Below are 56,408 nucleotides of genomic sequence, written 5' to 3'. Positions count from 1 at the left end.
CCGTCGAGAAGATGGGCCGGATCGACGTGCTGGTCAACAACGCCGGCCTGGGCGGGCAGACGCCGGTGATCGACATGACCGACGACGAGTGGGATCGGGTCCTGAACGTCACGCTGAACTCGGTGATGCGCGCGACCCGCGCTGCGCTGCGGTACTTCCGGGACGCCCCGCACGGCGGGGTGATCGTCAACAACGCCTCCGTCCTCGGTTGGCGCGCCCAGCACTCGCAGTCGCACTACGCCGCCGCCAAGGCCGGCGTGATGGCGCTGACCCGGTGCAGCGCAATCGAAGCCGCCGAATACGGGGTGCGGATCAACGCCGTCTCGCCGAGCATCGCTCGGCACAAGTTCCTGGAGAAGACGTCCTCCACCGAGCTGCTGGACCGGCTCGCCGAGGGTGAGGCGTTCGGCCGGGCCGCCGAGCCGTGGGAGATCGCCACCACGATCGCGTTCCTGGCCAGCGACTACTCCAGCTACCTGACCGGCGAGATCATCTCGGTGTCCAGCCAGCGCGCCTGATCCGCCGATGACCCGACGAGACGAACTGCTGCAGTTGGCGGCGGAGATGATGGCCGAGCGGGGCCTCAAGGCCACCACCGTCCGCGACATCGCCGACGCCGCCGGCATCCTGTCCGGCAGTCTCTACCACCACTTCTCCTCCAAGGAGGAGATGGTCGACGAGGTGCTGCGGGACTTCTTGAACTGGCTGTTCGACCGCTACCAGCAGATCCTGGACACCGAGGCGAATCCGCTGGAGCGGCTCAAGGGACTGTTCCTGGCGTCGTTCGACGCTATCGAGCACCGGCACGCCCAGGTCGTCATCTACCAGGACGAGGCCAAGCGACTGTCCGGCCAGGAGCGGTTCTCCTACGTCGACGAACGCAACCGGCAGCAACGTAAGATGTGGATTGACGTGCTGCAGCAGGGAATCGAAGAGGGTTACTTCCGAGCCGATCTCGACGTCGACCTGATCTACCGATTCATCCGGGACACGACCTGGGTCTCGGTGCGCTGGTATCAACCGGGCGGGCCGCTCACCGGCGCACAGGTCGGTCAGCAATATCTCGCCATCGTCCTCGGCGGCATCACGAAAGAAGGAACACCATAATGGCTGAAATCGCTAAAATTTCCGAGGCATACGTCATCGACGCGGTTCGCACCGCCGGCGGCAAGCGGGGCGGCTCGCTGGCCGGGGTGCACCCGATCGACCTGGGCGCCACCGCCTTTCAGGGCCTGATCGACCGGGTCGGCATCGATCCGGCCGTCGTCGACGACGTGATCGCCGGCTGCGTGGACGCCATCGGCGGGCAGGCCGGCAACATCGGCCGGCTGGCCTGGCTGGCCGCCGGCTACCCCGAGGGCGTCCCGGGCGTCACCGTCGACCGGCAGTGCGGGTCGTCGCAGCAGGCGATCTCGTTCGGCGCGCAGGCCATCATGAGTCGCACCGCGGACGTGATCCTGGCCGGCGGCGTGCAGAACATGAGCCAGATCCCGATCTCCTCGGCGATGATCGTCGGTGAGCAGTTCGGTTTCACCTCGCCGACCAACGAGTCGAAGAAGTGGCTGGAGCGCTACGGCGACCAGGAGATCTCCCAGTTCCGCGGCGCCGAGATGATCGCCGAGAAGTGGGACATCTCCCGCGAGGAGATGGAGCGCTTCGCCCAGCAGAGCCACACCCGGGCGTTCGCCGCGATCGCCGAGGGCCGCTTCGACAACGAGATCATCCCGGTTGGGGAGTTCCGTGTCGACGAGGGCCCGCGCGAGTCCACCCTGGAGAAACTGGCCAGCCTGAAGACCCTGGTCGAGGGTGGCCGGCTGACCGCGGCGCTGGCCAGCCAGATCACCGACGGCGCCTCGGCGGTGCTGCTCGCCTCCGAGGATGCGGTCAAGGCCCACGGCCTCAAGCCGCGCGCCCGCATCCACCACATCAGCGCCCGCGGGGACGACCCGGTGTTCATGCTGACCGGCCCGATCCCGGCCACCCGCTACGCCCTGGACAAGGCCGGCCTGACCATCGACGACATCGACGTCGTCGAGATCAACGAGGCGTTCGCCCCGGTCGTGCTGGCCTGGCTGAAGGAATTCCCGATCGACCCGGCGAAGGTCAACCCCAACGGCGGCGCGATCGCCCTGGGTCACCCGCTGGGCGCCACCGGCGCCAAGCTGTTCGCCACGATGCTCAACGAACTGGAGCGCACCGGCGGTCGCTACGGCCTGCAGACCATGTGCGAGGGCGGCGGCACCGCCAACGTCACGATCATCGAGCGGCTCTGAAATCGCGGACCGGCTCAGGTATCGCTAGAATCCCCGGCCATGGGGTCACCGAACATGCCCGGACAGAGTGAGTCGGGCGGCGCGGTTTCGGCGGGCGGGCGCCGAATCCGCGGTCTGGACGCTGACGAGCGTCGCGCACAGCGGCGCGATCAGATTCTGGTCGCCGCCTTCGAGCTGTTCGCGCGCGACGGGTACGCCAACACTGCGATCGAACAGATCTGTCAGACCGCCTATGTCGGCAACAAGGCGTTCTACGAGCTCTTCGAGAGCAAGGAGGACTGCTACCTGACGCTGCTGGCGCAGATCGCCGAGCGCGTCGAGGTGGCGGTCGCCGAGGCCATGGGCCAGGCGGCGCCGGACGAGGACGAGCGGCAGATCCTGCGCCGGGTCCTCTCGGCGTTCGCGCACACCCTCGCCGACGACCCTCGGGTCGCGGTGGTGGCGTTCGGCGAGTCCGCGGGTGTCTCGCCGCGCGTCGAGGGGCGCCGACGGGAGAACCGGCGCCGGACGGCCGAATTCCTGGAGGCGCTCTGGCGGGCGCATCATCCGGCCAACGACCGCACCGACTACCAGGCGCTGTCGGTGGCCACGGTCGGCGGGCTGTTCGAGTTGGTCGCGGAGTCCGTGCACCGGCCCGAGCCCCGGCCGATCGATGACCTCATCACCGACCTGACCACGTTCGTGCTGGTGGTCGAGGCGGGCATCGGCCAACTCGGGGCCTGACCCCGCACCGCGAGCGGGAAATCCGCGACGCTGAATCGGCGTGTGGCGTAGTGAGATTCCGGCTCGACGGGGTGACTGGCGGTCAGCGGCGCGCTGGGGAACCCTTGGCCAATGACGGAGCCGGCCTGGCCGTTCCTCGGCGCAGAGGTGTTGGCCGCCAAGGTGATGCCGGAGCGGGCGATGCGTTCGCTGTACGAGGCGGTCTACCCCGGGGTGTACGTGCCCCACGGGATCGACCTAACGGCATGCCAGCGCGCGGCGGCGGCGTGGCTGTGGTCGCGGCGGCGGGGTGTGGTGGCCGGTAATTCCGCGGCGGCACTGCTGGGTGCGAAGTGGGTGGATGCGGCGCTGGATGCTGAACTGGTGCACGACAACCACAAGTCGCCGCCGAGACTCGTGGTGTACACCGATACGTTGCTACCGGGGGAGGTGGTGACCGTCGCCGGGATGCCGGTCACCAGCCCGGCTCGTACTGCGTTCGATATCGGCCGGCGGACCCGGTCCCGGCTGGCCGGTGTGCAGCGACTGGACGCCCTGGTCAACGCGACCGGTGTGGGTATTGCGGAGGTCGAGGCCGTCATCGCCGCGCACCCTGGCGCGCGCTACCTGACCCGATTGCGCGGCATCCTGCCGCTCGTGGACGGTGGGGCGGAATCGCCGCAGGAGACCCGAACCCGGTTGGCGTTGATCGACGCAGGACTCCCGGCGCCCGAGACTCAGATCGTCGTCCGCGACGCCTCCGGTGGTTTCGTGGCCCGGGTCGACTGGGGGTACCTCCCGCTTGCGGGGGAGGGATATCGGAGTCTCAAGGTCGGCGTCGAATACGACGGCCCGCAGCACTGGACCGATCCGAAGCAGCGCCAGCGTGATATCGATCGGCACGCGGCGCTGACCGCCGAGGGCTGGGTGATCATCCGGGTCACCGCCGAACTGCTCAACTACCGGTTGGCGACGTTCATCGGGCGGGTTGAGGACGCGATGTACGCCGCCGGCTGGATGGGCCGCACCGCGAGCGGGAAGCCAGCGACGCTGGAACGGCGTGTCGCGTCGTGAGATTCCCGCTCGGGGTTAAACGACGAAGGAGTTCGCGGCCTTGAGGTGCTCGACGGCCTCGTCGACGATCGAGGTGATCAACTCCTGGCACGACGGCAGGCTGTCGAGGATGCCGGCCACCTGACCGGAGGCCAGCACACCGGCCTCGGTGTTGCCCTCCACCAGACCGGCTTTCAGCAGCATCGGGGTGTTGGCGGCCATCAGCACCTGCGACCAGGTGAGCTCCTTGCCGTGCCGCATCGCCAACCCGTCCTTGACCATCGTCGGCCAGGACATCTGCGACATCTTCTTGAACTTGGCGGCGTTGCGGATCGCGGCAGTGAAACCGCGTGCCCGCGACCCGCTTTCGAGCTTGTTCACCAGTTCGGTGCGCAGCACTCGGTGCGGCATGCCGTCGACGCGGGTGGAGACGACGGTGCCGCTGAGGTCGGCGGCCAGATAGCGCTGCTTGACCGAGTCGGGCACCGTCGAGTCAGACGTCAAGAGGAACCGGGTGCCCATCGCCACGCCGGTCGCGCCATACGACAACGCGGCGGCCAGACCGCGGCCGTCGAAGAAACCGCCTGCGGCGATCACCTGCACATCGGTGCCGGCCACTGCGTCGAGCACCGACGGCAGCAGCAGGGTGGTGGCCACCGGTCCGGTGTGCCCGCCGCCCTCGCCGCCCTGCACGATCACCGCGTCGGCACCCCAGGACGCTACCTTTTTGGCGTGCTTGGCCGCACCCACCGACGGGATCACCACGGAGCCGGCCTCTTTGAGCTTGGCGATCAGCTCGGCCTTGGGGGCCAGGGCGAACGACGCGACCTTGACGCCCTCGCGGATCATCAGGTCCACCCGGTCGCCGGCGTCGGCGCCGTCAGCGCGGATGTTGACCCCGAACGGCTTGTCGGTGGCCGACTTCACCTTCTTGATGGCGGTCGCCAGCTCGTCGATGGTCATCGTCGCCGAGGCCAGGATGCCCAGCCCGCCGGCGTTGGCGGTGGCCGAGACCAGCCGGGCGCCGGCCACCCAGCCCATCCCGGTCTGCACGACCGGGTGTTCGATGCCGACCAGCTCGGTCAGTGGGGTCTTCAAGCCGGTCATGCCTTGACCTCTTTGTCCCGGAACGACTTCGGGTCGATGACCTCGCGGATCAGCCGCAGCTCCTCGGCCGTCGGCAAGCGGGTCTCGCCGGCGTCGGCCAACCCGTGCACCTCGAACGAGGTGTTCTCGGTGACCTCGGCAGCGGTGACGCCGGGGTGCAGCGAGACCGCCCGCATCTGATGCGACGGGCCGCCGAAGTCGAAGACGCCCAGGTTGGTCACCACGCCGCCCAGGTTGAAGAACCGGAAGGCCGGGTTGGTCGGGTCGACCTTGTCGTAGCCGATCCCGGAGACGATGTCGACGGTCTCGGTGAACACCCGCGACGAGTGCGCGCCCACCCAGTAGCTGGTGGTGTGGTTGATGGTGTTGCCCGGCGCGCCGCGCACCCCGAACATCTGCCGGGTCGGGTGCTGCAGCGGCCCGAACGCGGACAGGTTCTGGTTGCCGTAGCGGTCGATCTGGTTGGCGCCCATGATCACATGGCGCTTGCCCCAGGCCAGCGTCTCGAAGACCCGGTTGAACGGCATCCAGCCCTCCAGCGGGCCGACCTTGCCGATCGCCGGGGTGTCGGCCAGGATCCGGGCCTCGCCGTCGGTGAGCAGCAGGTCGGGGGAGAAGGTCAACCGCGCCAGCCGGGCGCCGATCGACGGCACGGTGGCCATCGGTGAGGCCATGATCTCGCCGGCGTCGCGGAACAGCTCGGCGCAGGCGACGGCGCAGACCTCGGCGCGAGTGGGTGAGTCGTTCATGCTTGTGCCTCCGCTCCGAATGCCTTAACCGCCGCCTGGTAGTCATCTTCGCTGCCGGACAGGTAGGTGGCCTTGAATTCCGCCCAGGTCTCGTCGGACTTGGCGGCCTCGGCGTAGTGCCGCTGGAACTTCTCGTCGCGCCCGTAATCGGCTGCGCCGATGGTGAAGTGGGCGCCACCCGGTGCCTCCACAACGCGATCCACCATCATCCGGTTGATCACCTGGGTCTGCGGGATCGAGTTCGCGATCAACTCCTCGGTGGTGACGATCTTCTCCACCGACAGGAAGCGGCGCTGCGCCGACATCAGGAACAGGTCGTCGAAGTACGGGTCGATGCCGGTGTAGGCGGCGTTGCCGCGGGCGTCACCGATGTTCATGTGTACGAACGCGGCGTCGAGGTTCAGCGCCGGCATCGCGACCAGGGTCTCGTGCCCGCCCTCAACCGGGTACGGCGAGGTGACGGTCTTGAGCTCGTCGCCCCAGAACTCGCGCACCGAGCTGCCCAGCCCGGCGCGGATCGGCAGGAACGGCAGCCGCTGGGCGGCGGCCTGCAGCCCGCAGCGCAGCATGCCCTCGTCCATCTCACGGGCCTCGATGGCACCGGTGGTGCGGGCCTTCGCGAACCACGGGTCGTAGAACGGCGGCGAGTCCAGGGAGACGAAACCGTAGTAGGCCCGGCGCACCTTGCCCGCCGAGCACAGCAGGCCCAGGTCCGGCCCGCCGTAGGTCACCACGGTCAGGTCCTTGACGTCGGTGCGCAGGATCGCGCGCACGAACGCCATCGGCTTGCGCCGGGATCCCCAGCCGCCGATGCCGATCGTCATACCGTCGCGCAGTTCGGCGACGGCCTCATCGAGCGTGGTTACCTTGCTCATTTCTTGGCACCTTTCTCGGTTCCGGCGAACTCGTCGCGGTGCTCGTCGGCCACCCCGGACAGGTTCAGCTCGAACGTGAAGCCCTGCTCCATCCGGTAGCTGGAGTTGACCTTCTGCACATCAATCAAGTTCAGGGCTTCTTTCGCGGCCCGGATCACCCGGGTGTCCTTCGACGCGATGTCGCGGGCGACCCGCAGCGCGGCCTCGTCGAGTTCGGCGCGCGGCACCACCTCGTGCACCGACCCGTAGTCGGCCAGGACCGAGGCGGGCACGGTGGCGGCGGTGTAGAACAGCCGGCGCATCATGTGCTGCGGCACCAGCCGGGACAGGTGGGTGGCCGCGCCCAGGGCACCGCGCTCCACCTCGGGCAGGCCGAACTTGGCGTCGTCGGAGGCGACGATCACGTCGGCGTTGCCGACCAGGCCGATACCGCCGCCGACGCAGAAACCGTTGACCGCGGCGATCACCGGCACCGCGCACTCGTAGACGGCCTTGAACGCGGCGAAACACCCGCGGTTGGCGTCGATCAGGGCGGTGAAGCCCTCGGTGGCCTGCATCTCCTTGATGTCCACGCCGGCGTTGAAGCCGCGGCCCTCGGCGCGCAGGATCACCACGTGGGTGGCCATGTCGTTGCCGGCGGCGGTGATCACCTCGCCGAGTTCGAACCAGGCCCGCGACGGCAGGGCGTTGACGGGCGGGAAGTCGACGGTGACCGTGACGATCCCCGGTTCGACGGTGGTGGACGTGATCGGCATCTGGCGTTCCTCGATTCCGGGGCTCAATTACCTGAGCAAGCACTTGCTTGGTACGCTAGCACAGTGTCTGACTCTGCGGCGTCGCCGATCTCCCTCGGATTGACCGGCAAGGTGGTTCTGGTGACCGGTGGCGTTCGAGGGGTCGGCGCCGGCATCAGCAAGGTCTTCGCCGATCAGGGCGCGACGGTCGTGACGTGTGCGCGTCGCCCGGTGGAGGGACTGCCGTACGACTTCCACTCCTGCGACGTCCGCGACGACGACGCGGTCACGGCGATGATCGACGCGATCGTCGCCAAGCACGGTCGCCTGGACGTGGTGGTCAACAACGCCGGCGGTTCGCCGTTCGCGCTGGCCGCCGACGCGTCGGCGAACTTCACCCGCAAGATCATCGAACTGAACCTGCTCGGTCCCCTGCTGGTCGCCACCCACGCCAACGCCGTCATGCAGACCCAGGCGACCGGTGGGGCGATCGTCAACATCTCCAGCGTCAGCGCGCACCGGTCCAGCCCCGGCACCGCCGCCTACGGCGCCGCCAAAGCCGGGATGGACAGCGCCACCACCAGCCTGGCGGTGGAGTGGGCGCCGAAGGTGCGGGTGAACTCGATCGTGGTCGGGATGGTCGAGACCGAGCAATCCGAACTGTTCTACGGCGACGCAGAATCGGTCGCCGCGGTCGGGGCCACCGTGCCACTGGGCCGGCTGGCCAAGCCATCCGAAATCGGTTGGACAGCAGCATTTTTGAGTTCCGATCTGGCGTCCTACATCAGCGGTGCCAGCGTTACCGTGCACGGCGGGGGCGAGAACCCCGCCTACCTGAACGCATCCAGCGCAAACAAATAAGGAGACACTGTCATGGGACTTCTCGACGGCCGCGTAGTCATCGTCACCGGCGCCGGCGGCGGAATCGGGCGGGCGCACGCCCTGGCCTTCGCCGCTGAAGGCGCCCGGGTGGTGGTCAACGACATCGGCGTCGGCCTGGACGGTTCGCCGGCCGGCGGCGGCAGCGCCGCGCAGGGCGTGGTCGATGAGATCAAAGCCGCCGGCGGGGAGGCCGTCGCCAACGGCTCCAACGTCGCCGACTGGGCGCAGGCCGAGCAACTGGTCCAGACCGCCGTCGACACCTTCGGTGGGCTGGACGTGCTGGTGAACAACGCCGGCATCGTGCGCGACCGGATGTTCGCCAACACCAGCGAAGAGGAGTTCGACGCCGTCGTGGCCGTGCACCTCAAGGGGCACTTCGCCACCATGAAGCACGCCGCCGCCTACTGGCGGGCCAAGTCCAAGGCCGGCGAGACGGTGGACGCGCGCATCATCAACACCTCCTCGGGCGCCGGCCTGCAGGGCAGCGTCGGGCAGGCCAACTACTCCGCGGCCAAGGCCGGCATCGCCGCGCTGACCCTGGTGGCGTCCGCCGAGATGGGCCGCTTCGGGGTGAGCGTCAACGCGATCGCGCCGGCCGCTCGCACCCGGATGACCGAGACCGTCTTCGCCGACATGATGGCCACCCAGGGCGACGCCTTCGACGCGATGGCCCCGGAGAACGTCTCCCCGCTGGTGGTCTGGCTGGGCAGCGCCGAGTCAAAGGCTGTCACCGGCAAGGTGTTTGAGGTCGAGGGCGGCAAGATCCGGGTCGCTGAGGGCTGGGCGCACGGTCCGGAGGTCGACAAGGGCACCAAGTGGGATCCGGCGGAACTGGGTCCGGTCGTCACCGACCTGCTGGCCAAGGCGCGTCCGGCGGTGCCGGTCTACGGGGCGTGAGTTTGCGCACTCGGCGACGGCCTCGCTGAACGCCTCCCGATCCGATATTCAGCCGGGCCGGTCTGCACACGCCGACGGGCCCGGCTGTTTTCACGGCCCTGATGATCGCTGACCACGATCGGATTCCGTTGGGCAGCAACCGGTTCGGCTGATCAGACTGTCGTCGCACGGGGCGCAAGGTCACGCTCGACACCGGCTCGGGTCGCCGAATCGTGACCATCAATTGACCCGGACAAGCCGAAACGAGACTGGAGTCGAGGCACGTTTTCGGCCTAGGCTGTGCAGCGCAGCATGACCAGAAGCGGGGGCGCTTTCGGATTGGAGGGCCCGTGGTTTCGGTTCCTGTGGCACCGTCATCGACTGTTGGGCGCACTGCGCGGGATCGTCATCCGCACCCCGGCGGGGGCATACCGAAATTCGCGTGGCCGACGGTGCTCCTGGGACTCGCCGCGCTGACACTGTTCGGATATGTGGCGCTCGCAACGCTCGCCGGGCACCTGCCACTGTGGCTGACAATCGCGCTGAGCACCCTGGTCACCTACGTGATGTTCTCGGTGACCCACGAGACGACGCACAACTCGCTGTGTGGTCCGCGCTGGATCAACGCAGCGGTCGGACGGTTCACCTGGCTGTTCGTGGTGCCGACGTTCTCGCTGCCGGCCTGGGGCTACGTCCACCTTCAGCACCACCGCTATGCCAACGATGCCGAGCGCGACCCGGACGTCTTCGCCACCCAGGGCCCGAAGTGGCAGCTACCGCTGCGCTGGGCGCTGATGGACCTCTTCTACGCGATCTGGTACGTGCGACACCTGCCGGATCGCTTCCGGCGGGACTGGCGCCGCCCGGCCGCCGAACTCGCTGAGACGACGGTGCTGTTCTGCGTCGGTTTCGTGGTCCTCGCAGTGGTGGCCTACACCGGGCACCTGCGGGACCTCGCGGTGATCGTGCTGATCCCGCAGCGCATCGGTATTGCGATCCTGGGCTGGTCGTTCGACTGGCTGCCGCACCACGACCTGGACGCGACCCAGCGCACCGACCGCTACGGTGCGAGCCGGATCCGGCTCGGCCTGGAGTGGCTGCTGGGGCCGCTGATGCTGTCGCAGAACTACCACCTGGTGCACCACCTGCACCCGTGGCTGCCGTTCTACCGCTACATGCAGGCCTGGCGCCGCAACGAAGAGGCGTATCTCGACCACAACCCGGCGATGACGACAATCTTCGGTCGGCCGGTCACTGCCGACGAGGTGCGCCGGTGGCAGCATCGCGGAGTGTCGGCGCCGGTACCGCCGCTCTAGCCCCGGCGGGGCTGCCGGTCGTCGCCGGTCGGCAGCGCAATGGCACGGTAGGCCGAATTCGTCCGATCCGAACAGCATTACCGCGTTGCAGGCCGCGCGACCGGGACTGTGTGCCATTGACCTGATTGAAAAAAGAAATCCTTCTCGTGATGATCTGTTCTTGTTCCTGATGTTGGGGTAAATTATTTTGCAGTTTCGTCTAGGTTTTGAGCGCTGGAAAGCGGCGCTCTCTTAATCCGAGGGAGATCATGTCCAAGAAGAATCGTGCGGTTGGAGCCAGCAGTGCGGTCGCGGCTTTTTTGGCGTTCGGGCTGTCGCCTATGATGTCAGCCCCGGCGGCCCATGCGGACTTCGACGATGCGCTCAGTGACCTGTTCTCCCAAGTGGATTCGTGGTTCGACCCGTCGGCGGGTGCGTCGGGCTGGGATCTGGGTGACCTGTTCGGGTCGGCGGCTGCGGTGTCGGGTTCCGCAGCCGGCGATCCGCTGGCGCAACTCGACACGTTCTTCGCCAACACAATTAATACGATCGTCTATCAGCCACTTCACAGTATTGGAGAGTCGATCGCCAACAGCGGTGGTATCGCGGGTGTGATCAGCAACGGCCACGACGCGTACGTCACGGTGGATTCCGACGGCACTATCGACTACACCGCGGCCACCGCGGGTGGTTTCCTGTTCGGTGACGGCGGCGATGGCGCGCTGACGTACAACTCCGACGGGGATCTGCTCGACCAGGGTGGTCACGTCGTCCAGGTTGACGGCGCGGATGTCACTCAGGCCGACATCGAGGACGGTTCGGTCACGATTCACGGGCTGACGTCGGCGGACCAGTCCGGCGGTAACGCCGGCCTGATCGGCGATGGCGGCGCCGGCGGCGGCGATGTCTTCGGCCTGGCCGGTGGTGCCGGTGGTGCCGGTGGATCGCTGATGGGCAACGGTGGCGACGGCGGCGCCGGCGGCATCGGCGCGGCGGGCATCGCCGGCACCAACGACGGTGTCGGTGGTGTCGGTGCTGCCGGCGGTCTTGGTGGCGGTGCCGGCTTCCTGTTCGGCAACGCGGGTAACGGCGGTAACGGTGGCGTCGGCGGCGCGGGCCTGGCCGGGGCGCCCGGGGCTAACGGTGCCGCGGGGCTGTCGCTGCCTTCGGGCAGCACCAGTGGCGTGGCGGGTCACAGCGGCGGCAACGGTGGTGACGGCACCGTCGGGGCAAACGGCGGTGTCGGTGGTGCCGGTGGTGCCGGCGGCCAGGCCGGGCTGTTCGGTAACTCCGGTAACGGCGGCAACGGCGGCCTGGGTGGTGCCGCCGGTAACGGCGGCAACGGCGGCAACGGCGGTGCCGGCGGTAACGGTGCGGACTACGACGGGCAGAGCGGATCGGATTCGTTCGCGGTGGCGGCGGGACCGGCCTCGCCGGCTTCCCCGGCCGCTGGCGCCGGTGGTGGTGGCGGCAATGGCGGCAACGCCGGTGACGGCGGTATCGGTGGTGCGGGTGGCGCCGCCGGTGCCGGTGGTGCGGGTGGCTTCTTCGGCCTGCACACCGCCGGCAACGGCGGCCTCGGCGGCGGTGGTGGTCTCGGTGGCGCTTCGGGCCTGGCCGGCAACGGTGGCGACGGCGGCCTCGGTGGTAGCGGGCTGCCGGCACGTGGACCGGAGGAACTCGTTGGCCAGAGCGACACCGGCCCGGCCACCGGCCCGGGTGTGGCCGGTGGCGCCGGTGGTGCCGGCGGGCACGGCGGCAACCTGGGTACCGCCGGTGCGGGCGGCGTCGGCGGCCAGGGCGGCGCGTCCACCGGAATCTTCGCGGGCGCTGTGGGTGCGGACGGTGCGACCGGTGATGCCGGGACGCTGCCGACCGCGGTGTCCGGCAACGGCGGCAACGGTGGTGCCGGCGGCAACGGTTTCGGCTACTACACCAGCGGTGACAACGAGGGCGTCGGTGTGGCCGGCGGCAACGGTGGTGTTGGCGGGGCCGGCGGTGACCACGGCAACGGTGGCAACGGCGGTGCCGGCGGTGCCGGCGGCCAGGGCAACGGCGGCGGCATCTATGGCAACGGTGCTGCCGGCCTCGCCGGTGGTGTCGGCGGCAACGGTGGTGCCGGCGGCGCGGGCGGGAGTGTCTCCGGTAACGGCGGCAACGGCGGTGCGGCCGGCGCCGGTGGTGTCGGCGGAACCGGCGGTTACGGCGCCTACGGGACCGCCCTGGATGTCCCGGGTGGCACCGGCGGCGCCGGTGGTCTCGGTGGCGCCGGTGGCATCGGTGGCGCCGGTGGTGCGGCGACCAACGGCAACGGTGGCACCGGCGGCGCGGCCGGTGTCGGCGGCAACGGCGGTGTCGGCGGCGATGGCGGTAGCGGTTTCGACGACCCGAGCACCACGACTGCCACGGCGAACTCCGATGCGAACCCGGTCATGGTCGGCGGCGCCGGTGGCATGGGCGGCAACGGCGGAGCCGCGGGCACGGCCGGTGCCGGTGGGATCACCCAGGGCGGCGGCGACAACGGCGCCGACGGGGCCACCGCCCACCAGGGCAACGGCGGTGACGGTGGCCAGGGCGGTGTCGGCGGGAAGCCCGCCTTCGGCGCGGACGGCGTTTTCGCCGGCAACGGTCTGAGCCCGGCGCACACCGACGCGACCGGCGGCGGTGGTAACGGCGGTGTCGGCGGTCAGGGCGGCACCGGCTGGCACGCCGGTAACGGTGGCGAGGGCGGCTCGGGTGGTTGGGGCATCTACGGCGGCACCGGCGGTGCCGGTGGCGCTGCCGGAGCGATGGGCGCCGACGGCGTCGCCGCCGACGGTGGTGCCGGCGGTGTCGGCGGCCTCGGAAACGCCCACGGCGGCTACGGCGGCGAGGGCGGCGCCGGTGGCGATGCCACCGGCACTCAGACCGCCGGCGACGGTGGTGACGGCGGTGCCGGCGGGGATGTGCTCTTCGGTGTCGGCCCCGGCACGTTCGCCGGAGGTCACGGCGGCAACGGCGGTGTCGGCGGCACCTCCGAGGACGGCCAGGCCGGGGTCGGCGGTAACGGCGGCGGCGGTGGTGCCGCGGCCCAGGACGGTACGGGCGGCTCCGGCGGTGACGGCGGCAATGGTGGTGCCAGCACCGGCGCGGGTAACGGTGGCGCCGGCGGAAACGGTGGCAGCGCCGGAACGGCCGGGGCCGATGGCGGTGCCGGCGGTCACGGCGGCGACGGTGGCGTCGGTGGCGCGGCCAACAGCGGCAACGCCGGCAACGGCGGCAACGGCGGAAACGGCACCGACGGTGCCAATGGCGTCGACGGCACCGCCGACGGCACTACCGACGCCACGCTCACGGCGCCGACTGTCGGTGGTAGCGGTGGTGCCGGTGGCAACGCCGGGGCCGGCGGCGTCAGCACCTCGGGTACCGACGGCACTGCAGGCACCGGCGGTGACGGCGGTAACGGCGGTAACGGCGGCACGGGTGCCGGCATCGACACCAACGGTGTGGCGGCCAATGGTGCTGCCGGTGGCGCCGGCGGTAACGGTGGCACGGGCAGCGTGAACGGCAACGGCGGTGCCGGTGGCGCCGGTGGCGCCGGTGGCGCCCATGGTCAGGGCGCGACCGCGGGCAGCGGTGGTGTCGGTGGTTCCGGCAGCACCGGCAGCGCCACCGAGGTCGGCCACGGCGGTGGCGGTGGCGGTGGTGGCGGCGGCGCCAGCATCACCGGTGGCGGCACTGTGACCGGCGGTGTCCAGGGTGGCGACGGCGGAGCAGGTGGTGCCGGTACCGCATCCGGTGCGGGTGCGACCGGTGGCACCGGCACCAACGTGCACGACATCGTCGACGCCAACAGCACGCTGGCTAACAACACCATCAACGGTCTGAACAACGGCAGCGGCGCCACGGTCACACTCAGTGCGACCAATGGCGGCTCCGCTACCGGGAACGTGCTTGACCTGGGCACCGGCAGCGCCGGTAACGCCGGCGGCTCGGTGTCGATCACCGCCGACGGCGCCGACAGTACGGTGACCGGCAGCACCATCACCGGCGGCAACGCCGGCGCCGGCGGCGACGGTGGGGCCGCCACGATCATCGCCACCGGCGGTGGGGCGGTGACCGGAGTCACCGCAACCGGCGGGAACGGTTCCGACACCGCGGCGGGCGGCTACAGCTTCGTCGGCGCCTACGGTGCCCACAGCGTGGTGACCGACAGCAGCGTTATCGCTGGTAACGCGGGCTCCGGCGACGGTTCCACGGGCAGCGCCGGCGGTGCCGGCGGTGGCGCGGGAGCGTACTCCGTCGGCGGCGGATCGATCAGTGGTGCCACGGTGACCGGCGGGGTCGGCGGTGCCGGGACGACCGGTGGTGCCGGTGGTGCCGGTGGCTACGCCGGCATCCAGGCTGGTGGAACCGGCACGACCGCTACCGGCATAGCCACCGGCGGCGTCGGCGGCGCCGGCAACGGCGGCGGCACCGGTGGCGCAGGCGGTGGCGGTGACATCACCGGCGGCTTCAGCAGCTCGGACCAGCTACTTCACGGTGGCGGCTCCGTTGACGGCAACGCGACCGGGGGGGCCGGTGGTGCAGCGACGGGTGCCGGCAGCACCGGTGGCACCGGCGGCGCCGGCACCATGCAGGTGACCGGGCCCGGCTCATCGAACGGTGAGAGCCTCGGTGGCGACGGCGGTGCTGCGACCGACGGGGGAACCGCCGGCAACGGCGGCGCCGGCCAGATCCTCGCCCTCGGTAACGCGGCCGACAGCAGGACAGCACCGGATGTCGATGCGGCCAGCAAGGCGTTCGGCGGTGACGGCGGAGCGGCGAGTGCTGCCGGTGCAACCGGCGGTAACGGCGGAACCGGCCAGGTGGTTGCGTGGAGCAACGGGTCGAGTGCATCCGGCACCGGAACCGGTGGTGACGGTGGCGCGGGCGACGGCGGCAACGGCGGCAACGGCGGCGTCGGCTCGGTGCAGGCCGGGCCCAGCGGCGCGGAGGTCCAGGGTGACCATTCGGCGACCGGCACCGCCACCGGTGGCAACGGCGGTGACGGCGGCACCAACGGCACCGACGGCGCCAAGGGCGGCGACGGTGGCCAGGGTGGCCGCGGCAACGTGCAGTCCTACCAGGGGCAGAGCACGGATTCGACCGGGACTTCTGTCGGCGGCAACGGCGGTAACGGCGGTAACGGCGGCACCTTCGTCAACAGCACCGACAACGGCAACGGCGGTGTCGGCGGCAAGGGCGGCATGGGTGGTGCGTTCAACGGCAACGGCGCCGTCGGCACCGCTGAGGACGGCGGTAACGGCGGCAACGGCGGTGCGGACGGCACGGTCGGTGTGGCCGGCGCACCTGGCGCGGCTAGCCCTGGGGTCACCAACCCCTAGGTCTCGCAGTCAGCCGGTTGGCACCGGACACTGTGGGCCGCGTCGAACCGACGCGGCCCACAGCGTCCCGCCGACGGATGCCGGACCGAAAAATACACTGAAGGCTTCACCCAAGAGACTTGGATTCACCGATGCCCACAACCGCGCAGCCACGACTCTTTGCGACGCTCGCCGCGGCCACCGCCATCACGCTCGGCGCCCAGGCCGTCGTCGCCAACCCGGTGGCGCACAGCGCGCCGGTCGCCGCGGCCCCGGTCTCACACTCCGTCGAACTGACCGCCCTGGCGCAGGACGCCAGCCTGATGGATCAGTTCGGGGAACTCACCGGGCTGTCGGGGTTTCTGAACATCGTCGACAACCCGGACCTGCCGTTCTTCCCGTTCGCGATCATGACCGAGTTGGCGCTGGAACTGCTGTTCGTGCTGCCGCTCACCGCGATCGTCGGTGTGCCGCTGACGCTGCTGACCGGGGGCTCGGATGCGCTGAGCGAGGCGATCAGCCAGTTCAACGCGGTCGGTGCGGGGATCAGCGCCACGTTCACCGGCCTGCAGGACTGGTACGCCACCCACAACGCGTTCACCGGCGCATTGCTCGACCCCGCGCCGAGCGACACCGGTGACAGTGCGGGATCGGGTGCCGCCGCGCTGCTGTCCGGCCTCGACCCGGAGTCCTCCGGTATCAACCTGGACTTGGCGGGTGTCGACCCGGGCGTCCCGCCAGAGGTCCCGGGGTTCGACGTCGACTCCGGCGACCTGGCTGCCGCGCTCTGACGAGCCGCCTCAGCGGTCGATCGTCAGGTGGTCCCCGCAGGCCCGCGAGATGCAGATCAGCATGTCGCCGCGGGCCCGCTCGTCAGCGGTCAGCAGATTGTCGCGGTGGTCGTCGAACTCGACGTTGCGGGCCTGGATCTCCACCCCCGCCGGTTCATGGATGTGTCCGCCGACCGCCGCCGGCTGCGCCCGGTCCGTCACCGGGGTTCGCAGATCACCACCGGGATCACCCGGTCGGTGTAGGACTGGTAGTCGTCGAAGTCGGGGTACATCGCGGTCAGCTTCGGCCAGTATTCGGCGCGTTCGTCGGCGGTGGCGTCCCGGGCGGTCAGGCTGAGCACCTCACCGCCGATCTGGAACTTCACCGCCGGGTTCGCCTTGAGGTTGAGGTACCACATCGGGTTGCTGGCCCGCCCGCCCTGCGAGGCCACCAGCAGCACCCGGTCGCCGTTGCGTAGGAACAGCAGTGGGGAGTTTCGGGGCTGACCGGTCTTGCGGCCGGTGGTGGTCAGGATGCCGACCGGCGGCAGTTCGTCGACCTTGTTGCGGCCCAGGCGCCACTTGCCGCCCAGCTTGCCGTCGCTGGCCCGGTACAGCCAGGTGTTGACCCGCGACCCCCACTTGATCACGACGCGGGTCAGGTCCGAGTTCAATCCGCGGGGCGCAGACGATTCCGAGGTCATCGGGCCAGCTTAACCGGCAGGTGCTGGCCCGAACCGTCGTCAGGCGCGCTGCAGGAACGGCTTGATGCCGGCCCGGATGTGGTGGATCCGCGCCGCGCCGTCCGGACTGGAGGCCGGGATCACGAACGTCTCGTCGACGCGACTGCACACCCGCCAGCCGAACAGCGACGGCTTGGTGATGATGTCGTAGACCGCGCGCACCGCGTCGCCGTCGATCGAGTACTCCGGGGCGGTCGCGGCCTTGATCAGCTTGAACTGCGGCCCCCGGTCCAGGCTGCGCCGCAGGTGCGCGCCGGAGAACCCGGTCTTGAGGCCGACCTCGATGCGGACGCAGTCGTCGGCGAATGGCACCTCCGCCGAGTCGTGGCTGACCAGCGCGTCGATGTAGGACTGCGCGACGGCGATCCGCTGCGCGTCCGAAAGCGCCACTAGATCCGCTCGATGATGGTGCCGGTGGACAGCGCGCCACCGGCGCACATGCTGATCAGCGCGGTGGACTTGTCGGTGCGCTCCAACTCGTGCAGGGCGGTGGTGATCAGCCGGCTGCCGGTGCAGCCCACCGGGTGCCCGAGCGCGATCGCGCCGCCGTTGACGTTGACCCGGTCCATGTCCGGGTTGTGCACCGCTGCCCAGGACAGCACCACCGACGCGAACGCCTCGTTGACCTCGAACAGGTCGATGTCGCCGATCTTCATGCCCGCCTTCTCCAGCACCTTCGCCGTGGACTGCACCGGGCCGTCCAGGTGGTAGTGGGTCTCGGCGCCGACCAGCGTCTGGCTGACGATCCGGGCGCGGGGCTTGAAGCCGAGAGCCTTGGCCCGGTCTTCGTCCATCCACAGCACCGCGGCGGCGCCGTCGGAGATCTGCGAGCTGGTGCCGGCGGTGTGGATACCGCCCTCGATCACCGGCTTCAGCCCGGCCAGGCCCTCGGCGGTGGTGTCGCGCGGGCCCTGATCCCGGCCGACCATGTGCAGCTCACTGGTGGGCTGCTTGTTCTCGTCGATCACCGGGGCCTCGATCGCGCTGATCTCCCGGTCGAAGCGGCCCTCGGCCCACGCCTGCTTGGCCAGCTGCTGGGAGCGCAGCCCGAACGCGTCGACGTCGGCACGGGTGATGCCGCGGCGCCGGGCGATCCGCTCGGCGGCCTCGAACTGGTTCGGCAGGTCGACGTCCCAGGACGCCGCCCGCGCCCCGCCGCCGTTCTCGCCCAGGCCGACCCGGCTCATCGCCTCGATGCCGCAGGCGATGCCGATGTCGATGGCGCCGGTGGCGATCAGCCCGGCGATGAAGTGGTTGGCCTGCTGACCGGAGCCGCACTGGCAGTCGATGGTGGTGGCGCCGACGTGCTCGGGCAGCCCGGCCACCAGCCAGGACTGCCGGGTGACGTTGTTGGCCTGCTCCCCGTACTGGGTGACGCAGCCGCCGATGACCTGCTCGACGTCGCCCGCGCTGATCCCGGCCGTCAGACCGGCCTTGGCGATCAGAGCCTTCTGCACCGCCCCCAGCAGTTCGGTGGCGTGCAGGCCGGACAACCAGCCGTTACGTTTGCCGATGGGACTGCGGGTGGCTTCGACGATGACGGGATTGCCCATGCAGGCCAGATTAGAACACGTTTCATTACGCTGACAAGCGCGGACGTGTTAGAGCCTTTGGTCTACGGTGAGCGCATGTTTTACTGCTACTAGAACACGTTGCAGTTAGGAGGGCCCTGATGTCGCAGACGCCTGAGCCGTCGACGGTCGACCTCACCGACCCGGCGATCTACGCCGAGCGGCTCCCGGATGCCGAGTTCGCCGCACTGCGCGAGTCCGCCCCGATCTCCTGGATCGCGCAGCCCGACGAGCGCAGTGGCGGATTCCGGGACGGCGGCTACTGGGCCATCACCCGGCACGAGGACGTCAAAGAGGTGTCCCGGCTCGACGACGTGTTCTCCAGCGAGATGAACACCGCCATCCCGCGTTTCAACGACGACATCGACCGGGAGAACATCGACGTCTCCCGCTTCCTGATGCTCAACCAGGACGCGCCCCGGCACACCCGGTTGCGCCGGATCGTCTCCCGCGGCTTCACCCCGCGGCACATCCTGCCGCTGCATGACGAACTGGAGGCGCGGGCACAGGCCATCGCCAAGGAGGCGCTGGCCCGCGGCACCGGCGACTTCGTGGTGGAGGTGGCCTCGGAGCTGCCGCTGCAGGCCATCGCCGGACTGATGGGGGTGCCGCAGGAGGACCGCGGCAAACTGTTCGACTGGACCAACCAGATGACGTCCTACGACGACCCGGAGTACTCCCACTACGACCCGAAGCAGGCGTCGCTGGAGATCATCTCCTACGGGCTGCAGTTGGCCGAGATGAAGCGGGTCAACCCGGGCCGCGACATCGTCACCACGCTGATCGAGGCCGACGTCGACGGCGAGAAACTCGGCGACGACGAGCTCGGGTTCTTCATCATCCTGCTGGCGGTGGCCGGGTCGGAGACCACCCGAAACTCGATCACCCAGGGCATGATGGCCTTCACCGAGCACCCCGACCAGTGGGAGCTGTTCAAGGCGCAGCGCCCGGAGACCACCGCCGACGAGGTGGTCCGCTGGGCCACCCCGGTGACCTCGTTCCAGCGCACCGCCACCCGCGACCACGACCTCAACGGCACGCTCATCAAAGAGGGCCAGCGGGTGGTGATGTTCTACCGCTCGGCGAACTTCGACCCCGAGGTGTTTGACGAGCCGCAGCGGTTCGACATCCTGCGCGACCCGAACCCGCACGTCGGCTTCGGCGGCACCGGTGCGCACTACTGCATCGGCACCCACCTGGCGCGGATGACTGTCAACCTGATGTTCAACGCGATCGCCGATCACATCCCGGACCTGCGGCCGACCGCCGCCCCGGAACGGCTGATGTCGGGCTGGCTCAATGCGATCAAGCACTGGCAGGTCGACTACACCGGCCGCAACGCCTGACCTTTACCACTGATTCAACTGATTTAACCGAGGAGGATTCGGGTGGACTTCAGTCCTGATCCGGAACAGCAGGCTGTCGCCGACGTCGTTACGTCGGTGCTGGAACGTGACAACAGCTGGGACGCACTGGTTTCCGGCGGTGTGACCGCACTGGCGGTGCCGGAGCGGCTCGGCGGCGACGGTGTCGGCCTGGCCGAGGTGGCCACCGCGCTCACCGAGATCGGCCGGCGCGGCACGATCAGCCCGGCGCTGGCGACGCTGGGCTTGGGCCTGGTGCCGCTGCTGGACCTGGCCTCCGACGCGCAGCAGGACCGTTACCTGACCGGGGTGCCCAAGGGCGCGGTGCTCTCAGCCGCGCTCGACGAGCCGGCGAACGCGCTGCCCGAGCAGCCTTCGGTGACACTGGCCGGTAACCGGTTGTCCGGCACCAAGATCGGTGTCGCCTACGCCGAGCAGGCGCAGTGGCTGCTGGTCACCGCCGACAGCGGCGTCGCGGTGATCTCGCCGACGGCCGCCGGTGTCACGCTGACCAAGACCCCGACCGCCAACCACTCAGACGAGTACGTCGTGGTGTTCGACGGCGCCGAGGTCGACGGCCTGCTCGACGGGGCGACCGCGCACCGGGTGAACCAGTTGGCGCTGGCCATGATCGGCGCGTACGCCTCCGGGCTGGTGGCCGGGGCGCTGCGGCTCACCGCCGACTACGTCGGCACCCGCGAGCAGTTCGGCCGGGCGCTGTCCACCTTCCAGACGGTGGCCGCGCAACTATCCGAGGTCTACATCGTCTCGCGCACCATCACGTTGGCGGCGACGTCGGTGGTGTGGCGGCTGGCCAACGGCCTGGGGGCCGACCCGCTGACCGAGAAGGACCTCGGTGTGCTGGGCTACTGGATCACCTCGCAGGCGCCGCCGATGATGCAGATCTGCCACCACCTGCACGGCGGCATGGGCATGGACATCGATTACCCGATGGACCGCTACTACTCGACCATCAAGGACCTGTCCCGCCTGCTCGGCGGGCGCTCCCAGCGCCTGGACCTGGTGACCACGGCCGGCGCCGTCGAGTCCGCCGTCTCCTCCAGTGAGCTCAACAACGTTGCGGGCAGCCAGTTCATCGACCTCACCTCCGAGCAGCGCGCGCTGCAGGTCGAGCTGCGGTCGTACTTCGCCACGCTGATCACCCCGGATGAGGAAGCGGCCATGGCCGTCGACCGGCACTGCGGCGCCTACCGCGACGTGATCCGCCGGATGGGCACCGACGGCAAGCTCGGGGTGGGCTGGCCGAAGGAGTTCGGCGGCTTGGGCTTCGGCCCGATCGAGCAGCAGATATTCGTCAACGAGGCGCAGCGCGCCGACATCCCGCTGCCGGCGGTCACGCTGCAGACCGTCGGGCCGACCCTGCAGGTGTACGGCAACGAGGCGCAGAAGAAGAAGTTCCTGCCCGCGATCCTCGCCGGCGAGGTGCACTTCGCGATCGGCTACTCCGAGCCCGAAGCCGGCACCGACCTGGCGTCGTTGCGCACCACCGCGGTTCGCGACGGCGACGAGTACGTGATCAACGGCCAGAAGGTGTTCACCACCGGTGCGCACGACGCCGACTACATCTGGCTGGCCGCGCGCACCGACCCGAATGCGGTGAAGCACAAGGGCATCTCGATCTTCATCGTCGACACCAAGGACCCCGGCTACTCGTTCACGCCGATGATCTTGAGCGACGGCGCGCACCACACCAACGCCACCTACTTCACCGATGTGCGGGTGCCCGCCGACATGCTGGTCGGTGAGCTCAACGGCGGCTGGAAGCTGATCACCACCCAGCTCAACAACGAGCGGGTCATGCTCGGGCCGGCCGGCCGGTTCGGCGCGATCTACGACAAGGTGCACGCCTGGGCGGTGCAACCGGGCAGCGACGGTGTGGCACCGATCAGCCACGACGCGGTCCGCCGCGGCCTCGGCGAGATCCACGCCATGTTCCGGATCAACGAACTGCTGAACTGGCAGGTCGCCGCGGCCGGCGAGATCATCGACGTCGCGGATGCCGCGTCCACCAAGGTCTTCGGCACCGAGCGGATCCAGTACGCCGGACGGCTGGCCGAGGAGATCGTCGGCGGGTACGGCAACCCGGCCGATGCGGCCACCAGCGAACTGCTGGGCTGGCTGGACGTGCAGACCAAGCGCAACCTGGTCATCACGTTCGGCGGCGGGGTCAACGAGGTGATGCGCGAGATGATCGCCGCCTCGGGATTGCGAGTCCCGAGGGTGCCACGATGAGCGCTCGCGCGAAGAGTCGAGGACACAGATGAGTGATCTGGCAGCAGGTATCGAGAAGCTGAAGGCGTCGGCGCGCAGCAAGCCGCGGCTCGGCCGGGATCCGGTGAACCAGCCGATGATTCGGCACTGGGTGGACGCGATCGGGGATAAGAACCCGATCTACGTCGACGAGGCCGCGGCGCGCGCCGCCGGCCACCCGGGCGTCGTCGCACCGCCGGCGATGATCCAGGTCTGGACGATGATGGGCCTGGGCGGAGTGCGCCCCGACGACGACCCGCTCGGCAAGATCATCGAATTGTTCGATGCCGCAGGCTATGTCGGCGTGGTTGCCACCAACTGCGAGCAGACCTACCACCGCTACCTGCAGCCCGGTGAAGAGGTCAGCATCACCGCCGAGATCAGCGACGTGACCGGGCCGAAGATGACTGGGCTGGGTGAGGGTTACTTCATCACCCAGAAGATCCGCTGGTGGGTCGGCGAAGAGAATGTGGCCGACATGGACTGGCGGATCATGAAGTTCCTGCCGAAGGACAAAGCGCCGGCAGCCACCGACCTGCCCGAGGACCTGAACCCGGACAAGATGATGCGGCCGTCCTGGTCGCGGGATTCGAAGTTCTTCTGGGACGGGGTCGCCGCCCACGAACTGCGCATTCAGCGCCGGCCCGACGGCAGCCTGCAGCACCCGCCGGTGCCGGCGGTATGGCTGGACAAGACCGAGACCACCGACTACGTCGTCGCCGCCGGGACGGGCACGGTGTACTCCTACGTCGTGCACCACGCGCCGAAGGTGCCGGGCCGGTCGATTCCGTTCGTGATCGCACTGGTCGAATTGGCCGAGGGGGTGCGGATGCTCGGCGAACTGCGCGGCGTCGACCCCGCGCAGGTGCAGATCGGAATGCCGGTCCGCGCAACGTATCTGGATTTCCCGGCCAGTGAATCCGGGCCGGCCTGGAACCTCTACGCCTGGGAGCCGAGCGCATGAGCATCACTGCGACGGTGGGCACCAAGCTGCCCGAATTGGCGATCTACGGTGACCCGACGTTCATCGTGTCCACGGCGATCGCGACCCGCGACTACCAGGACGTGCACCACGACCGGGACAAGGCGCAGGCCAAGGGGTCCAAGGACATCTTCGTCAACATTCTGACCGACACCGGTCTGGTGCAGCGCTACGTCACCGACTGGGCCGGTTCGGACGCGGTGATCCGCTCGATCGGGCTGCGGCTCGGCGTGCCGTGGTACGCCTACGACACCGTCACGTTCACCGGTGAGGTCACCGCGGTCGAGGACGGGCTGATCACGGTGAAAGTCGTTGGGAACAACAGTCTCGGCGACCACGTCGTCGCGACCGCGAAACTGACCCTCGGAGGTGTGTAGTGCAGTCCGGTCTGCTATCCGGTCGAGCCGCGATCGCCGGTATCGGTGCCACCGACTTCTCCAAGGAGTCCGGCCGCAGCGAACTGCGCCTGGCCGCCGAGGCCGTCCTCGACGCGCTGGACGACGCCGGGCTGGCGCCGTCCGACGTCGACGGCCTGGTCACGTTCACGATGGACTCCAACCTGGAGACCGCCGTGGCGCGCTCGGTCGGCATCGGTGAGTTGTCGTTCTTCTCCCAGATCGGCTACGGCGGCGGCGCCGCCGCCGCGACCGTGCAGCAGGCGGCGATGGCCGTCGCGACCGGGGTCGCGGAAGTCGTTGTGGCGTACCGGGCATTCAACGAGCGCTCGGAGTTCCGGTTCGGCCAGGTGATGACCGGGCTGACCGGCACCGCCGACTCGCGCGGTGTGGAGTACAGCTGGTCCTACCCGCACGGGATCTCCACCCCGGCCGCGTCGGTGGCGATGGTCGCCCGGCGCTACATGCATGAATACGGCGCCACCAGTGCCGATTTCGGCGTCATCTCGGTGGCCGACCGCAAGCACGCGGCGACCAATCCGAAGGCGCACTTCTACGGCAAGCCGATCACGATCGAGGACCACCAGAACTCGCGCTTCATCGCCGAGCCGCTGCGACTGCTGGACTGCTGCCAGGAGACCGACGGCGGGGTGGCGATCGTCGTCACCACCCCGGAGCGGGCGAAGGACCTCAAGCAGCGTCCGGTGGTGATCGAGGCCGCCGCGCAGGGCTCCGGCGTCGACCAGTTCACGATGTACTCCTACTACCGCGACGAACTCGGCCTGCCCGAGATGGGTGTCGTCGGCCGGCAGCTGTGGGCGCAGTCGGGGTTGAGCCCGGCGGACATCCAGACCGCGGTGCTCTATGACCACTTCACCCCGTACACGCTGCTGCAACTGGAGGAGCTCGGTTTCTGCGGCAAGGGCGAGGCGAAGGACTTCATCGCCGGTGGCGCAATCGAACTCGGCGGCCGGCTACCGATCAACACTCACGGCGGTCAGCTCGGCGAAGCGTACGTGCATGGCATGAACGGCATCGCCGAGGGGGTGCGCCAGCTGCGCGGCACCTCGGTGAACCAGGTGCCGAACGTGGAGCACGTGCTGGTGACCGCCGGCACCGGCGTGCCCACGTCGGGGCTGATTCTGGGCTGAGTCCGCCCCGCCACCCCGCCGAGCGTGAACTCACGCGCACGTTCGGGCGTCGAACGTGAACTCACGCGCACGCTCGGCGGCTCGGGGCGAGGTGAAGTGACGCCCGACGACCGTGGTGGCACGCTGCCGCAATGGTGGAACCGTTCATCGGCAGTGAGGCCCTGGCCGCTGGCAGGGTGACAAGGGGACAGCTCGGAACCCGCCATAGTCGCCTGTTTCCCGACGTCTATCTGGACCGGGACATCGTGGTCACGACGGCTGATCGTGCCAGAGCCGGCTGGCTGTGGTCGCAGCGCAAGGGTGTGGTCGCCGGATTCGCCGCTGCGGCGTTGCACGGCAGTGACTGGGTGGACGACCGGCCCGCAGAACTCATCCACGACAACCGGCATCGGTTGCCAGGGCTGCTGATTCACGGCGATGAACTGCGGCCTGACGAGATACAGGTGCTCGACGGGGTGCCGGTCACCAACCCGGCCCGGACTGCGGTCGATCTCGGCTGTTGGTATCCGATGGTCGAGGCGGTCTCCGGTATGGACGCGCTCGTGCGAGCCGCGGAGTTCAAAGACGTCGACGTCCAGCAGATCCTGGCCCGCTGCACCGGCCGTCGCGGCGTCGTCCGTGCGCGGGAGTCGCTCGACCTGGTCGATCCCGGAGCGGAATCGCCGAAGGAGAGCTGGCTGCGGGTCGCCCTGATCCGTGCCGGGCTGCCCAGGCCGCAGACCCAGATTCCGGTGTACGACGGCTACTGGGAGCCGTTCGCCGTGCTGGACATGGGCTGGCCGGAACTCAAAGTGGCTGCAGAGTACGACGGCGACCAACATCGAACCGACCCACAGCGCTGGCGAAGGGATGCCAAGCGCGCCGAACGACTGCAGCGCCTCGGCTGGATCGTCATCCGAGTACTCGCCGGAGATCGCGAGCCCGACGTTGTGCGCCGGGTTCGGTCCGCACTGGCCCGCCGAGCGTGAGCGTGCGTTCACACTCGACGATCGAACGTGAGCGTGAGTTCACGTTCGGCGGAGGGGGGCTACGCGCTGACCAGTTCCACGTCGCCGAGCACGGCGGCGTCGTCGCGGCCGGGGGCCACCACCACGCCGATCACCCGCGAACCGTCGCGCCACAGCCGGGCCCGCAGCGTCTCGCCGGGGAACACCACGCCGGCGAAGCGGGCGCCGTAGGAGCGCACCTTGCCGGCGTCGCCGTCGAGGACGGTGTCGACGATCGCCTTGCAGGTCATGCCGTAGGTGCACAGCCCGTGCAGGATCGGCCGCGGGAATCCAGCAGCCGCAGCAAAACCCGGGTCGGAGTGCAGCGGGTTGCGGTCACCGCACAGCCGGTACAGCAGCGCCGCACCCGGCGCCACCGGGATGTCGACCTCGAAATCCGGTGCGCGATCGGGCAACTCCGAAGCGGACGACGGCCCGCGCTCGCCGCCGAAGCCGCCCTCGCCGCGGGCGAAGATCGACCGGCGCTGCGTCCACAGCACGGTGCCGTCCGGCGCGGTCGCGGTGGTCTCCAGCACCACCACGGCGGCCTTGCCCTTGTCCCAGACCTCGACGATCTTGCTGACCGCGCGGGCACTGCCCGACGCCGGCAGCGGCGCCGGCACGCTGACCTGCTCGGAGGCGTGCAGGATCTTGGCCAGGTCGATCTCGATGCCCGGCCAGCTCACCTTCGGCGGGTCGGTCTCGTTGAACGACGCCGCGACGCAACCGAACGTCGGCAGCACCTGCGGGGTGCCGTCGACGACGTAGCTCAGCTCGCGCGGATCCATCGGGTCCGACCCGGCGCCCAGCGCCAGGTTGTACAGCTGCACATTCGTTGCGGTCCAGGAGAACTCGACCGCGCCGAACTCCGCACCCAGGGCGGCGTCGAGGTTGATCGGCATGCGTTACGCCTTTCCAGCGATATCCAGGGCGGCCAGGTAGCCGAAGGTCATGGCGGGTCCGATGGTGCCGCCCGGTCCCGGGTAGGTGTGGCCCATCACCGGCGCACTGACGTTGCCGGCGGCGTACAGGCCGGCGATGACGCTGCCGTCGTCGCGCAGGGCGCGGCCGTGCACGTCGGTGCGGATGCCGCCCTTGGTGCCCAGATCGCCGGGCACCATCTTGGCCGCGTAGAACGGCCCCTGCTTGATCTCGCCGAGGTTCGGGTTCGGCTTCTGCGTCGGGTCGCCGTAGTAGCGGTCGTAGGCGCTCTCACCGCGGTGGAAGTCCTCGTCGACGCCGGACCGGGCGAATTCGTTGAACCGGTCCACGGTGGCGACGAAGGAGTCGACCGGCACGCCGGCCTTCTCCGCCAGCTCCTCCAGGGTGTCGGCGGTGACGATGACGCCGGATTCGGTCCATTTCCGCGGCAGCTTCTGGCCCGGCTGCAACCCGGCGAAGATGTAGTTGTTGCGGTAGCGCTGGTCGAACACCAGCCAGGCCGGCACGTTCTCGCCGGGGCCGTCGCCCTGGCCGTACTGGCCGCCGTACATGTGGTGACAGGCTTCGACATACGGCATCGACTCGTTCATGAACCGCTTGCCGTTCATGTTGACGATGATCGAGCCGGGGGAGTTGCGCTCGGAGAGTGCGAACCACGGCGCACCGGGCAGCGGCACCGTCGGACCCCACCAGGCGTCTTCCATGATGTCCAGCGCCGCACCGAGTTTCTCGCCCGCCACGATGCCTTCGCCGGTGTTCGCGGCCGCGCCCACCGTCCAGTCGGCGGTGATCGGCGCGCGCTGGTACTTCACCCGCATCTGCTCGTTCTTCTCGAACCCGCCGCTGGCCAGGATCACTCCGCGGCGTGCCCGGATCAGTTGCGGCTCAACGTCCTCGGCAGCACCCTCGGCGCGCACGTACACGCCGCGCACCACGCCGTCCTCGACGTAGAGGTCGGTGAGCGCGGTGTTCAACTCAACGGGCACACCGGCTTTCTGCAGGCCGACGCGCAGCGGCGCGATCAGCGCCCGGCCCATGCCGACCAGGTTCTTGCCGGTGATCCCGGCCCAGGTGGCGCGCACGCCCACCTTGATGCTCCGCAGCACACCGCGCGGGTGGCGCTTGAGCTGGTTGAGCCGGACGTAGTCCTGCTGCATCACCACCATGTTCAGCGGCACCTTGCCGTAGGGCGGCTCCAGGCCGGCCATGTCGGCGCCGAGTTTCTTGGCGTTGAACGGCTTCGGCTCGATCGAGCGGCCGGTCGGCTTGCCGCCGGGCTGCTCCGGGTAGTAGTCGGCGTAGCCGGGAACCCAGCACATCTTCAGCGGCGAGTTCTTCAGCACGAACGAGAGCATCTCCGGCCCGCGCTTCAGGTAGGTGTCGATCTTCTCGGCGGGCACCACGTCGCCGACGATCGTGTGCAGGTAGGTGCTGGCCGCCTCCGGGGTGTCCTTGACCCCGGCGCGCTGCAGCACCTCGTTGTTGGGGATCCACACCCCGCCGCCGGAGCGCGCGGTGGAGCCGCCGTAGTGTGCGGCTTTCTCGATGACAATCGTTGACAGTCCCTGGTGGGCGGCAGTCAGCGCGGCGACCATGCCGGCGCCGCCGCTTCCGACCACGACGACGTCGTATTCCTTCTCGGCCATGTAGAACACGTTATAGAATTGCCCGGCCCGGGCGCTACTTGGCCGGTGGTTCCGTGCCGGCCGATCCGGCTGCGGTGCCGGTATACCCTGCGACGGCCGCATCTGCCCGGCCGATTCCGCAACGCCGAGGCGCGAATGAGAACGTGTTTCAGTTTCTTGTCCGACGGAGATGGCATCACACCTTTCGTCTGCGCGGAAGCCATGTTTTACTGACACGACCCTGCATCGTGTTGACCGATGCTCACAGTTAGGAGATCGCAGCGTGTCCACCCTCAATCTTCCGACCGGATTCGACCCGACCGACCCGCACATCTGGGCGGAGCGCATCCCGATGGCGGAGTTGGACGAGCTGCGCACCAACGAACCGATCAAGTGGATCGACCAGCCCGACGACGCCAGCGGCGGCTTCAAGGACGGCGGATACTGGCTGGTCACCCGGCACGAGGACGTCAAGGAGATCTCCCGGCTCGACGAGGTTTACTCGAGCGAGCGCAACACCGCGATCCCGCGCTTCAACGACGACATCCCGCGCGACAACATCGACATGCAGCGCACGATCATGCTGAACCAGGACGCGCCGACGCACACCCGGCTGCGCCGGATCGTCGCCCGCGGCTTCACCCCGCGGCACATCCTGCCGCTGCACGACGAGCTGCAGGAGCGTGCGCAGGCGATCGCCAAGGAGGCGCTGGCCAAGGGCAGCGGCGACTTCGTCCGCGACATCTCCGCCGAGCTGCCGCTGCAGGCCATCGCCGGTCTGCTCGGCGTGCCGCAGGAGGACCGCGGCAAGTTGTTCGAGTGGACCAACCAGATGACCGGCTACGACGACCCGGAGTACGCCGACAAGTACGACCCGTTCACCTCGGCGATGGAGATCATCGCCTACGGCAACAAGCTGGCCGACATGAAGCGGGCCAACCCCGGCAACGACATCGTGACCACGCTGGTGGAGGCCGCCGACGAGGGCGAGAAGCTCAGCGGCGACGAGTTCGGGTTCTTCATCATCCTGCTGGCGGTGGCCGGCAGTGAGACCACCCGCAACTCGATCACCCAGGGCATGATGGCGTTCGTCGAGCACCCCGACCAGTGGGAGCTGTTCAAGAAGGAGCGCCCGGAGTCCACCGCCGACGAGATCGTCCGCTGGGCCAGCCCGGTCTCGGCGTTCCAGCGCACCGCCAAGATCGACACCGAGCTGTCCGGGGTGAAGATCAAGGAGGGTCAGCGGGTGGTGATGAACTACCGCGCGGCGAACTTCGACCCGACGGTCTTCGAGAACCCGCACGCCATGAACATCCTGCGCGACCCGAACCCGCACGTCGGCTTCGGCGGCACCGGGGCGCACTACTGTATCGGCACCCACCTGGCCCGGATGACCGTCAACCTGATGTTCGAGGCGATCGCCGACCACATCCCGGACCTCAAGCCGCTGGACGAGGCGAGCCGCCTGCAGTCGGGCTGGCTCAACGCGATCAAGCACTGGAACGTCGACTACACCGGCAAGGCCTGATCCGCAGCCGGAAAGGGGCCGACGGCGAGCACGCCGTCGGCCCCTCTCACTGTGTGGGACCGGCCGAGCCAAAAGTTAGAACACGTTATAGAATTGCCGCCAGTGGCCGGTTCTCGGCCACGTCACGACAGCGAGGGGACCCATGCTCAGCGTCGAAATCCGTGACGAACTCGCAGCCGATTTGGCGCAGGCCGAGCGCAGCCGGGTCGCCATCTCCCCGCTTACCGCGGCCCAGCCCGGCATCGACGTCGTCGACGCCTACGAGATCCAGCTGATCAACATCCGGCAGCGGATCGCCGAGGGCGCCCGGGTCGTCGGGCACAAGGTGGGCCTGTCCTCCGAGGCGATGCAGCAGATGATGGGCGTCGACGAACCGGACTACGGCCACCTGCTCAACGAGATGCAGGTGTTCGAGGAGACCCCGGTCAAGGCGGCGAACTACCTGTACCCGCGGATCGAGGTCGAGGTGGCGTTCATCCTCGGCGCGGACCTGCCGGGTGCGGACTGCACCGAGGAGCACGTGCTGGCCGCCACCGAGTCGTTCGCGCCGGCGATCGAGCTGATCGACAGTCGCATCACCGACTGGAAGATCAAGCTCTGCGACACCATCGCCGACAACGCCTCGTCGGCCGGGTTCGTCCTCGGCAAGCAGCGGGTCAAGCCGGGCGACATCGACATCAAGAACATCGACGCCACGCTGACCAAGAACGGCGAACTGGTGGCGCAGGGCCGCAGCGACGCGGTGCTGGGCAACCCGGTGACCGCGGTGGCGTGGCTGGCCCGCAAGGTGGAGAGTTTCGGGGTGCGGCTGAAGGCGGGCGACATCGTGCTGCCCGGCACCGCGACCCGCGCAATCGACGTGCACGCCGGCGACGACTGCGTCGCCGATTTCACCGGACTGGGTTCGGTCCGGCTGGTTTTCGAGTAGAGGAGCGCTCATGCCCAAGAAAGCGTCTGTCGCCATCGTCGGGTCGGGCAACATCAGCACCGACCTGCTGTACAAGCTGCTGCGGTCGGAATGGCTGGAGCCGCGCTGGATGATCGGCATCGACCCCGAATCCGAGGGTCTGGCCCGCGCCCGCAAGCTCGGCCTGGAGACCTCCCACGAGGGCGCGGACTGGCTGCTCGCGCAGGACGAGAAGCCCGACTTCGTGTTCGAGGCCACCAGCGCCTACGTGCACAAGGCGTACGCGCCCAAGTACGAGGCCGCCGGCATCCGGGCCATCGACCTGACCCCGGCTGCCGTCGGCCCGGGGATCATCCCGCCGGCGAACCTGACCACCCACGTCGACGCCCCGAACGTCAACATGGTCACCTGCGGCGGCCAGGCCACCATCCCGATCGTCTACGCCGTGACCCGCGCGGTGAAGGAGCAGGGCGGTGTCGTGCCCTACGCCGAGATCGTCGCGTCGGTGTCCAGTGTCTCGGCGGGGCCGGGCACCCGGGCCAACATCGACGAGTTCACCAAGACCACCTCGGCGGGCGTGATGAACATCGGCGGCGCCCAGAAGGGCAAGGCGATCATCATCTTGAACCCGGCCGACCCGCCGATGATCATGCGCGACACCATCTTCTGCCAGATCCCCGAGGACGCCGACCGCGAGGCGATCGCCGCGTCGATCAAGGACGTCGTCGCGCAGGTGCAGACCTACGTGCCCGGCTACCGGCTGCTCAACGAGCCGCAGTTCGACGAGCCGTCGCTGAACTCCGGTGGGCGTGCCGTCGTCACCACCTTCGTGGAGGTCGAAGGCGCCGGTGACTACCTGCCGCCGTATGCGGGCAACCTGGACATCATGACCGCTGCGGCCACCAAGGTGGGCGAGGAGATCGCCCGCGAGATGGCTTCCGCCAAGGCTGGAGAGACCAAATGAGCGACCACATCTTCGACGTCCGGATCACCGACACGTCGCTGCGCGACGGCAGCCACCACAAGCGGCACCAGTTCGTGCCCGACGAGGTCCGGGCGATCGTCGCGGCCCTCGACCACGCCGGGGTGCCGGTCATCGAGGTCACCCACGGTGACGGCCTGGGTGGCTCCAGCTTCAACTACGGGTTCTCCAAGACCCCCGACCAGGAGCTGATCAAGCTGGCCGCGGAGACCGTCCGCGACGCCAAGATCGCGTTCCTGATGCTGCCCGGCGTGGCCACCAAGGAGGACATCGCCGAGGCGCAGGGCAACGGCGGTTCGATCTGCCGGATCGCCACGCACTGCACCGAGGCCGACGTCTCCATCCAGCACTTCGGCTACGCCCGCGAGCGCGGCCTGGAGACCGTCGGCTTTTTGATGATGGCGCACACCATCACCCCGGAGAAGCTGGCCGCCCAGGCCCGGATCATGGCCGACGCCGGCTGCCAGTGCGTGTACGTGGTGGACTCGGCGGGCGCGCTGGTGCTCGACGGGGTGGCCGACCGGGTGTCGGCGCTGGTCGCCGAGCTCGGCGACGACGCGCAGGTGGGCTTCCACGGCCACGAGAACCTCGGCCTGGGCGTGGCGAACTCCGTGGAGGCGGTGCGCGCCGGCGCCAAGCAGATCGACGGCAGCGTGCGCCGGTTCGGCGCCGGGGCGGGCAACGCGCCGGTGGAGGCGCTGATCGGGGTGTTCGACAAGATCGGCGTCAAGACCGGCATCGACTTCTTCGACATCGCCGATGCCGCCGAGGACGTGGTGCGCCCGGCGATGCCCGCCGAGTGCGTGCTGGACCGCAACGCGCTGGTGATGGGCTACTCGGGGGTGTACTCCAGCTTCCTGAAACACGCGGTGCGGCAGGGGGAGCGCTACGGCGTTCCGGCCCACGAGCTGCTGCACCGGGCCGGCCAGCGCAAGCTGATCGGTGGTCAGGAGGACCAACTGATCGACATCGCGCTGGAGATCCAGCGGGAGCAGGCCGCAGCCAAGAAGTAGGTGTCGGGGCACTCGGGCACGATGGTGCGGTGACCACCCGAACCGAAGCCCAGGCACTGCTGGAACAGCTCGCCGGCCCCGACGCGGTGCTGCGCGACGACCAGTGGACCGCGATCGAGGCGCTGGTCGTTCAGCGACGCCGCGCCCTGGTGGTGCAGCGCACCGGCTGGGGCAAGTCGGCGGTGTACTTCATCGCGGCGAAACTGCTGCGCGCCACCGGCGCCGGGCCGACGGTGATCGTGTCGCCACTGCTGGCGCTGATGCGCAACCAGGTGGCGGCCGCCGGGCGGGCCGGGGTGGCCGCGGCCACCATCAACTCGTCGAACATGACCGACTGGGCCGACATCCAGCGCCGGGTCGCGCGCGGCGACCTTGATGTGCTGCTGGTCAGCCCGGAACGGTTGAACAACCCCGACTTCCGCGACGAGGTGCTGCCGTCGCTGGCGGCCGGCGCAGGCCTGGTGGTGGTCGACGAGGCGCACTGCGTCTCGGACTGGGGGCACGACTTCCGGCCGGACTACCGGCGGATCCGCACCCTGATCGCCGACCTCGGCGACGGCATCCCGGTGCTGGCCACCACTGCCACCGCCAATGACCGGGTCGTCGCCGACGTCGCCACCCAGCTCGGGGTGGGCGGGGCCGACACCCTGGTGCTGCGCGGCGGCCTGGATCGGGAGTCGTTGCGGCTGTCGGTGATTCAGGCCGGTGGCCCGGCGCAGCGGGCGGCCTGGATCGGCGCGCACCTGGGCGACCTGCCGGGCTCCGGCATCGTCTACACGCTGACGGTCGCCCAGGCCAACGACGTCGCCGCGGATCTGCGCGCGCAGGGCTTTCAGGTGGCCGCCTACACCGGCGCCACCGAGGCCGCCGAGCGCGAACAGCTGGAAGCGGACCTGCTGGCCAACCGGGTCAAGGCGCTGATCGCCACCTCCGCGCTGGGCATGGGCTTCGACAAACCCGACCTGGGTTTCGTCGTGCACCTCGGGGCGCCGTCCTCGCCGATCGCCTACTACCAGCAGGTGGGCCGCGCCGGCCGAGCCGCGGCCAGCGCCGAGGTGATCCTGCTGCCCGGTGCCGAGGACCGCGAGATCTGGCGGTACTTCGCCTCGGTGGCGTTCCCGCCGGAACCGGTGGTGCGCACCGTGATCGCCGCCCTCGAGACCGACCGGCCGACGTCGACGCCGGCGCTGGAGCCGCTGGTCGACCTGAACCGGTCGCGCCTGGAGATGGTGCTCAAGGTGCTCGACGTCGACGGTGCGGTGCGCCGGGTGAAGGGCGGCTGGGTCGCCACCGGGGAGCCCTGGTCCTACGACGAGCAGCGCTACCGCACCCTCGACGAGCAGCGCCGCGTCGAACAGCAGGCGATGGTCGACTACCAGAGCACCGACGGGTGCCGGATGGTGTTCCTGCGCAGCCGGCTCAACGATCCGACGCTGGCCGACGACGAGCGCTGCGGGCGCTGCGACAACTGCGCCGGGCCGCGGTTCACCGCCGAGGTCACCGACGCCGCCGCCGAGGCCACCCGGGAACGGCTGATGCGCCCCGGGGTGGAGCTCACCCCGCGCCGGCAGTGGCCGACCGGGCTGGCCAAACTCGGCCTCGACCTGTCCGGGCGGATCACCGACGGCCCCGAACCGGGCCGGGTCATCGGCCGGCTCACCGACCTGGGCTGGGGCGCCCGGCTGCGGCGGCTGCTCGACGAACCCGACCAGCCGGTGCCCGACGAGGTGGTGCGCGCCGCGGTGAGCGCGTTCGCGGCGTGGGACTGGGCGGAGCGGCCGGCCGCGGTGCTGGCGCTGGACTCGGCGACGCATCCGGTGCTGATCGGTTCGCTGGCCGAGAGGCTGGCGGAGGTGGGCCGGCTGACCAATCTGGGCACGCTGGCCTACGCACCGGATCGCCGGCCCGTCACCGCTGCGAACTCCGCCTACCGGGTAGCCGGGTTGCACGGGGCGTGGGAGCCACCGCGGTTGGGGGACGTCGGCCCGGTGCTGCTGGTCGACGACGTCACCGACACCGGGTGGACGCTGACGATGGCGGCCCGGGTGCTGCGGGCGGCCGGTGCGCCGCGGGTGCTGCCGTTCGCACTGGCCGCCGTCGGCTGAGCCGCGCGTACTGTCGAGGAATGCGCGGTCTCACTCGAACCATCGCGGTCGGCCTGGCGAGCGTGGCGTTGCTGACCGGCCCGGCGGCGCAGGCCGCACCGCAGCAACCCTGCGATGAGACGTTCGGCGACTCCGTCGACGCCTACCTGAAACGCCACCCCGACATCAGGAAGAACCTGGAGAAACACGGCCAGCAGGAGGATCCCGGCTCGCCGAATCCGGTGCTCAGCTACCTGGAGCGCCACCCCGACGTGCGGCAGGCGCTGATCACGCTCTCCCAGCAGTGCGTGTAGCGCTAACCGGTCACAGCGCGGAATTGCGCCACGAGTTCGGTCAGCAGATCGGTGGCGGCGGCCGGGTCGACCGGCAGCGACATCGTCACCCGCACATCGGTCACCCCGGCGGCGATCAGCGGGACCGCTGAGGCCGCGGTGGCCGCGACGTCGACGGAGCGGTCGACGCGTTTGACGGTGGTGGCGTGGCCCAGCACCTGCAGTCCGGTCGGGTCGCCACCGAACCGGGCGATCCGGTCGGCCATCGCGGCGATCGCCCCGGCCGGGTCGCGCATCGCCGGCCCCCACGGAATCCAACCGCGGCCGAACCGGGCCAGCCGCCGGGCCACCGCGTCGTTGACAGTGCCGCTCACCCAGATCGGAACACCGTCGGGCTGAACGGGTTTCGGCGCCTGGTGGATGCCGTCGAAGGTCAACTCCGGCGAGGTGTAGGTGCTGCGCTGCTGCGTCCACAGCGCCCGGCAGACCTCCAGGCTGTGGTCCAACAACCGGCCGCGCCGCTCGAACGGCAACCCCGCCGCGTCGTACTCCTCGCGCTGCCAGCCGACGCCGACACCCAGGTCCACCCGGCCGCCGGAGAGCACGTCCAGGGTGGCGACCTGCTTGGCCAGCACCGCCGGGCGGCGCAGCGCCGCCAGCAGCACCGCGGTGCCCAGCCGGATCCGGGTGGTGGTGGCGGCCAGCGCGGTCAGCACCGTCAACGGCTCCAGCCACTGTCCGTCGGGCCCGGTGGGCTGCCGGCCGCCGGCGATCCCGCCGAGCGCCGGATCCGCGTAGGCCGCCGGGTTCTCCCCGAACACCACGTGGTCGGAGACCACCACCCGGTCCACGCCGGCGGTGTCCATCGCCCGGCCCAGGGCCAGCGTGGCCGCCCAGTCGTGGGCCGGATCGTCGGTGAACGTGCGCAGTTGCAGGGAGATCTGGGGTGTCACGGTCGCACCGCCCGCGCCGGCCGGCTCTCGATCGCGTCGATGGTGAGCGCGCGCCGCGCGAACCGCCACCCGGTACCGGTGCGCTCGTAGCGGTCGGCGTAGCGCAGGTACCAGATCAGATCGATGATCTGACCGTCCCGTTCGGTCCAGTGATGGGCCACGGCGGCAACGGATCCCGCCGCGTGTCCAGGTCGATGTCGGCGCCGAACCGCCTGACGCTGGCCAGCATCCGGGACCGCCGCTCCCGCAGATCGGCGTCGTCGGCGGCGCCGTACCAGGCCAGTGGATCGGTCATCGCCGCGGCCGGGAACAGTTCCTCCACGATTCCGGCGACGGCGGGGGCGTCCGCGGTGAGCGGGCGCACGACGGCGTTCTGGGTGTAGCCGAACGTGCCCTGGTCGGCGATCGCGACCGGAGTGTGGTCGATCTGCCAGCGGTGCAGCCAGGTGGCATGGTCCAGGTCGTCCGGTCGGCGGAGCAGCGCGATGTTGGCCAGACCCGCGGTGCGCTGACCGGAACCGGGATCCGGTGGCGCGAGCGGCACCGACTCGGTCACCAGATAGGCCGACAGCGCCTCGGATTCGGCCGCCAGCAGGTCGATCGCGGCCCGGGTCTGCTCCGAATAGTGCTGCCGGGTCCACATGCTCACCACCGCGGCGACCGGTGGTTCCAGGGTGGTCAGCACCAGCGTGGTGTCGCGTACCGCTGCGTCCCGCACGTTCACCGCCAGCCCGGGCAGGCCCAGGTCGAGCAGTTCCTCGGTGACCGGGCCGCGGATCCGTTCACACCACCGCTCGTCGGCGTCCGCGCTGCGCAGCACCGCCACCACTTTCTCCATCGCTACACGCTATCCGGTGAAATCCGGCTTGCGGCCGCCGAGTTGCGCGGTGATGGCGTCGGCGGTGGTCACCAGGTTGCGTCCCCACTTGGTGATCTCACTGTCGGTCAGCGCGCGGTCGACGTGCAGCGACACCACCATCGCCTGGCAGCCGTGGCCGTCGAACACCGGTGCCGAGATCACGCTGATGTCGTGCCGTTGCCGCGGTTCGGATTCGCCGCGCAGATAGACGCGTTCGCCCACGTCGGAGACCAACTCGCCGAGCAGCACCTGCAGCTCCTCCGGCAGGTCAGTGGCCAGGCCCGCCATCATCCGGTACAGCCGCTGCCCGCCGGCGGTCAGCCGTTCGACCAGGTAACCGCGAGACCGGCATTCGTCGACGACCCGGTCCAGCCGTGCACTGTCGGTGCGCAGCGGGACCGTCGGGCGTCTGCCCAGCCAGTCCCGCAACGCCGCGTCGTCCCACAGCACGTACATCAGCCCGACCGGCGGCGCGAACGGGTAGCTCTCCCCGACCCGCACCCCGACCTGTGTCCGGGGCGGTGACGCCAGTTCCAGCACCGTGATCCGGTCGTCGACCACTGCGGTCAGTGCGACGGTGATGTTCAGTGCCGCCGACAGCCGGCGCAGTTCCGCGGTGCTCGCCGGACCCAGCCGCAGCGCCTCCTGGGCGTTCTGACCCAGGCCGATCAGCGCCGGACCTAGCCGGTAGCTCTTGTCGCGCGGGTCGCGCATCAGGTAACCGGCCTCGGTCAGCGCGGTGGCGATCCCCAGGCAGGTGGGTTTGGTCAGCCCGACCCGGCGGGCCAGCTCGGATAGCCCGAACTGCTCCTTCGGGTTGGCCGCGAGGAAGTCCAGGATCGCCACCACACGCATCGTCGGCGGGGAGGCCCGCCCGGCGGCCTGGAGATCCGGCATTGCGACATGCTACCCCGCCGGTTTACGCTGCATTAGAAATATCGACCGCAGCGGTACAAATATGTACCGATGAGATTTTGGGGGTGCCGCCGCCGATGTACTCCGAGCCGCTCGCAGCCGCGATCGCCGAGGCGGAGCAACTGGTCGCCGCCGCGCCGCACATCGAGACCGAAGCCGACCTGCTGGAGGGTCTGCAGTACCTGGCCGGCGGGGTGGAGGCTTGCGTGCACGGCGCGTTCGGCTTCGACCGCGACCACCCGTTCCTGCTGTCCGGGACCGGGCCGTTCACCAAGATGGGCCTGGACAATCCGGACACCCTGTACTTCGGCACCCGCGTGCACGCCGACCGGGACTACGTCGTCACCGGGCGGCGCGGCACCACCACCGATCTGAGCTTCCAGCTGCTCGGCGGCGAGTACACCGACAGCGGTGTGCCGGCCAGCGAGGCGGCGTTCGACGACCGAGAGCTGGAGATCGCCGCCGACGGCACCTTCAGCTGGCGGTTCCGCCCGAAATCGCCGGCGCAGCTGGTGATCCGGGAGGTGTACAACGACTGGGCGGCGCGGCGCGGCACCGTGCGGATCTCCCGCACCGACACCGCCGGTACCGCACCGCCGCCGCTCACCGAGGAGCTGATCCGCAAGCGCTACGCCGCGGCCGGCAAGCAGCTGATCAACCGGGTGAAGACCTGGCTGGCGTTCCCGCAGTGGTTCTACCTCAACCTGCCGGTGAACACGATGGTGGCGCCGCGGCTCACCCCGGGCGGGCTGGCCACGCAGTACTCGTCGGCGGGGCACTACGAGTTGACCCCCGAGCAGGCGCTGGTGATCACCGTGCCGGTGAGTGACGCCCCCTATCTGGGCTTCCAGCTCGGCAGCATGTGGTACGTCTCGCTGGACTACATCAACCATCAGACGTCATTGAACGGCACTCAGGCGCAGGCCGATCCGGACGGCAGGATCCGCATCGTCGTCGCCGAGAACAACCCCGGCGTCACCAACTGGGTCGAGACCACCGGGCACCGCCGCGGCATCCTGCAGTTCCGCTGGCAGCGGCTGTCCCGGGCGCTCACCGAAGCCGACGGGCCGACCGTGCAACTGGTGGATGCCGCTGCGGTGCCGGACGCGCTGCCGTACTACCAGGACAACCGAATCTCCGAAGACGGCTGGCGGGCGCGGATTGCGCAGCGCCAGTTGCAGATCGCCGACAGAATGCTGGGGTAGTGATGACTGGAATGCTCGACGGGAAGACCGTGGTGATCAGCGGGGTCGGTCCCGCGCTCGGCACCACGCTGGCGCGCCGCTGCGCGGCCGACGGCGCCGATCTGGTGCTGGCCGCGCGCAGCGCGGATCGCCTGGACGCGGTGGCCGCGGAGATCACGGCCACCGGCCGGCGGGCCGTGGCCGTCCCCACCGACATCACCGACGAGGCGCAGGCCGCCCACCTGGTCGAGGAAGCGGTAGCGGCGTTCGGTCATGTCGATGTGCTGATCAACAACGCCTTCCGGGTCCCGTCGATGAAGCCGTTGGCGCAGACCACGTTTCAGCACATCCGCGACGCCATCGAACTGAGTGTGCTCGGTGCGCTGCGGCTGACCCAGGGCTTCACGCCGGCCCTGGCCGAGTCCAAGGGTGCGGTGGTCAACGTCAATTCGATGGTGATCCGGCATTCGCAGCCCAAGTACGGCGCGTACAAGATGGCCAAGGCGACGCTGCTGGCGATGTCGCAGTCGCTGGCCTCCGAACTCGGCGAGCAGGGGATCCGGGTGAACTCCGTTGCGCCCGGCTACATCTGGGGAGACACCCTGCAGGGGTACTTCACCCACCAGGCCGGCAAGTACGGCACGACGGTCGAGCAGATCTATGCGGCGACCGCCGCCAACTCCGACCTGAAGCGGCTGCCGACCGAAGACGAGGTGGCCTCGGCGATCCTGTTCCTGGCCAGCGATCTGGCCAGCGGCATCACCGGCCAGACCCTCGACGTCAACTGCGGGGAGTACCACGCGTGACCGCACGAACCGATGTCGGCACCGTCGACGACCTGCACGCCTCGGCGACCAAGCTGACCGGGCTGGACGACTTCGGCCCCGACGACGACAACTACCGCGAAGCGCTCGGCGTGCTGCTGGACTCCTACCGGGACGAGGCCGGACTGACCGAGTTGGGCAGCAAGATGAACCGGTTCTTCCTGCGCGGTGCGCTGGTGGCCCGGCTGCTGTCGCAGGCCGGCTGGCAGGCGCACCCGGAGTACGTCGACGTCGCCGTCGAACGCCCGATCTTCGTCACCGGACTGCCGCGCACCGGCACCACCGCGCTGCACCGGTTGCTCGGCGCCGACCCGGCCCACCAGGGGTTGGAGATGTGGCTGACGGAGTTCCCGCAGCCGCGCCCACCGCGGGACACCTGGGACGCCAACCCGGTCTACCAGCAGATGTCGGCGCAGTTCGACCGGCATCACCGGGAGAACCCGGAGTACGGCGGCGTGCACTTCATGACCGCCGACGGGCTCGAGGAGTGCTGGCAGTTGCTGCGCCAGTCGCTGCATTCGGTCTCCTACGAGACCCTGGCGCATGTCCCGGCCTATGCGCGCTGGCTGGCGCAGCAGGACTGGACGCCGTCGTACGCCAGGCACCGCCGCAACCTGCAGTTGATCGGCCTGAACGATCCGGGCAAGCGCTGGGTGCTGAAGAATCCCAGCCACCTGTTCGCGCTCGACGCGATCATGGCCGTCTACCCGGACGCGCTGATCGTGCAGTGCCACCGCCCGCCGGAGACGATCATGGCGTCGATGTGCTCGCTGGCCGAGCAGACCACACCCGGCTGGTCGGAGACGTTCGTCGGCGCCCAGATCGGCGCCGATCAGATGGAGACCTGGACGCGCGGTCTGGCGCTGTTCAACACCCAACGCACCCAATACGATTCGGCGCAGTTCTGCGACGTCGACTACGCCGACTTCGTCGCCGACCCGGTGGCCGCGGCAGCCGGCATCTACGCGCACTTCGGGCTGGAACTGACCGACGCGGCCCGGGCCGGGATGGCCGCCGACTACGCCGCGAGCAAGCAGGGTCCGCGCGCGCCGAAGCACCGCTACTCGCTGGCCGACTACGGCCTCACCGCCGAGCAGGTCCGCGAGCGTTTCGCCGGACTCTGACGATTTCGGCGCGGTCCGTCGCGCTGAGCGGGACGGACCGCGCCGAAATTGGTCAGCTAATCGCTGGGCAGCGGAGCGTCGGAGCGCTCCTCGAGCAGTCCCTCCGCCACCGCGTGCCGGATGCTCTGCGTCAGGTGCGGGCAGCTGCGGGTGCGGCTGCTGTCCACGCCCGCTGCGCGCTGCTCGGCGAAGTGCGCGCACCGGCCCAGCGACGCCGAATTCCACTGCACCGCGGTGTATGCCGGGCCGAGCTTCTTCACCTCGACCGTCGTCCCGCAGCGCCGGCACTCCACCGGGACCAGCCCGGAGTGCAGGTAGGCATCGGAATCCCGTTCGGTCGCCGCCCGGATCATCGCGTAGCGCTCCGAGTCGATCGGGAACCGCGGACCCCGGGAGTACCGGGTGTCCGGGCCGCCGCTCTCGCCATCCGCGTCGTCGTGATCGTCGTGCGGGCCGTACATGAACAGCATCGACTCGGCCAGCGCCGCGACCTCCGGAACGTCTGGACTCCCGGGGGTCGCGCCGCTGCCCTCGTTGGCGCTCATCGCGGTGCTACTCGGCCGCCGCCGCAGCTTTGGCTTCCGCCTGCTGCTTCAGGTTCTCCTCGACCTCGGCGTTCCAGTTCTTGTTGGCCGCGGTCGGGTCGATCTCGATCTCGAACCGGTCGGTCATCTCCGGGGTGACGTCCGCGGCGTCGACGTAGAACTGCGAGTACCAGCGACGCAGCTGGTAGACCGCACCGTCCTCCTCGACCAGCAACGGGTTCTCGATCCGGGACTTGTGGCTCCAGATCTCGACGTCCTGCAGGAAGCCCTTGGACACGCCCTCGGTCATCACCTCGGCGAGCTTCTCGGTGGTGGCGTCGTCCAGGCCCTTGGGCTTCTGCACGATCACACCCCACATCAGCTGGAACTGGTTCTGGCTGATCGGGTAGTGGCAGTTGACCAGGATCGCTTCGGTCTTGAAGCCCGAGTAGCTGTTGTGCAGCCAGTTGACCATGAACGACGGACCGAAGTACGAGGCCTCCGAGTCCAGTTCGGCGCCGCCGTACTGGGTGCCCATGCCCTCGATGTCGCGCCGGCCCACGTTGTGCAGGTACTGCGAGGCGACGTGACCCTCGAAGACGTTCTTGAAGTACGTCGGCAGGCCGTAGTGGATGTAGAAGAAGTGCGCGAAGTCGGTGACGTTGTCGATGATGTCGCGGCAGTTGGAGTCGATCACCATCGAGTTCCAGCGCCACTCGGTCCAGTCGTCGGCGGCGTACTCGGCCAACTCCGGGATCCGGACCTCCTCGGTCGGCGGGTTCCCCTCGTGGTCGTGCCAGATGTACAGCAGGCCCGACCGCACGTCGGTCGGGAAGGACCGGGTGCGCGCCGCGCGCGGGGTGCGCTTGGCGTAGGGGACCAGGGCGCACTTGCCGTCGCCGGCCCAGCGCCAGTCGTGGAACGGGCAGGCGACGTTGTCACCCTTGATCGAGCCGCGGGACAGGTCGCCGCCCATGTGCCGGCAGTACGCGTCGAGGCACTGCGGCTCACCCTTGGAGTTGCACCACACCACGAGCTTGGCACCGAACGCGTGGATCGAGTGCGGCTTGCCGTCCTGGAAGTCCTTGATCGGACCGAGGCAGTGCCAGCCCCGGGCATACCGGTCCGGCAGTGTGCCGGTGTCGATTTCGCGGACGCCGCCCTCAGCGTTTTCAGTGCTCACCTGTTGCCTCCAACCCGTAGCTTCTAACTAGAACACGTTACAGTTTTTGGGCGCGGTTGCGCAATAACGGCTGCTGAACCAACCGGTTTCCCGGTGGGGTATATCTGAACGATGCCGCTGTTCGCCTTCGAGGGACGCTCGCCGCGGATCGATCCGACCGCGTTCATCGCGCCGACCGCCACCCTGATCGGCGACGTCACCGTCGAGGCGGGCGCCTCGGTCTGGTTCGGGGCGGTGCTGCGCGCCGACGACGCCCCCATCGTGGTGCGCGAGGGCGCCAACGTGCAGGACGGTTCGGTGCTGCACGTGCCGCCGGGGGTGCCGGTCGACATCGGACCCGGGGCGACGGTCGCGCACATGTGCCTGATCCACGGCGCGCACATCGGCGCCGAAGCGCTGATCGGCAACCACGCCACCGTGCTCGACGGGGCGGTGATCGGCAGCCGCAGCCTGGTGGCGGCCGGCGCGACCGTGCTCGGCGGCACCCAGATCCCGGACGGGGTGCTGGTGACCGGATCGCCGGCCGTCGTCAAGGGGCCGATCGCCGGTACCGGTGCCGAGATGTGGGTGAACGTGAACCCGGGCTTCTACCGGGCACTGGCCCAGCGGTACCGCGACGGACTGGAGCCGATCGAGGGTTAGTTCGCGCTGAGCTGCGACAGCATCATCAGCGACTGGTGCGACAGCTTCCAGCCGTCCTGGTCGACGAACTTCAGGTTGATCGTGCGCGGGGAGAGCTTCGCGCTGGAGGCGGTGATGTCGGCGGTGGCGGCGCCCGGTCCGTCGGGTTCGATGTTCGACGCGGAGATCGTCAGCGGCAGCTTGCCGTTCTCCAGCCCCTTGCGCATCCGGCCGTCCATGACGCTGCGCTCGATCGGTCCGAGACCGCCTTCGACCAGACCCGACTTGTTCGAGGCGGGGACGTGCGGGTCGGCGACGCCGTTGAGCACCCCGACCAGTTGGTCGGCGGTCGGCACGGCGGAGGCCGGGTCCAACGGCAGTGGAATCCCGAAGACCGTCAACTGCACCTGCGGGGCCGTGTCGTACGCCCGGTCGGCGCCGCCCGCGACGGCTGCGCCGATGGCCGCTGCCGCGGCGACGCCTGTCAGTAGGGATTTCATGCGCGCTGTCCTCTCGGATCCTCAATTCGATACATAAATGCATCGGATACGCGGACGAATTTAACAGCCCGAGCACGCTGAAAAGCTCGTTGGACGTGGTGATTTCCGCGTCACCGGCCGGAGCGCAGCGGCCTGGGTCACGCCGCGCGGTGGGTCAGACTTCCTCGCTGTAGCTGAGCAGGACCCGGATGAACAGGTCCGTCCGGCCCCGGCGGACCGCGTCGTCGTCCGGCTCCATCAGGCACTGGACGCTGGTCCCGTCGTGCACCGCCACCAGGGCCCGCCCGAGTGCGGGCAGATCCAGCGCCCGGCGGCCTGCTCCGGCCAGCGCCTCGGCCACGATCGGCAGCAGCGCGGCCAGCACGGACTCCTCCCGCGCGGCGATCACCTGCTTCAGGGCGGGATTACGCAGGGCGTGCGCGGTGAACTCGGCGCTCACCCGGTACCAGTTGTCGTCGACGGGAACGCTGGCGATCAGCCGCCGGGCATAAGCCTCGAGTTCGTCCCAGGAGTTCGGCCGGCGTGCCTCAGCGTTCAGCGCCGTGCGCAGCGCGAGTGTCAACTGCTCGGTGTTCTGCTCCCACATGGCCAGGAACAGTTCGTCGAGCGAGGTGAAGTTCGAGTAGAACGCACCGCGAGTGAACCCGGCCTGCTCGCAGATCCGCTCGACTGTCGCCCGGCCGAACCCGTGCTGCGCGAACACCTCGAAGGCGGCTCCGAGCAGCCTCGCCCGGGTCTCGCCCCGGCGGCGGGTGACCCGCTTGGGCGCTGCGGCCTGCTCTCGGGCGGGCGCGTCGCTGAGCTCCACGCTCGGCCCTTTCGTTGTCGGCGTAGACGATGCGCTGACGATCCTGACACGCGCAGCGGCAGCCGCAGCGTCGGACTCAGTCGCCGAACAACCCGCTCAGGTCCATCGGGACGTCGAACAGCGTCACCGGTGGATAGCTGCCCAGCGTCAGCACGTCCTGGATTCCGGCGGTGTCGACGATGAAGCTGTTGCTCAGCGTGCCGAAGCTGATCTGGTCGCCGATCCCGATCCCGGGGGCGAAGATCATGGTGTTGCTGAAGCCCGGCAGTGAGACGCCGTCCCAGGTCGTTCCGTTGGGCACCAGCGGGTTGTCACTGTCGAAGACCGACCGGTGGATGTTGTAGCCGACGAACGCCATCTCGACACCGCTGAAGTGGGTCGAGTAGTCGCCGCCCGGATCAGACCACGGCTCCGTGCCGGTGAGGAACGGACTGCCGGTCAGGTGGGCGCCCACCGAGTAGCCGGGCAGTTGGAAGTTGTCGCCGAACGGCCATGCGTCGGAGACCGGGTCGGCGGCCGCGATCGGACCGACGGCGAGTGCCACCGCGGCCGATCCGAGCAGCAGAGTCGCGTAGCGGCGGTACATGGCAACCTCCCCGAGGTGCGCCTGACAGTACCCCGAGAATACACGGCATTTCCTCAGAAATTCCGGAAATGACTGCGGTATAAGGCGGTGCGCGATGCGTAGGACAGGATCGCTTTCCGGACAACGGCTTTGGCGCAGTCCGGATTGGTCTCCAACCAGCCGGTCAGGTGCTCCGTGCAGACATTCGCCACGAACGGCTGGATCTCCGGGTTGAGAAGTTGCCGTTCGGATTCGTCGGCGAAACGCGGTTCGGTGACCTTGACGACGATGACGGCGGTCAGGCCGCCGGCGAAGTCGGCGGCCGAGAGGTCGGGGCCGTCCGCGGTGATCAGCGTGTGCCGGCGGGCGAAGGCGTTGAGCACGCCGGTCAGCCCCTGGTAGAACCCGTCCCGGTGGGGTCCGCCGTCCTCGGTGGGCGCGGAGTTGACGAAGGTGCGGATCGTGTCGCGGTTGCCGGCGTTCCACTGCGCGGCGATCTCCACCTGGTGGCCGCTGCCGGTGCCGGTGAAGTGGATGACCCCCGGGTGGAACGGGGCCCGGGTGCGGTTGACGTGCTCGACGTAGCCGACGAGTCCGGCCGGGGAGTTCAGCGCGGCCGCGGCGTGAGCGGCATCCGTCGGCGCCGGCACGCTCACCGTGCTCTGCGGGTTCAGTCGCGACTCATCGACGGCTTCCGCCGGATCGGCGACGACGCAGTGGTGCGCACCGCCCATCCAGGAGAACATCGCCACGTCGCAGCACGCCCCGCAGACGGGCCACCGAGCAGACATGGAATTTCACAGTAGTCGCCCCGCCGAGAGGGGCCGACGGCCAGTTCAGAACAGGTCCGCCCCGGGGGTGTCAGCGGCGGGGAAGTCGAACACGGTGATCGACTGCCCGCCGAAGAACGTCACCTGGTCTTCGATCCCGGCGGCGTCGCTGACGTAGAAGTTCGTGAACGAATTGTCGAACATGGACGTGTAATCCCCGGTCCCCAGGCTCGGATCGGTGATGTGGTTGTCGGTGTACAGATTGAAGATGTCGGGCGGCTGGGCCGTGAGGTTCACCGGGATGTTGACGACGGTTTGATCGCCGACCGTTCCGACTGTGGGATACCCGAAAGACGGGTCGAGGATTTTTTCCACCGTCGTCGCGGTCGTGGGACCGAAGGTGTTGATGTCGGCGGTGTACCAGGGCACCGACGGGTGGCCGATGCCCTCGGCGGGGGTGTCGAACGTGAACGGGTTTTCCTGTGTCGACCCGGGGGCGTAACCCTCCAGCACGCCCGGAAGCGTGTTCACGCCGTTCCCGCTGTCCGCATACAGCCAGGTGTCGATCGGTGAGGTCCCGGTGTCGGCGCCGGCGACCGCCGCAAGCGCTATCCCCGCACCGGAACCGACGGCAACCCCCGAGAGAACAATGAATGGAAAAAACCGCATGATAACCCCCTAAAAGTGACGTACGTCACAGTTGCGGTGCGGCTGACGCTAGCACCGCACCCGGGGGTTATCAATAGGCCGGATCAGAGCTTCCGGGCCGTCTTCGCCGCCCGCTCCAGCTCCCAGTAGGCGCGCAGCGCGATGATCTGGCCCTGCTCGTTCACGCGGTAGGTGAACACACCGTCAGTGGTGATCTGGTGACCGGCCATGGTGGTCACGATCGCCCCGATGTTGGCTTCCTCGTTGCCGCAGCAGAAGCTGTCGGTGAAGACGAACTCGATCTTGTCGGTCGCGGCGATCGCCTTGTCCCAGAACGCCGCGATCGCGTCCTTGCCGCGGTGGCCGACACCGTCGGGGTCGAACGGCGACGGACCGATCGGGTCCTCGACGATCGCGTCGTCGGCGAACGCTGCCAGCCACGCCTCCTTGTCCCGGGCGGTCACCGCGTCGCGGGAGCGCTGCCCGGCGACGTGGGCGGGGTGATCGAGCTGCATTTGGCTACTCCTGCCAGCCGGAATGGATATAGGTGTCGGCGTACCGTTTCAGGCAATCCTGCTTCTTGTCCAGCGGTGCGTCGAAGCCGAGCCCCTCGAACACCCAGGGGACCACGATGTTGTCGGTGACGCCGGCGTCAGCCAGTTCCCGGTGCCCGTCGACGCCGAACTTGTCGATGCACACCGACTGGTACTCGAACGGCACGTCGGCCCGGCCGTTCTCGGCCAGCAATTCCTTGATCCGGCCGATGGTCTCGGCCAACTGGGCGCCGGTCATCATCGCCGACGTCCAGCCGTCCCCGATCCGGGCGGCGCGTTTCAGCGCGACCTCAGTGTGCCCGCCGACGTAGAACGGCACCGGCGCGCTGGGCGCCGGGCTCATCTGCAGCCGGTCGAAATCGAAGAACTCGCCGTGGTGCTCGACCATGCCCCCGGCGAGCACCGCCCTGATGACCTCGATCATCTCGTCGACCCGGGCGCCGCGCCGCTTATACGGCGCGCCGCACCACTCGAATTCCTCCGGCGCCCAACCGATCCCGACACCGAGGCCGAACCGGTTGCCGGTCAGGTTGGCCACCGAGCCGACCTGGCGGGCCAGCAGCAGCGGATTGCGCGAACCCAGTTTCAGCACGTTGGTGTAGAACCGCAGCGTCGACGTGACCGCACCCATCGCGCCGGCGGCGATCAGCGGGTCCACCCACGGGGTCTCGGCGTTCCACATCCGTGAGCCGTCCGGGGTGTACGGGTAGTCGGAGGCCGCCTTCTCCATGAAGAACAGCGAGTCGGGCAGTGCGATCGCGTCGAAGCCGACCTCCTCGGCGGTCTTCGCCAGGCCGATCAGCTGATCGATCGGCCCCATCGCCACGCTGAGGGTGTACTTCATCACGACGTCGGTTTCGCTGGTTTGTCCGCCCCCACCACCCACATCGAGTAGTACTGCGAACCGCCGCCGTAGGCGTGGCCCAGCGCCTTCTTGGCGTTCGGCACCTGGTGGTCGCCGCCCTTGCCCATCACCTGGATCGCCGCCTCGGCGAACCGGATCATGCCGGACGCGCCGATCGGGTTGGAGGACAGCACGCCGCCGGACGGGTTCACCGGCAGCTTCCCGCCGATCGCGGTCTCCCCGGCCTGGGTGAGCTTCCAGCCCTCGCCCTTCGCGGCGAAGCCCAGGTTCTCCAGCCACATCGGCTCGAACCAGGAGAACGGCACATAGATCTCGGCGGCGTCGATCTCATCGATCGGGCTCTCGATCCCGGCCTGCTTCCACAGCGCGGCGGCCGCGTCGCGACCGGCCTGCGGGTCCACCTGGTTGCGGCCGGAGTAGGCCAGTGGTTCGGTGCGCAGCGCGGTGGCGTGAATCCAGGCCACCGGGTGGCCCGCCGCGATCCGAGCGTCCGCTGCGTCCTCGTCGCCGATCACCACCGCGCAGGCGCCGTCCGAGGACGGGCAGGTCTCGTCGAACCGGATCGGATCCCAGAGCATCTGGGAGGCCATCACCTTCTCGACGGTGATGTCCGGCTGATGCAGGTGTGCCAGTGGGTTTTTCGCGCCGTTGAGCCGGTCCTTGACTACGACCTTCGCGCCGGTGTCGGCCGGGGCGCCGGATTCGCGGATGTAGGCGCGCACGTGCGGGGCGAAATAGCCGCCGGCGCCGGCGCCGACCGGCTTGGTGAACGGCACCGGGATGGACAGGCCCCACATGGCGTTGGACTCGGACTGCTTCTCCCACGCCATTGCCAGCACCCGGCGGTACTTGCCGGACTTCACCAGGCTGGCGGCGACGATCGCGGTGGAGCCACCCACCGACCCGGCGGTGTGCACCCGGATCAGCGGCTTGCCGGTGGCACCCATGGCGTCAGCCATGAACAACTCCGGCATCATCACGCCCTCGAAGAAGTCCGGCGCCTTGCCGACGACCACGGCGTCGATGTCGTCGAACGTCGAGCCGGAGTCGGCCAGTGCCCGATCGATCGCCTCGCGCACCAGGCCGTTCATCGAGACGTCCTGGCGCTTGGCCGTGTAGTTGGTCTGCCCGGTGCCCAGCACCGCTGCGAGCTGACCCATCAGTTGTGTCCCTCCATCACGGCCACCAGGTTCTGCTGCAGCGCCGGCCCGCTGGTGGCGTGCGCCAGCACCCGGCCCGCCGAACCGTTGAAGATGTGCTGCGCGGCGAAGCCGATTCGCTCCAGGCCGGCGGTGAACATCGGGTTCGCCGCCAGCGCACCGCCGGAGGGGTTGATCTTCGCCTTGGACGGGATGCGCATCGCCTCGGTGAGGATCAGGTGCTGATGGGTGAACGGCGCGTGGATCTCGGCGACGTCCACGGCGGGCATCTCGTCGCCGCTGGCCGCGCGGGCCGACGCGGCGGCCGACGCCGACCGGGTCAGATCCCGGCTGCCCAGCACCGGCGATTCGATCCGGTGCTCGAAACCGGTGATCCAGGCCGGGTTCTCGCAGAGCTCACGGGCGCGGTCACCGGCGGCGATCACGATCGCGGCGGCGCCGTCGGTGATCGGCGCGATGTCGTGGCGGCGCAGCGGGTCGGCGTAGAACGGCCGGCCCAGCAGTTCGTCGAGGTCGTCGGAGGGCTCCACCGAGTCCACCCGGCCGGTGATCGCGAACGACTCCAGTGCCACCCGGGCCATCTGCTCGGCGGTCCAGACGCCGCCGTCCAGCCCGAGCCGGGCCTGCAGGCCGGCGATCGAGATCGAGTCCGGGAACAGTGGCGCGACCGTGTACGGATCGGTCTGCAGTGCCAGGACCTGGCGCAGCACGCCGGCCGAGGACTTGCCGAACCCGTAGGCCAGCGCGGTGTCGACCTCACCGGTCAGCACCTTGATGTAGGCCTCGTACAGCGCCCAGGCGCCGTCCATCTCCACGTGCGATTCGTTGATCGGTGGCACCGCACCGATCGAGTCGATCGCCGAGATGAACGAGAACGCCCGCCCGGCAAGGTAATCCGAGGACCCGGAGCACCAGAACCCGATGTCGGACTTGGTGATGCCCAGTTCGCTGTAGAGCTGGGCGAAGCACGGCATCAGCATCTCGACGCCGTTGGTGGTGCCGTCGGTGCGGCGGACATGCGGAGCGTGGGCGAAACCCACCACCGCGACATCGCGACTGCTCATCTTCGCGGCTTCCCCTTTACAGGTGGTGCTTGTAGGTGTCGTACTCGGCGTCCGGCTCCCCGGTCGGTGCGAAGTACTCGATGTTCTCCATGCCGTACGTCCACTCCTCGCGGGGCTTCCACACGGCGCGCACCCGCATGCCCATCCGGACGTCGGCGGCGTCGACGTCGGAGACCAGCGTCAGGAACGGGATGTCGGCGCCGTCGAGCAGCACGTAGGCGGCCACGTACGGCGGTTTGATCTTCTGACCCTGGAACGGGATGTTGATGATCGCGAACGTGGTGATGGTGCCGGTGTCTTGGACCCCGACGAGTTCGGTGGTGGGCTGGCCGGTCTTCGGGTCGGCCTCGCGGGCCGGGAAGTACACGGCGCCGGTCTCCCCGACGCGGGATCCGACCAGGTTGCCCTCCTTCAGCGCGCGCAGATAGGCACTCTCGGTGGGCGACGCGCTGTGCTGGATCTCCAGGGCGATCGGGGTGATCACCATGTTCACGGGATCCTGGTCGACGGCCGAGCCCTCGGGTTCCGGCTCGTCGCCGAGCGAGAAGTAGGCGATGTCGGTGATCGCGCCGATCGGCTCGTCGACCCAGTGCGCGTGCACCCGGGCGCCGGTCTTCAGCTTCTCCGGACTGTCCACGTCGACCGCGTGCAGCAGCGGGATGTCGGCGCCGTCGAGGCGGATCAGCGCGTAGGCGAACGGGCGGTCCAGTGGCTGGCCCGGCAGCGGGTCCGGCTGCCAGGACCACGACACCACGGTGCCGACCCCGGCCACCGGTACGATCTCGGTCAACTGTTCGTAGCTGACCGGGTCGTATTCGGCGGGCGGGACATGCACCCGGCCGTCGGAACCGCGGACTCCGACGATGCGGCGCTCGCGCAGTGCGGTGAAGAACTGGCCGAGGACCGGACCCGTCGAACGGGTGTAGTCGAAGGACAGCTTCAGTGGCGCGGAAAGGGGCGGTTCTGCCTGATCCACCTGGACAGGTCGGGATTCGCTGGCCGTCACGGCATCGAGTAGAACAGGTTCTAAGAATTTGAGCAAGCTAACAATCCGGGTGCCCGAGTGGCCCCGGACCTAGGCGGGAGACGGCGATGAAACTCGGACTTCAACTGGGCTATTGGTCGGCGCAGCCACCGACCAATCACGGCGAACTGGTCGCGGCGGCCGAGGACGCCGGCTTCGACTCGGTGTTCACCGCGGAGGCGTGGGGGTCGGACGCCTACACCCCGCTGGCCTGGTGGGGCCGGGAAACCTCCCGGGTCCGGCTGGGCACGTCGGTGGTGCAGCTCTCGGCGCGCACCCCGACCGCCTGCGCGATGGCCGCCCTGACGCTGGACCACCTCTCCGGCGGCCGGCACATCCTGGGCCTCGGCGTCTCCGGCCCGCAGGTGGTGGAGGGCTGGTACGGCCAGAAGTTCCCGAAGCCGCTGGCCCGCACCCGGGAGTACATCTCGATCCTGCGACAGGTGTGGGAGCGTCAGGCGCCGGTGACCAGCGCCGGCCCGCATTACCCGCTGCCGCTGACCGGCGAGGGCACCACCGGCCTGGGCAAGCCGCTGAAGCCGATCGTGCACCCGCGCCGCGCCGAGATCCCGGTGATGCTCGGCGCTGAGGGGCCGAAGAACATCGCGCTGGCCGCTGAGATCGCCGACGGCTGGCTGCCGATCTTCTACGCGCCGCGGCTGGCTGACATGTACAACGAGTGGCTGGACGAGGGCTTCGCCCGCCCCGGCGCCCGGCGCACCCGGGAGGACTTCGAGATCTGCGCGACCGCCCAGGTCGTCATCACCGAGGACCGGGCCGCGGCGTTCGCCGGCATCAAGCCGTTCCTGGCGCTGTACATGGGCGGGATGGGCTCGGAGGACACCAACTTCCACGCCGAGGTGTACCGCCGGATGGGCTACAGCGAGGTCGTCGACGACGTCACGAAGCTGTTCCGGGCGGGCAAGAAGGACGAAGCCGCGACGGTCATCCCCGACGAGCTGGTCGACGACGCGGTGATCGTCGGCGACATCGACTACGTGCGTTCGCAGATCAAGGTCTGGGAGGCCGCCGGCGTGACGATGATGGTGGTCACCGCGCGCGACGTCGCGCAGGTGCAGCAGCTGGCGAGTCTCGTCTAGCCGGTCCGGCCCTCCCGTGTTGCGAGTGGTTTAGAACACGTTCTAGATTGGCCGGGTGACCCAGACCTCAGCGGCCCAGACGGGCCTGTGGAACATCGCCCGTGACACCCCCGACGCCGTTGCGGTGGTCGACGTGCACGGCGGCCAGTTGACCTACGGCGAACTGGCCGCCCGGGCCAACCGGTACGGGCGCGGGCTGCAGACGCTGGGCCTGCGCCCCGGTGACGTGCTGGTGATGGTGCTGCCCAACACCGTCGACACGCTCGCGGTGTACTTCGCCGCGCTGCAGACCGGGCTGTACATCGTCGCGATCAACTGGCACCTGACCGGCCCGGAGATCGGCTACATCCTCTCCGACTCCGGCGCGAAAGCCCTTGTCGCACATGAGCGGTTCGCGGAGGCGGCGACGTTGGCCGCCGACGAGGCCGGGCTGGCCGCCGAGCGCCGGTTCGCAGTAGGCGACATCAACGGGTTCACCCCGCTGTCGTCGCTGGGCGCCGACGAGCCCGCCGCCCGGCCCGACATTCGCACCCTGGGTGCGGCGATGCTCTACACGTCCGGCACCACCGGCAAGCCCAAGGGCGTGCAGCGCCCGCTGACCGGGGCCGACCCCGACGCGGTGAACCCCGCCGCCGTCGGATTCTTCGGACTCTACGACCTGGCGCCGTTCGACAACCACGTGCACATCTGCGGGTCGCCGCTGTATCACACTGCGGTGCTGAACTTCTCGGCCATCTCGATCCAGCTGGGCCACAAGGTGGTGCTGATGGACAAGTGGGACCCCGAGGAGATGCTGCGCCTCATCCAGGAGCACAAGGTCACCCACAGCCACATGGTGCCCACCCAGTTCCGCCGGCTGCTGGCGCTGCCCAAGGAGGTACGCGACCGCTACGACGTCTCCAGCCTGCGCAACGTCATCCACGGCGCGGCGCCGTGCCCGCCGGAGGTCAAGCGCCAGATGCTCGAGTGGTGGGGTCCGGTGATCACCGAGTACTACGCCGCCACCGAGGGCGGCGGCACCAAGATCAGCGGCGCCGAGTGGCTGGAGCACCCCGGTTCGGTCGGCAAGGCCTGGCCGTACTCGGTGGTCAAGGTGCTCGACGACGACGGCAACGAACTGCCGGCCGGGGAGGTGGGCACCGTCTACATGCAGATGGGCGGATCCAGCTTCTCCTATCACAACGACGACAAGAAGACCGCCGAGAGCCGCGCCGGTGACCTGTTCACCGTCGGCGACGTCGGCTACCTCGACGCCGACGGCTACCTGTACCTGCAGGACCGCAAGACCAACATGATCATCTCCGGCGGGGTCAACGTGTACCCGGCCGAGATCGAGAACGAGCTGATCATGCATCCCAAGGTGCTCGACGTCGCGGTGTTCGGGGTTCCCGACGAGGACTGGGGTGAGGCGATCAAGGCCGTCGTGCAGCCCGCCGAGGGTGTTGTCGGTGACGACGCGCTGACCGCCGAGCTGATGGAGTACGCCGCGGCGCGGCTGGCGAAGTTCAAGCTGCCCAAGTCGATTGACTACATCGTCGAGATGCCGCGCGACCCCAACGGGAAGCTGTACAAGCGCAAGCTGCGCGACCCGTACTGGGAAGGGCGCGACGCGAAGATCTAACCGCCGATCGGGGTGGCGTCGCCGAACGTCATCTCGACGCGGCTCACCGTCGCGGACAGCATCGCCCGCTTCGGCAGGCCGAGTGCCGCCAGTTCGCGTGCGTAGCGGTGCGTGCCCAGGTGCAGTGCCACGCCGCTGGGCTGGAATCGCACCCCGGAAACCCGCATCTCCCAAGGGACTTCGCGGGTGACGCCGTCGAGGTGACTGAACGCCCGCAGGGTCCGCGACCGGGAGGTGAGTAGGCCGGGAACGGGCAGTCCGCGCCCGAACTCCATGGTGGCGATGTGCCGGCCGCCCTCGGCCACGTCGAAACCCAGCCGGTCACCGTCGCGAATCGTGAAGTCCGCCAGGATCTTCGGAAAACCCCAGATGCGTCGCCCGGCCTCCAGCGTGAACGACTGATCCACCGGCAGGTGATGGATGAACGCCCCCGCCGACCCCAGTGCGCGCCAGCCGTGCGTGTCGGAGCCCGGCGGGTTGACCATCACCGCGGTGCCGAACTCCAGGTAGCTGCCGAGGTCGCCGTCGATGTAGCGGGCCAGCATCAGGTTGACCACCGCTCGCCCCGGCCGATGCTGGCAGACCCGCAGGCCGCTGTAGTCGATCAGCTGCTGTGCCGCGTCGGCTGGGACGGAGAACATCGCAGTATGCACATCCGCCTGACGGATGCGGACCGGCATGGTAAGCACAGTTCCAGCGATGGTGTGTTGGGACACAGTCACGAACCCCACTGTAATCCGAGAGGATTTCCATGACTTCCACGTTGGCGCGGACGACCGGAACCCGGCCCGACATCGATCTGACCGACGGCACGTTCTACTCCGGCGGCACGGCGCGCGACGCGTACGCGTGGATGCGGGCCAACGAGCCGGTGTTCCGGGACCGCAACGGACTGGCGGCCGCGGCGACGTACGCCGCGGTGATCGACGCCGAACGCGACCCGGAGTTGTTCTCCTCCACCGGCGGCATCCGGCCGGAGCACCCCGGGATGCCGTACATGATCGACATGGACGACCCCGACCATCTGGTGCGCCGCAAACTGGTCAACTCCGGCTTCACCCGTAAGCGGGTCGGCGCGCTGCGGCCGTCGATCGTGGCACTCTGCGACGGGCTGATCGACACCGTCTGCGAGCGCGGCGAGTGCGACTTCGTCCGCGACCTGGCCGCGCCGCTGCCGATGGCGGTGATCGGCGAAATGCTGGGCATCCCAATGGAACAGCGGGCGACGATGCTGAAGTGGTCCGACGACATGGTCGGCGCGCTGAGCTCGCACGCCGACGAGGCGACCCTGCAAGCCTCGGTCGACGCGTTCGCCGCCTACGCCGCCTTCACGATGGAGATGATCGCCGACCGGCGGGCCAACCCCACCGACGACCTGTACTCGGTGCTGATCAACGCCGAGGTGGACGGCGCGGTGCTCTCCGACGACGAGATCGTCATGGAGACCCTGCTGATGCTGATCGCCGGCGACGAGACCACCCGGCACACGCTGAGCGGCGGCACGGTGGCACTGCTGGAGCGCCGTGACCAGTGGGAGGCGCTACGTGCCGACCCGGGGTTGCTGCCGGGCGCCATCGAGGAGATGCTGCGCTGGACCTCGCCGGTGAAGAACATGTGCCGAACCCTGACCGCGGACACCGAGTTTCACGGGACGCGACTGCGAGCCGGCGAGAAGATGATGTTGCTGTTCGAGTCGGCGAACTTCGACGACACCGTGTTCGACGCCCCGGAGCGCTTCGACATCACCCGAAACCCGAACAGTCACTTGACGTTCGGTTTCGGCACCCACTTCTGCCCGGGGAATCAGTTGGCCCGGATGGAGCTGTCGGTGATGACCGAGCGGGTGCTGGCCCGGCTGCCCGACCTGCGGATCGCCGACGGGGCGGACGTGCCACTGCGGGCGGCGAACTTCGTGTCCGGGCCGGAGGCGATGCCGGTGGTGTTCACCCCGAGTGCACCACTGGGCTGACGCCCTATCCCGGCGAGCGTGCAGAGTTCGCCACCGTTACCGGGCTGTTGCAAAATCGGTAGTTAGGTGAGCTAT

General features: G+C 69.2%; 56 protein-coding genes and 1 pseudogene (1 of these 57 running past the window's edge). 30 read left to right on the top strand and 27 right to left on the bottom strand.

What is annotated here, in order from left to right; genetic code table 11:
• The 5 genes from ipdF to KIH27_RS06005 form a co-directional block, all read left to right on the top strand.
• Window positions 1-518: the 3' portion of a (5R,7aS)-5-hydroxy-7a-methyl-1-oxo-2,3,5,6,7,7a-hexahydro-1H-indene-carboxyl-CoA reductase gene (ipdF, locus tag KIH27_RS06025; protein WP_214092033.1), read on the top strand. The gene continues 286 nt to the left of window position 1, outside the view; 518 of the gene's 804 nt are visible here — the last part of the coding sequence; its start codon lies off the left edge, out of view; its stop codon occupies window positions 516-518.
• 7 nt (window positions 519-525) lie between these two features.
• Complete coding sequence (gene kstR2, locus KIH27_RS06020; protein WP_214092032.1) at window positions 526-1,107, top strand: TetR family transcriptional regulator KstR2; 582 nt, start codon at window positions 526-528, stop codon at window positions 1,105-1,107.
• Window positions 1,108-1,124: 17 nt separating this feature from the next.
• Window positions 1,125-2,273 carry a steroid 3-ketoacyl-CoA thiolase FadA6 gene (gene fadA6 / locus KIH27_RS06015; RefSeq protein ID WP_214092112.1) on the top strand — a complete coding sequence of 383 codons (1,149 nt, stop codon included), beginning with the start codon at window positions 1,125-1,127 and terminating at the stop codon, window positions 2,271-2,273.
• Window positions 2,274-2,312: 39 nt separating this feature from the next.
• Entirely contained in the window at window positions 2,313-2,996 is a 684-nt protein-coding gene (locus tag KIH27_RS06010; protein WP_250149659.1) for a TetR/AcrR family transcriptional regulator, read from the top strand.
• Window positions 2,997-3,107: 111 nt separating this feature from the next.
• Window positions 3,108-4,049 (top strand): type IV toxin-antitoxin system AbiEi family antitoxin, encoded by a 942-nt coding sequence (locus KIH27_RS06005; RefSeq protein ID WP_214092031.1) that lies wholly within the window; start codon window positions 3,108-3,110, stop codon window positions 4,047-4,049.
• A gap of 15 nt (window positions 4,050-4,064) precedes the next feature.
• Here the strand turns inward: KIH27_RS06005 and ipdC are convergent, their stop codons facing one another.
• Genes ipdC through echA20 form a run of 4 tightly spaced genes read right to left on the bottom strand, consistent with a single transcriptional unit; the run spans window position 4,065 to window position 7,514 of the window.
• On the bottom strand, window positions 4,065-5,135 hold the full coding sequence (gene ipdC, locus KIH27_RS06000; protein ID WP_214092030.1) for a (3aS,4S,5R,7aS)-5-hydroxy-7a-methyl-1-oxo-octahydro-1H-indene-4-carboxyl-CoA dehydrogenase: 1,071 nt from the start codon (window positions 5,133-5,135) through the stop codon (window positions 4,065-4,067).
• A complete protein-coding gene (gene ipdB / locus KIH27_RS05995; protein WP_214092029.1) occupies window positions 5,132-5,884 on the bottom strand; it encodes a cholesterol ring-cleaving hydrolase subunit IpdB in 753 nt (250 codons plus the stop codon). Before ipdB ends, ipdC begins: the two co-directional genes overlap by 4 nt.
• A complete protein-coding gene (gene ipdA, locus KIH27_RS05990; RefSeq protein ID WP_214092028.1) occupies window positions 5,881-6,759 on the bottom strand; it encodes a cholesterol ring-cleaving hydrolase subunit IpdA in 879 nt (292 codons plus the stop codon). The genes ipdB and ipdA overlap by 4 nt, the downstream gene beginning before the upstream one ends.
• Window positions 6,756-7,514: a (7aS)-7a-methyl-1,5-dioxo-2,3,5,6,7,7a-hexahydro-1H-indene-carboxyl-CoA hydrolase gene (gene echA20, locus KIH27_RS05985; RefSeq protein WP_214092027.1), complete on the bottom strand. Its 759-nt coding sequence runs from the start codon at window positions 7,512-7,514 to the stop codon at window positions 6,756-6,758. Before echA20 ends, ipdA begins: the two co-directional genes overlap by 4 nt.
• A gap of 63 nt (window positions 7,515-7,577) precedes the next feature.
• Here echA20 and KIH27_RS05980 point away from each other — a divergent pair, with 63 nt between their 5' ends.
• The 5 genes from KIH27_RS05980 (at window position 7,578) to KIH27_RS05960 (ending at window position 16,682) form a co-directional block, all read left to right on the top strand.
• Window positions 7,578-8,354, top strand: a complete 777-nt coding sequence (locus KIH27_RS05980) for an SDR family oxidoreductase (RefSeq protein ID WP_214092026.1) — start codon at window positions 7,578-7,580, stop codon at window positions 8,352-8,354.
• A gap of 12 nt (window positions 8,355-8,366) precedes the next feature.
• Window positions 8,367-9,272, top strand: coding sequence for an SDR family oxidoreductase (locus KIH27_RS05975; protein ID WP_214092025.1), 906 nt, complete (start codon window positions 8,367-8,369; stop codon window positions 9,270-9,272).
• Window positions 9,273-9,703: 431 nt separating this feature from the next.
• A complete protein-coding gene (locus tag KIH27_RS05970; protein ID WP_214092024.1) occupies window positions 9,704-10,567 on the top strand; it encodes a fatty acid desaturase in 864 nt (287 codons plus the stop codon).
• Between the two features lie 320 nt (window positions 10,568-10,887).
• Window positions 10,888-15,912: a PE family protein gene (locus tag KIH27_RS22955; protein WP_214092023.1), complete on the top strand. Its 5,025-nt coding sequence runs from the start codon at window positions 10,888-10,890 to the stop codon at window positions 15,910-15,912.
• A 131-nt stretch (window positions 15,913-16,043) separates the two neighbouring features.
• Window positions 16,044-16,682, top strand: a complete 639-nt coding sequence (locus KIH27_RS05960; RefSeq protein WP_214092022.1) for a hypothetical protein — start codon at window positions 16,044-16,046, stop codon at window positions 16,680-16,682.
• Between the two features lie 9 nt (window positions 16,683-16,691).
• Here KIH27_RS05960 and KIH27_RS05955 read toward each other — a convergent pair whose 3' ends face one another.
• From KIH27_RS05955 to KIH27_RS05940, 4 genes are read right to left on the bottom strand one after another with little or no spacing between them, the layout of a single operon-like run.
• Entirely contained in the window at window positions 16,692-16,883 is a 192-nt protein-coding gene (locus KIH27_RS05955; protein ID WP_214092021.1) for a hypothetical protein, read from the bottom strand.
• Window positions 16,880-17,365: a nitroreductase family deazaflavin-dependent oxidoreductase gene (locus tag KIH27_RS05950; RefSeq protein ID WP_214092020.1), complete on the bottom strand. Its 486-nt coding sequence runs from the start codon at window positions 17,363-17,365 to the stop codon at window positions 16,880-16,882. The genes KIH27_RS05955 and KIH27_RS05950 overlap by 4 nt, the downstream gene beginning before the upstream one ends.
• A 39-nt stretch (window positions 17,366-17,404) precedes the next feature.
• Window positions 17,405-17,794, bottom strand: coding sequence for a DUF8021 domain-containing protein (locus KIH27_RS05945; RefSeq protein ID WP_214092019.1), 390 nt, complete (start codon window positions 17,792-17,794; stop codon window positions 17,405-17,407).
• The gene (locus KIH27_RS05940) at window positions 17,794-18,957 is read right to left on the bottom strand and encodes a steroid 3-ketoacyl-CoA thiolase (RefSeq protein WP_214092018.1); all 1,164 of its coding nucleotides are present in this window, start codon (window positions 18,955-18,957) and stop codon (window positions 17,794-17,796) included. Before KIH27_RS05940 ends, KIH27_RS05945 begins: the two co-directional genes overlap by 1 nt.
• 119 nt (window positions 18,958-19,076) lie before the next feature.
• Between KIH27_RS05940 and KIH27_RS05935 the strand changes: the two genes are divergently transcribed.
• The 7 genes and pseudogenes from KIH27_RS05935 (at window position 19,077) to KIH27_RS05910 (ending at window position 26,106) form a co-directional block, all read left to right on the top strand.
• Entirely contained in the window at window positions 19,077-20,321 is a 1,245-nt protein-coding gene (locus tag KIH27_RS05935; RefSeq protein WP_214092017.1) for a cytochrome P450, read from the top strand.
• Between the two features lie 42 nt (window positions 20,322-20,363).
• A pseudogene (locus tag KIH27_RS22450) lies at window positions 20,364-21,332 on the top strand (acyl-CoA dehydrogenase family protein); the annotation flags it as partial.
• A 102-nt stretch (window positions 21,333-21,434) separates the two neighbouring features.
• Window positions 21,435-22,592, top strand: coding sequence for an acyl-CoA dehydrogenase FadE29 (gene fadE29, locus KIH27_RS22445; RefSeq protein WP_307856800.1), 1,158 nt, complete (start codon window positions 21,435-21,437; stop codon window positions 22,590-22,592).
• Window positions 22,593-22,620: 28 nt separating this feature from the next.
• Entirely contained in the window at window positions 22,621-23,574 is a 954-nt protein-coding gene (locus tag KIH27_RS05925) for a bifunctional MaoC family dehydratase N-terminal/OB-fold nucleic acid binding domain-containing protein (protein ID WP_214092015.1), read from the top strand.
• A complete protein-coding gene (locus tag KIH27_RS05920) occupies window positions 23,571-23,969 on the top strand; it encodes a MaoC family dehydratase (protein ID WP_214092014.1) in 399 nt (132 codons plus the stop codon). The genes KIH27_RS05925 and KIH27_RS05920 overlap by 4 nt, the downstream gene beginning before the upstream one ends.
• 11 nt (window positions 23,970-23,980) lie before the next feature.
• A complete protein-coding gene (gene ltp2 / locus KIH27_RS05915) occupies window positions 23,981-25,138 on the top strand; it encodes a 17-hydroxy-3-oxo-4-pregnene-20-carboxyl-CoA lyase (RefSeq protein ID WP_214092110.1) in 1,158 nt (385 codons plus the stop codon).
• A gap of 131 nt (window positions 25,139-25,269) precedes the next feature.
• Window positions 25,270-26,106 carry an endonuclease domain-containing protein gene (locus tag KIH27_RS05910; protein ID WP_214092013.1) on the top strand — a complete coding sequence of 279 codons (837 nt, stop codon included), beginning with the start codon at window positions 25,270-25,272 and terminating at the stop codon, window positions 26,104-26,106.
• Window positions 26,107-26,165: 59 nt separating this feature from the next.
• Here the strand turns inward: KIH27_RS05910 and chsH3 are convergent, their stop codons facing one another.
• On the bottom strand, window positions 26,166-27,026 hold the full coding sequence (chsH3, locus tag KIH27_RS05905) for an enoyl-CoA hydratase ChsH3 (RefSeq protein WP_214092012.1): 861 nt from the start codon (window positions 27,024-27,026) through the stop codon (window positions 26,166-26,168).
• Between the two features lie 3 nt (window positions 27,027-27,029).
• Window positions 27,030-28,721, bottom strand: a complete 1,692-nt coding sequence (gene kstD / locus KIH27_RS05900) for a 3-oxosteroid 1-dehydrogenase (protein WP_307856797.1) — start codon at window positions 28,719-28,721, stop codon at window positions 27,030-27,032.
• Between the two features lie 253 nt (window positions 28,722-28,974).
• On the opposite strand from kstD, the gene KIH27_RS05895 reads away from it, so the two are divergent.
• From KIH27_RS05895 to KIH27_RS05870, 6 genes are all read left to right on the top strand, one after another.
• The gene (locus KIH27_RS05895) at window positions 28,975-30,219 is read left to right on the top strand and encodes a cytochrome P450 (protein ID WP_214092010.1); all 1,245 of its coding nucleotides are present in this window, start codon (window positions 28,975-28,977) and stop codon (window positions 30,217-30,219) included.
• A gap of 142 nt (window positions 30,220-30,361) precedes the next feature.
• Window positions 30,362-31,147: a 2-keto-4-pentenoate hydratase gene (locus KIH27_RS05890; RefSeq protein ID WP_214092009.1), complete on the top strand. Its 786-nt coding sequence runs from the start codon at window positions 30,362-30,364 to the stop codon at window positions 31,145-31,147.
• Between the two features lie 10 nt (window positions 31,148-31,157).
• A complete protein-coding gene (locus tag KIH27_RS05885) occupies window positions 31,158-32,090 on the top strand; it encodes an acetaldehyde dehydrogenase (acetylating) (protein WP_214092008.1) in 933 nt (310 codons plus the stop codon).
• Window positions 32,087-33,121 (top strand): 4-hydroxy-2-oxovalerate aldolase, encoded by a 1,035-nt coding sequence (gene dmpG, locus KIH27_RS05880; RefSeq protein WP_214092007.1) that lies wholly within the window; start codon window positions 32,087-32,089, stop codon window positions 33,119-33,121. The genes KIH27_RS05885 and dmpG overlap by 4 nt, the downstream gene beginning before the upstream one ends.
• Before the next feature lie 29 nt (window positions 33,122-33,150).
• On the top strand, window positions 33,151-35,226 hold the full coding sequence (locus tag KIH27_RS05875) for a RecQ family ATP-dependent DNA helicase (RefSeq protein ID WP_214092006.1): 2,076 nt from the start codon (window positions 33,151-33,153) through the stop codon (window positions 35,224-35,226).
• Between the two features lie 20 nt (window positions 35,227-35,246).
• Window positions 35,247-35,519 carry a heme-binding protein gene (locus KIH27_RS05870; protein WP_214092005.1) on the top strand — a complete coding sequence of 91 codons (273 nt, stop codon included), beginning with the start codon at window positions 35,247-35,249 and terminating at the stop codon, window positions 35,517-35,519.
• A 2-nt stretch (window positions 35,520-35,521) separates the two neighbouring features.
• Here the strand turns inward: KIH27_RS05870 and KIH27_RS05865 are convergent, their stop codons facing one another.
• From KIH27_RS05865 to KIH27_RS05850, 4 genes are read right to left on the bottom strand one after another with little or no spacing between them, the layout of a single operon-like run.
• Window positions 35,522-36,451, bottom strand: a complete 930-nt coding sequence (locus KIH27_RS05865; protein WP_214092004.1) for a TIGR03619 family F420-dependent LLM class oxidoreductase — start codon at window positions 36,449-36,451, stop codon at window positions 35,522-35,524.
• Window positions 36,448-36,612 carry a hypothetical protein gene (locus KIH27_RS05860; RefSeq protein WP_214092003.1) on the bottom strand — a complete coding sequence of 55 codons (165 nt, stop codon included), beginning with the start codon at window positions 36,610-36,612 and terminating at the stop codon, window positions 36,448-36,450. The genes KIH27_RS05865 and KIH27_RS05860 overlap by 4 nt, the downstream gene beginning before the upstream one ends.
• Complete coding sequence (locus tag KIH27_RS05855) at window positions 36,567-37,289, bottom strand: EthD domain-containing protein (protein WP_214092002.1); 723 nt, start codon at window positions 37,287-37,289, stop codon at window positions 36,567-36,569. Before KIH27_RS05855 ends, KIH27_RS05860 begins: the two co-directional genes overlap by 46 nt.
• A 9-nt stretch (window positions 37,290-37,298) precedes the next feature.
• A complete protein-coding gene (locus tag KIH27_RS05850; RefSeq protein WP_214092001.1) occupies window positions 37,299-38,207 on the bottom strand; it encodes an IclR family transcriptional regulator in 909 nt (302 codons plus the stop codon).
• 95 nt (window positions 38,208-38,302) lie between these two features.
• Between KIH27_RS05850 and KIH27_RS05845 the strand changes: the two genes are divergently transcribed.
• From KIH27_RS05845 to KIH27_RS05835, 3 genes are read left to right on the top strand one after another with little or no spacing between them, the layout of a single operon-like run.
• Window positions 38,303-39,430: a hypothetical protein gene (locus KIH27_RS05845; protein ID WP_214092000.1), complete on the top strand. Its 1,128-nt coding sequence runs from the start codon at window positions 38,303-38,305 to the stop codon at window positions 39,428-39,430.
• Between the two features lie 2 nt (window positions 39,431-39,432).
• On the top strand, window positions 39,433-40,215 hold the full coding sequence (locus KIH27_RS05840) for an SDR family oxidoreductase (protein WP_214091999.1): 783 nt from the start codon (window positions 39,433-39,435) through the stop codon (window positions 40,213-40,215).
• Complete coding sequence (locus tag KIH27_RS05835; RefSeq protein WP_214091998.1) at window positions 40,212-41,357, top strand: sulfotransferase family protein; 1,146 nt, start codon at window positions 40,212-40,214, stop codon at window positions 41,355-41,357. The genes KIH27_RS05840 and KIH27_RS05835 overlap by 4 nt, the downstream gene beginning before the upstream one ends.
• 56 nt (window positions 41,358-41,413) lie before the next feature.
• Here KIH27_RS05835 and KIH27_RS05830 read toward each other — a convergent pair whose 3' ends face one another.
• Both KIH27_RS05830 and KIH27_RS05825 read right to left on the bottom strand, forming a co-directional pair.
• On the bottom strand, window positions 41,414-41,902 hold the full coding sequence (locus KIH27_RS05830; RefSeq protein ID WP_214091997.1) for a hypothetical protein: 489 nt from the start codon (window positions 41,900-41,902) through the stop codon (window positions 41,414-41,416).
• A gap of 7 nt (window positions 41,903-41,909) precedes the next feature.
• Window positions 41,910-43,064 carry a 3-ketosteroid-9-alpha-monooxygenase, oxygenase component gene (locus KIH27_RS05825; RefSeq protein WP_214091996.1) on the bottom strand — a complete coding sequence of 385 codons (1,155 nt, stop codon included), beginning with the start codon at window positions 43,062-43,064 and terminating at the stop codon, window positions 41,910-41,912.
• Between the two features lie 111 nt (window positions 43,065-43,175).
• On the opposite strand from KIH27_RS05825, the gene KIH27_RS05820 reads away from it, so the two are divergent.
• Window positions 43,176-43,706 (top strand): gamma carbonic anhydrase family protein, encoded by a 531-nt coding sequence (locus KIH27_RS05820; RefSeq protein WP_214091995.1) that lies wholly within the window; start codon window positions 43,176-43,178, stop codon window positions 43,704-43,706.
• On the opposite strand, the gene KIH27_RS05815 is transcribed toward KIH27_RS05820, so the two are convergent.
• The 10 genes from KIH27_RS05815 to KIH27_RS05770 form a co-directional block, all read right to left on the bottom strand.
• The gene (locus KIH27_RS05815) at window positions 43,703-44,185 is read right to left on the bottom strand and encodes an MTB12 family secreted protein (protein WP_214091994.1); all 483 of its coding nucleotides are present in this window, start codon (window positions 44,183-44,185) and stop codon (window positions 43,703-43,705) included. The genes KIH27_RS05820 and KIH27_RS05815 overlap by 4 nt on opposite strands.
• A gap of 154 nt (window positions 44,186-44,339) precedes the next feature.
• A complete protein-coding gene (locus KIH27_RS05810) occupies window positions 44,340-44,993 on the bottom strand; it encodes a TetR/AcrR family transcriptional regulator (RefSeq protein WP_214091993.1) in 654 nt (217 codons plus the stop codon).
• Window positions 44,994-45,069: 76 nt separating this feature from the next.
• Entirely contained in the window at window positions 45,070-45,579 is a 510-nt protein-coding gene (locus KIH27_RS05805) for a hypothetical protein (RefSeq protein WP_214091992.1), read from the bottom strand.
• A 53-nt stretch (window positions 45,580-45,632) separates the two neighbouring features.
• Entirely contained in the window at window positions 45,633-46,349 is a 717-nt protein-coding gene (locus tag KIH27_RS05800; RefSeq protein ID WP_214091991.1) for a TopoII/MutL transducer domain-containing protein, read from the bottom strand.
• A gap of 45 nt (window positions 46,350-46,394) precedes the next feature.
• Complete coding sequence (locus tag KIH27_RS05795) at window positions 46,395-46,997, bottom strand: hypothetical protein (RefSeq protein ID WP_214091990.1); 603 nt, start codon at window positions 46,995-46,997, stop codon at window positions 46,395-46,397.
• An 83-nt stretch (window positions 46,998-47,080) separates the two neighbouring features.
• Window positions 47,081-47,491, bottom strand: coding sequence for a nuclear transport factor 2 family protein (locus tag KIH27_RS05790; RefSeq protein WP_214091989.1), 411 nt, complete (start codon window positions 47,489-47,491; stop codon window positions 47,081-47,083).
• A 4-nt stretch (window positions 47,492-47,495) separates the two neighbouring features.
• Window positions 47,496-48,374 (bottom strand): TIGR03619 family F420-dependent LLM class oxidoreductase, encoded by an 879-nt coding sequence (locus tag KIH27_RS05785; RefSeq protein WP_214091988.1) that lies wholly within the window; start codon window positions 48,372-48,374, stop codon window positions 47,496-47,498.
• Window positions 48,374-49,558, bottom strand: a complete 1,185-nt coding sequence (locus KIH27_RS05780; RefSeq protein WP_214092109.1) for a thiolase family protein — start codon at window positions 49,556-49,558, stop codon at window positions 48,374-48,376. Before KIH27_RS05780 ends, KIH27_RS05785 begins: the two co-directional genes overlap by 1 nt.
• Window positions 49,555-50,619: a thiolase family protein gene (locus tag KIH27_RS05775; protein WP_214091987.1), complete on the bottom strand. Its 1,065-nt coding sequence runs from the start codon at window positions 50,617-50,619 to the stop codon at window positions 49,555-49,557. Before KIH27_RS05775 ends, KIH27_RS05780 begins: the two co-directional genes overlap by 4 nt.
• Window positions 50,620-50,635: 16 nt before the next feature.
• Entirely contained in the window at window positions 50,636-51,625 is a 990-nt protein-coding gene (locus KIH27_RS05770) for a Zn-ribbon domain-containing OB-fold protein (RefSeq protein WP_214091986.1), read from the bottom strand.
• Between the two features lie 86 nt (window positions 51,626-51,711).
• Here KIH27_RS05770 and KIH27_RS05765 point away from each other — a divergent pair, with 86 nt between their 5' ends.
• The gene (locus KIH27_RS05765) at window positions 51,712-52,743 is read left to right on the top strand and encodes an LLM class F420-dependent oxidoreductase (protein ID WP_214091985.1); all 1,032 of its coding nucleotides are present in this window, start codon (window positions 51,712-51,714) and stop codon (window positions 52,741-52,743) included.
• Window positions 52,744-52,798: 55 nt separating this feature from the next.
• Window positions 52,799-54,364 carry an acyl-CoA synthetase gene (locus KIH27_RS05760; protein ID WP_214091984.1) on the top strand — a complete coding sequence of 522 codons (1,566 nt, stop codon included), beginning with the start codon at window positions 52,799-52,801 and terminating at the stop codon, window positions 54,362-54,364.
• Here the strand turns inward: KIH27_RS05760 and KIH27_RS05755 are convergent.
• Window positions 54,361-55,086: an acetoacetate decarboxylase family protein gene (locus KIH27_RS05755; RefSeq protein ID WP_214091983.1), complete on the bottom strand. Its 726-nt coding sequence runs from the start codon at window positions 55,084-55,086 to the stop codon at window positions 54,361-54,363. The two genes, KIH27_RS05760 and KIH27_RS05755, sit on opposite strands and share 4 nt — an antisense overlap.
• 29 nt (window positions 55,087-55,115) lie before the next feature.
• Here KIH27_RS05755 and KIH27_RS05750 point away from each other — a divergent pair, with 29 nt between their 5' ends.
• Window positions 55,116-56,333, top strand: coding sequence for a cytochrome P450 (locus tag KIH27_RS05750; protein ID WP_214091982.1), 1,218 nt, complete (start codon window positions 55,116-55,118; stop codon window positions 56,331-56,333).
• Window positions 56,334-56,408 lie beyond the last annotated feature (75 nt).

Origin of the sequence: Mycolicibacter acidiphilus, from assembly GCF_018455725.1 — a bacterium.
GTDB classification, from domain to species: domain Bacteria; phylum Actinomycetota; class Actinomycetes; order Mycobacteriales; family Mycobacteriaceae; genus Mycobacterium; species Mycobacterium acidiphilum.
The sequence above is the reverse complement of the archived record's forward strand: the minus strand, read 5'-3'. Positions and strand labels throughout refer to the sequence as shown.

Coding starts and splice junctions, on each gene's coding strand:
- KIH27_RS05855 (WP_214092002.1), bottom strand. CDS start 37,289: ATGGAGAAAGTGGTGGCGGTGCTGCGCAGCGCGGACGCCGACGAGCGG.
- KIH27_RS05815 (WP_214091994.1), bottom strand. CDS start 44,185: ATGAAATCCCTACTGACAGGCGTCGCCGCGGCAGCGGCCATCGGCGCA.
- KIH27_RS05940 (WP_214092018.1), bottom strand. CDS start 18,957: ATGGGCAATCCCGTCATCGTCGAAGCCACCCGCAGTCCCATCGGCAAA.
- ipdC (WP_214092030.1), bottom strand. CDS start 5,135: ATGACCGGCTTGAAGACCCCACTGACCGAGCTGGTCGGCATCGAACAC.
- kstR2 (WP_214092032.1), top strand. CDS start 526: ATGACCCGACGAGACGAACTGCTGCAGTTGGCGGCGGAGATGATGGCC.
- KIH27_RS05920 (WP_214092014.1), top strand. CDS start 23,571: ATGAGCATCACTGCGACGGTGGGCACCAAGCTGCCCGAATTGGCGATC.
- KIH27_RS05785 (WP_214091988.1), bottom strand. CDS start 48,374: ATGAAGTACACCCTCAGCGTGGCGATGGGGCCGATCGATCAGCTGATC.
- KIH27_RS05790 (WP_214091989.1), bottom strand. CDS start 47,491: ATGCAGCTCGATCACCCCGCCCACGTCGCCGGGCAGCGCTCCCGCGAC.
- KIH27_RS05820 (WP_214091995.1), top strand. CDS start 43,176: ATGCCGCTGTTCGCCTTCGAGGGACGCTCGCCGCGGATCGATCCGACC.
- echA20 (WP_214092027.1), bottom strand. CDS start 7,514: ATGCCGATCACGTCCACCACCGTCGAACCGGGGATCGTCACGGTCACC.
- dmpG (WP_214092007.1), top strand. CDS start 32,087: ATGAGCGACCACATCTTCGACGTCCGGATCACCGACACGTCGCTGCGC.
- KIH27_RS05850 (WP_214092001.1), bottom strand. CDS start 38,207: ATGCCGGATCTCCAGGCCGCCGGGCGGGCCTCCCCGCCGACGATGCGT.
- KIH27_RS05935 (WP_214092017.1), top strand. CDS start 19,077: ATGTCGCAGACGCCTGAGCCGTCGACGGTCGACCTCACCGACCCGGCG.
- KIH27_RS06005 (WP_214092031.1), top strand. CDS start 3,108: ATGACGGAGCCGGCCTGGCCGTTCCTCGGCGCAGAGGTGTTGGCCGCC.
- ipdB (WP_214092029.1), bottom strand. CDS start 5,884: ATGAACGACTCACCCACTCGCGCCGAGGTCTGCGCCGTCGCCTGCGCC.
- KIH27_RS05950 (WP_214092020.1), bottom strand. CDS start 17,365: ATGACCTCGGAATCGTCTGCGCCCCGCGGATTGAACTCGGACCTGACC.
- KIH27_RS05840 (WP_214091999.1), top strand. CDS start 39,433: ATGACTGGAATGCTCGACGGGAAGACCGTGGTGATCAGCGGGGTCGGT.
- KIH27_RS05870 (WP_214092005.1), top strand. CDS start 35,247: ATGCGCGGTCTCACTCGAACCATCGCGGTCGGCCTGGCGAGCGTGGCG.
- KIH27_RS05910 (WP_214092013.1), top strand. CDS start 25,270: ATGGTGGAACCGTTCATCGGCAGTGAGGCCCTGGCCGCTGGCAGGGTG.
- KIH27_RS05765 (WP_214091985.1), top strand. CDS start 51,712: ATGAAACTCGGACTTCAACTGGGCTATTGGTCGGCGCAGCCACCGACC.
- KIH27_RS05890 (WP_214092009.1), top strand. CDS start 30,362: ATGCTCAGCGTCGAAATCCGTGACGAACTCGCAGCCGATTTGGCGCAG.
- KIH27_RS05805 (WP_214091992.1), bottom strand. CDS start 45,579: ATGTACCGCCGCTACGCGACTCTGCTGCTCGGATCGGCCGCGGTGGCA.
- chsH3 (WP_214092012.1), bottom strand. CDS start 27,026: ATGCCGATCAACCTCGACGCCGCCCTGGGTGCGGAGTTCGGCGCGGTC.
- KIH27_RS05925 (WP_214092015.1), top strand. CDS start 22,621: ATGAGTGATCTGGCAGCAGGTATCGAGAAGCTGAAGGCGTCGGCGCGC.
- KIH27_RS05750 (WP_214091982.1), top strand. CDS start 55,116: ATGACTTCCACGTTGGCGCGGACGACCGGAACCCGGCCCGACATCGAT.
- KIH27_RS05960 (WP_214092022.1), top strand. CDS start 16,044: ATGCCCACAACCGCGCAGCCACGACTCTTTGCGACGCTCGCCGCGGCC.
- KIH27_RS05845 (WP_214092000.1), top strand. CDS start 38,303: ATGTACTCCGAGCCGCTCGCAGCCGCGATCGCCGAGGCGGAGCAACTG.
- KIH27_RS06010 (WP_250149659.1), top strand. CDS start 2,313: ATGGGGTCACCGAACATGCCCGGACAGAGTGAGTCGGGCGGCGCGGTT.
- KIH27_RS22955 (WP_214092023.1), top strand. CDS start 10,888: ATGATGTCAGCCCCGGCGGCCCATGCGGACTTCGACGATGCGCTCAGT.
- KIH27_RS05830 (WP_214091997.1), bottom strand. CDS start 41,902: ATGAGCGCCAACGAGGGCAGCGGCGCGACCCCCGGGAGTCCAGACGTT.
- KIH27_RS05775 (WP_214091987.1), bottom strand. CDS start 50,619: ATGAGCAGTCGCGATGTCGCGGTGGTGGGTTTCGCCCACGCTCCGCAT.
- ipdA (WP_214092028.1), bottom strand. CDS start 6,759: ATGAGCAAGGTAACCACGCTCGATGAGGCCGTCGCCGAACTGCGCGAC.
- KIH27_RS05800 (WP_214091991.1), bottom strand. CDS start 46,349: ATGTCTGCTCGGTGGCCCGTCTGCGGGGCGTGCTGCGACGTGGCGATG.
- KIH27_RS05795 (WP_214091990.1), bottom strand. CDS start 46,997: ATGCGGTTTTTTCCATTCATTGTTCTCTCGGGGGTTGCCGTCGGTTCC.
- KIH27_RS05885 (WP_214092008.1), top strand. CDS start 31,158: ATGCCCAAGAAAGCGTCTGTCGCCATCGTCGGGTCGGGCAACATCAGC.
- KIH27_RS05975 (WP_214092025.1), top strand. CDS start 8,367: ATGGGACTTCTCGACGGCCGCGTAGTCATCGTCACCGGCGCCGGCGGC.